Origin of the sequence: Cellulosimicrobium cellulans (assembly GCF_016907755.1) — a bacterium.
In the GTDB taxonomy this organism is placed as follows: Bacteria; Actinomycetota; Actinomycetes; order Actinomycetales; family Cellulomonadaceae; genus Cellulosimicrobium; species Cellulosimicrobium cellulans_D.
In genome coordinates this window covers 973,425-1,031,095 of the sequence record NZ_JAFBCN010000001.1, presented here as the reverse complement: position 1 = coordinate 1,031,095, position 57,671 = coordinate 973,425, and the positions used below count along the sequence as shown (strand labels likewise).

The 57,671-nt window shown below is 74.5% G+C and carries 41 protein-coding genes and 1 tRNA gene (2 of these 42 cut by a window edge); 18 read left to right on the top strand and 24 right to left on the bottom strand.

What is annotated here, in order from left to right:
* Nucleotides 1-605, bottom strand: partial view of a diacylglycerol/lipid kinase family protein gene (locus tag JOE63_RS04445; protein WP_307839928.1) — the 5' portion only. The gene continues 370 nt to the left of window position 1, outside the view; only the first 605 of its 975 coding nucleotides appear in the window; its start codon is at nucleotides 603-605; its stop codon lies beyond the left edge, outside the window.
* A gap of 134 nt (nucleotides 606-739) precedes the next feature.
* Nucleotides 740-3,361, bottom strand: a complete 2,622-nt coding sequence (clpB, locus tag JOE63_RS04440; protein WP_087470913.1) for an ATP-dependent chaperone ClpB — start codon at nucleotides 3,359-3,361, stop codon at nucleotides 740-742.
* A gap of 294 nt (nucleotides 3,362-3,655) precedes the next feature.
* On the opposite strand from clpB, the gene JOE63_RS04435 reads away from it, so the two are divergent.
* Nucleotides 3,656-4,954, top strand: coding sequence for an LppM family (lipo)protein (locus JOE63_RS04435; protein WP_204539470.1), 1,299 nt, complete (start codon nucleotides 3,656-3,658; stop codon nucleotides 4,952-4,954).
* Between the two features lie 112 nt (nucleotides 4,955-5,066).
* Here JOE63_RS04435 and JOE63_RS04430 read toward each other — a convergent pair whose 3' ends face one another.
* Nucleotides 5,067-6,398 (bottom strand): enoyl-CoA hydratase/isomerase family protein, encoded by a 1,332-nt coding sequence (locus tag JOE63_RS04430; protein WP_307839927.1) that lies wholly within the window; start codon nucleotides 6,396-6,398, stop codon nucleotides 5,067-5,069.
* 98 nt (nucleotides 6,399-6,496) lie between these two features.
* On the opposite strand from JOE63_RS04430, the gene JOE63_RS04425 reads away from it, so the two are divergent.
* Genes JOE63_RS04425 through JOE63_RS04410 form a run of 4 tightly spaced genes read left to right on the top strand, consistent with a single transcriptional unit; the run spans nucleotide 6,497 to nucleotide 10,408 of the window.
* Nucleotides 6,497-7,468: an alpha/beta hydrolase gene (locus JOE63_RS04425; protein WP_204539464.1), complete on the top strand. Its 972-nt coding sequence runs from the start codon at nucleotides 6,497-6,499 to the stop codon at nucleotides 7,466-7,468.
* 43 nt (nucleotides 7,469-7,511) lie between these two features.
* On the top strand, nucleotides 7,512-8,186 hold the full coding sequence (locus JOE63_RS04420; RefSeq protein ID WP_204539460.1) for a YczE/YyaS/YitT family protein: 675 nt from the start codon (nucleotides 7,512-7,514) through the stop codon (nucleotides 8,184-8,186).
* A 33-nt stretch (nucleotides 8,187-8,219) separates the two neighbouring features.
* Complete coding sequence (locus tag JOE63_RS04415) at nucleotides 8,220-9,827, top strand: AlkA N-terminal domain-containing protein (protein ID WP_204539458.1); 1,608 nt, start codon at nucleotides 8,220-8,222, stop codon at nucleotides 9,825-9,827.
* Entirely contained in the window at nucleotides 9,824-10,408 is a 585-nt protein-coding gene (locus JOE63_RS04410) for a methylated-DNA--[protein]-cysteine S-methyltransferase (protein WP_204539456.1), read from the top strand. The genes JOE63_RS04415 and JOE63_RS04410 overlap by 4 nt, the downstream gene beginning before the upstream one ends.
* Nucleotides 10,409-10,447: 39 nt before the next feature.
* Here the strand turns inward: JOE63_RS04410 and JOE63_RS04405 are convergent, their stop codons facing one another.
* The 11 genes from JOE63_RS04405 to JOE63_RS20855 form a co-directional block, all read right to left on the bottom strand.
* Complete coding sequence (locus JOE63_RS04405) at nucleotides 10,448-11,470, bottom strand: CAP domain-containing protein (RefSeq protein WP_204539453.1); 1,023 nt, start codon at nucleotides 11,468-11,470, stop codon at nucleotides 10,448-10,450.
* 99 nt (nucleotides 11,471-11,569) lie between these two features.
* Nucleotides 11,570-12,562 carry a cation diffusion facilitator family transporter gene (locus JOE63_RS04400; protein ID WP_204539449.1) on the bottom strand — a complete coding sequence of 331 codons (993 nt, stop codon included), beginning with the start codon at nucleotides 12,560-12,562 and terminating at the stop codon, nucleotides 11,570-11,572.
* Nucleotides 12,563-12,636: 74 nt separating this feature from the next.
* A complete protein-coding gene (gene mnhG, locus JOE63_RS04395) occupies nucleotides 12,637-13,131 on the bottom strand; it encodes a monovalent cation/H(+) antiporter subunit G (RefSeq protein ID WP_087470906.1) in 495 nt (164 codons plus the stop codon).
* Nucleotides 13,131-13,538 carry a monovalent cation/H+ antiporter complex subunit F gene (locus JOE63_RS04390; RefSeq protein WP_087470905.1) on the bottom strand — a complete coding sequence of 136 codons (408 nt, stop codon included), beginning with the start codon at nucleotides 13,536-13,538 and terminating at the stop codon, nucleotides 13,131-13,133. Before JOE63_RS04390 ends, mnhG begins: the two co-directional genes overlap by 1 nt.
* A complete protein-coding gene (locus tag JOE63_RS04385) occupies nucleotides 13,535-14,134 on the bottom strand; it encodes a Na+/H+ antiporter subunit E (RefSeq protein WP_087470904.1) in 600 nt (199 codons plus the stop codon). Before JOE63_RS04385 ends, JOE63_RS04390 begins: the two co-directional genes overlap by 4 nt.
* Nucleotides 14,131-15,729 carry a Na+/H+ antiporter subunit D gene (locus JOE63_RS04380; protein ID WP_087470903.1) on the bottom strand — a complete coding sequence of 533 codons (1,599 nt, stop codon included), beginning with the start codon at nucleotides 15,727-15,729 and terminating at the stop codon, nucleotides 14,131-14,133. Before JOE63_RS04380 ends, JOE63_RS04385 begins: the two co-directional genes overlap by 4 nt.
* Nucleotides 15,726-16,319 (bottom strand): Na(+)/H(+) antiporter subunit C, encoded by a 594-nt coding sequence (locus JOE63_RS04375; RefSeq protein ID WP_087472713.1) that lies wholly within the window; start codon nucleotides 16,317-16,319, stop codon nucleotides 15,726-15,728. The genes JOE63_RS04380 and JOE63_RS04375 overlap by 4 nt, the downstream gene beginning before the upstream one ends.
* Before the next feature lie 11 nt (nucleotides 16,320-16,330).
* The gene (locus JOE63_RS04370) at nucleotides 16,331-19,360 is read right to left on the bottom strand and encodes a Na+/H+ antiporter subunit A (RefSeq protein ID WP_239576617.1); all 3,030 of its coding nucleotides are present in this window, start codon (nucleotides 19,358-19,360) and stop codon (nucleotides 16,331-16,333) included.
* 234 nt (nucleotides 19,361-19,594) lie between these two features.
* Nucleotides 19,595-20,668, bottom strand: a complete 1,074-nt coding sequence (locus JOE63_RS04365) for a hypothetical protein (protein WP_087470901.1) — start codon at nucleotides 20,666-20,668, stop codon at nucleotides 19,595-19,597.
* A gap of 65 nt (nucleotides 20,669-20,733) precedes the next feature.
* Nucleotides 20,734-21,309 carry a dCTP deaminase gene (gene dcd, locus JOE63_RS04360; RefSeq protein ID WP_047233554.1) on the bottom strand — a complete coding sequence of 192 codons (576 nt, stop codon included), beginning with the start codon at nucleotides 21,307-21,309 and terminating at the stop codon, nucleotides 20,734-20,736.
* Between the two features lie 97 nt (nucleotides 21,310-21,406).
* Entirely contained in the window at nucleotides 21,407-22,009 is a 603-nt protein-coding gene (locus tag JOE63_RS20855; protein ID WP_239576615.1) for a TM2 domain-containing protein, read from the bottom strand.
* A gap of 154 nt (nucleotides 22,010-22,163) precedes the next feature.
* Between JOE63_RS20855 and JOE63_RS04350 the strand changes: the two genes are divergently transcribed.
* A tRNA-Gly gene (locus JOE63_RS04350) sits at nucleotides 22,164-22,234 on the top strand.
* 45 nt (nucleotides 22,235-22,279) lie between these two features.
* On the opposite strand, the gene JOE63_RS04345 is transcribed toward JOE63_RS04350, so the two are convergent.
* The 8 genes from JOE63_RS04345 to JOE63_RS04310 form a co-directional block, all read right to left on the bottom strand.
* A complete protein-coding gene (locus tag JOE63_RS04345; protein ID WP_087470899.1) occupies nucleotides 22,280-23,710 on the bottom strand; it encodes an ATP-binding protein in 1,431 nt (476 codons plus the stop codon).
* Nucleotides 23,711-23,841: 131 nt separating this feature from the next.
* Complete coding sequence (locus tag JOE63_RS04340; protein ID WP_087470898.1) at nucleotides 23,842-25,137, bottom strand: AGE family epimerase/isomerase; 1,296 nt, start codon at nucleotides 25,135-25,137, stop codon at nucleotides 23,842-23,844.
* Nucleotides 25,138-25,287: 150 nt separating this feature from the next.
* Nucleotides 25,288-30,720: a GH92 family glycosyl hydrolase gene (locus JOE63_RS04335; RefSeq protein WP_204539443.1), complete on the bottom strand. Its 5,433-nt coding sequence runs from the start codon at nucleotides 30,718-30,720 to the stop codon at nucleotides 25,288-25,290.
* Between the two features lie 257 nt (nucleotides 30,721-30,977).
* Entirely contained in the window at nucleotides 30,978-31,970 is a 993-nt protein-coding gene (locus JOE63_RS04330) for a LacI family DNA-binding transcriptional regulator (protein ID WP_204539440.1), read from the bottom strand.
* A gap of 146 nt (nucleotides 31,971-32,116) precedes the next feature.
* The gene (locus JOE63_RS04325) at nucleotides 32,117-33,328 is read right to left on the bottom strand and encodes a sugar ABC transporter permease (protein WP_087470896.1); all 1,212 of its coding nucleotides are present in this window, start codon (nucleotides 33,326-33,328) and stop codon (nucleotides 32,117-32,119) included.
* Nucleotides 33,325-34,137 carry an ATP-binding cassette domain-containing protein gene (locus JOE63_RS04320; protein WP_204539437.1) on the bottom strand — a complete coding sequence of 271 codons (813 nt, stop codon included), beginning with the start codon at nucleotides 34,135-34,137 and terminating at the stop codon, nucleotides 33,325-33,327. The genes JOE63_RS04325 and JOE63_RS04320 overlap by 4 nt, the downstream gene beginning before the upstream one ends.
* Nucleotides 34,134-35,261, bottom strand: a complete 1,128-nt coding sequence (locus tag JOE63_RS04315; RefSeq protein WP_204539434.1) for a substrate-binding domain-containing protein — start codon at nucleotides 35,259-35,261, stop codon at nucleotides 34,134-34,136. Before JOE63_RS04315 ends, JOE63_RS04320 begins: the two co-directional genes overlap by 4 nt.
* Entirely contained in the window at nucleotides 35,258-36,376 is a 1,119-nt protein-coding gene (locus JOE63_RS04310; protein WP_204539431.1) for an ROK family transcriptional regulator, read from the bottom strand. The genes JOE63_RS04315 and JOE63_RS04310 overlap by 4 nt, the downstream gene beginning before the upstream one ends.
* 374 nt (nucleotides 36,377-36,750) lie before the next feature.
* Between JOE63_RS04310 and JOE63_RS04305 the strand changes: the two genes are divergently transcribed.
* The 11 genes from JOE63_RS04305 (at nucleotide 36,751) to JOE63_RS04255 (ending at nucleotide 55,841) form a co-directional block, all read left to right on the top strand.
* On the top strand, nucleotides 36,751-38,049 hold the full coding sequence (locus JOE63_RS04305) for an ABC transporter substrate-binding protein (RefSeq protein WP_204539428.1): 1,299 nt from the start codon (nucleotides 36,751-36,753) through the stop codon (nucleotides 38,047-38,049).
* Nucleotides 38,050-38,190: 141 nt separating this feature from the next.
* Entirely contained in the window at nucleotides 38,191-39,093 is a 903-nt protein-coding gene (locus JOE63_RS04300; RefSeq protein ID WP_087470892.1) for a carbohydrate ABC transporter permease, read from the top strand.
* Nucleotides 39,090-39,992 (top strand): carbohydrate ABC transporter permease, encoded by a 903-nt coding sequence (locus JOE63_RS04295; RefSeq protein ID WP_087470891.1) that lies wholly within the window; start codon nucleotides 39,090-39,092, stop codon nucleotides 39,990-39,992. Before JOE63_RS04300 ends, JOE63_RS04295 begins: the two co-directional genes overlap by 4 nt.
* A 201-nt stretch (nucleotides 39,993-40,193) precedes the next feature.
* Nucleotides 40,194-43,913, top strand: a complete 3,720-nt coding sequence (locus tag JOE63_RS04290; RefSeq protein WP_239577164.1) for a glycoside hydrolase family 97 catalytic domain-containing protein — start codon at nucleotides 40,194-40,196, stop codon at nucleotides 43,911-43,913.
* A gap of 331 nt (nucleotides 43,914-44,244) precedes the next feature.
* On the top strand, nucleotides 44,245-48,219 hold the full coding sequence (locus JOE63_RS04285) for a discoidin domain-containing protein (protein ID WP_087470889.1): 3,975 nt from the start codon (nucleotides 44,245-44,247) through the stop codon (nucleotides 48,217-48,219).
* A gap of 195 nt (nucleotides 48,220-48,414) precedes the next feature.
* The gene (locus tag JOE63_RS04280; protein ID WP_307839926.1) at nucleotides 48,415-49,947 is read left to right on the top strand and encodes an efflux RND transporter periplasmic adaptor subunit; all 1,533 of its coding nucleotides are present in this window, start codon (nucleotides 48,415-48,417) and stop codon (nucleotides 49,945-49,947) included.
* On the top strand, nucleotides 49,944-50,684 hold the full coding sequence (locus JOE63_RS04275) for an ABC transporter ATP-binding protein (RefSeq protein ID WP_204539422.1): 741 nt from the start codon (nucleotides 49,944-49,946) through the stop codon (nucleotides 50,682-50,684). Before JOE63_RS04280 ends, JOE63_RS04275 begins: the two co-directional genes overlap by 4 nt.
* On the top strand, nucleotides 50,681-51,898 hold the full coding sequence (locus JOE63_RS04270) for an ABC transporter permease (protein WP_204539419.1): 1,218 nt from the start codon (nucleotides 50,681-50,683) through the stop codon (nucleotides 51,896-51,898). The genes JOE63_RS04275 and JOE63_RS04270 overlap by 4 nt, the downstream gene beginning before the upstream one ends.
* Nucleotides 51,899-51,941: 43 nt before the next feature.
* Complete coding sequence (locus JOE63_RS04265) at nucleotides 51,942-52,976, top strand: hypothetical protein (RefSeq protein WP_087470887.1); 1,035 nt, start codon at nucleotides 51,942-51,944, stop codon at nucleotides 52,974-52,976.
* Nucleotides 52,969-54,969: an HlyD family efflux transporter periplasmic adaptor subunit gene (locus JOE63_RS04260; protein ID WP_204539416.1), complete on the top strand. Its 2,001-nt coding sequence runs from the start codon at nucleotides 52,969-52,971 to the stop codon at nucleotides 54,967-54,969. The genes JOE63_RS04265 and JOE63_RS04260 overlap by 8 nt, the downstream gene beginning before the upstream one ends.
* Nucleotides 54,970-55,127: 158 nt before the next feature.
* Nucleotides 55,128-55,841, top strand: a complete 714-nt coding sequence (locus JOE63_RS04255) for an anaerobic ribonucleoside-triphosphate reductase activating protein (RefSeq protein ID WP_204539413.1) — start codon at nucleotides 55,128-55,130, stop codon at nucleotides 55,839-55,841.
* A gap of 51 nt (nucleotides 55,842-55,892) precedes the next feature.
* Here JOE63_RS04255 and JOE63_RS04250 read toward each other — a convergent pair whose 3' ends face one another.
* The gene (locus tag JOE63_RS04250) at nucleotides 55,893-56,516 is read right to left on the bottom strand and encodes a GyrI-like domain-containing protein (protein ID WP_204539410.1); all 624 of its coding nucleotides are present in this window, start codon (nucleotides 56,514-56,516) and stop codon (nucleotides 55,893-55,895) included.
* A 155-nt stretch (nucleotides 56,517-56,671) separates the two neighbouring features.
* Here JOE63_RS04250 and JOE63_RS04245 point away from each other — a divergent pair, with 155 nt between their 5' ends.
* On the top strand, nucleotides 56,672-57,094 hold the full coding sequence (locus JOE63_RS04245; protein WP_204539407.1) for a hypothetical protein: 423 nt from the start codon (nucleotides 56,672-56,674) through the stop codon (nucleotides 57,092-57,094).
* Between the two features lie 57 nt (nucleotides 57,095-57,151).
* Here JOE63_RS04245 and JOE63_RS20850 read toward each other — a convergent pair whose 3' ends face one another.
* Nucleotides 57,152-57,671, bottom strand: partial view of an alpha/beta fold hydrolase gene (locus JOE63_RS20850; RefSeq protein ID WP_204539404.1) — the 3' portion only. The gene runs 512 nt beyond the window's last position; the window shows 520 of its 1,032 coding nt (coding positions 513-1,032); its start codon lies beyond the right edge, outside the window; its stop codon occupies nucleotides 57,152-57,154.

The following is a 57,671-nucleotide window of genomic DNA, read 5'->3' as shown; positions in this document are numbered from 1 at the left end:
CGCCGCGTCCGACCGTCGACCGTCACCTCGAGGTTCATCTCGTCGTCGGCCAGGTGCTTGAGCGCGGAGACCACGTACGCGAGCGCCCCGGCCCTCGCCTTGAGCGCGGTCGGGGCGTCGTCCATCATCGCGGCGTCGAGGCCCATGCCGGCCATCACGGCGAAGACCTGCCCGTCGACCTCGCCGACGTCGATCTGCCGCCGCCCCCGCTCGAGCGCGAGCCGGATCCCGTCCTCGGGGCGCGGCGGGATGCCGAGGTTCGTCGCGAGGAGGTTGCCCGTGCCGCCCGGCAGGATCGCGAGCGCCGCGTCGGTGCCCACGAGCCCCTCGATGCACGCCCGGACCGTCCCGTCGCCGCCGCTGACGAACACGACCTCCGCGCCGTCGTCGACGGCCTGCCGTGCCTGTCCCGTGCCCGGGTCCTCCGCGGTGGTCTCGAGCCACGCCGGCTCGGGCCACCCCGCCTCGGCGAGGCGCTCGGTGATCGTGGCACGCAGCGCGTCGAGGCCGTCGACCCGGTTCGGGTTGACGATGACGGCGGAGCGCAGGGGCTTCTCGTCGAGGCGTTGCTGGGCGGCGGGCTCGGTGGTCTCGTCGGTCGGCACGTACCGAGTATGTCCCGACGCCGCACCGCCCGCCCGGCATCGACGTCCTCGGCCCGGCCGCACGAGGTAGGGCCCTGGTCGACGACCAGGGCTCTACCTCGGCGGACCAGGGCTCTACCGCGGCCCTCGGAGGATCACGCCGTGAGGATCTCCGTGCCGAGGGTCAGGCCCTCGGCCTCGGGGTCGCGGTCGACGACCACGACGTCGCCGTCGCTCACCTCGCCCGAGAGCAGCATCCGCGCGAGGCGGTCGCCGATCTCGCGCTGCACGAGGCGGCGCAGCGGGCGCGCCCCGTAGGCCGGGTCGAAGCCCTCGAGCGCGAGCCACTCGCGCGCGGCCGCCGTGACGTCGAGCGTGATGCGCCGGTCGGCGAGGCGCTTCGCGAGGTGCGCGACGCTGATGTCGACGATCCGGCCGAGCTCTTCGATCGTGAGCGGCTCGAACACGATGACGTCGTCGAGGCGGTTGAGGAACTCCGGCTTGAAGCTCGCCCGCACCGTGCTCATCACGGCCTCCCGCTTCGCGGCGTCGTCGAGCGTCGGGTCGACGAGGAACTGCGAGCCCAGGTTCGACGTGAGCACGAGGATGACGTTGCGGAAGTCCACCGTGCGGCCCTGGCCGTCGGTGAGGCGGCCGTCGTCGAGCACCTGCAGCAGGATGTCGAAGACCTCCGGGTGCGCCTTCTCGACCTCGTCGAGCAGCACGACCGAGTACGGCCTGCGCCGCACGGCCTCGGTGAGCTGGCCGCCCTCCTCGTAGCCGACGTACCCCGGGGGCGCGCCGACGAGGCGCGCCACCGAGTGCTTCTCGGAGTACTCCGACATGTCGATGCGCACCATGGCGCGCTCGTCGTCGAAGAGGAAGTCCGCGAGCGACTTCGCGAGCTCCGTCTTGCCGACCCCGGTGGGACCGAGGAACAGGAACGAGCCCGTGGGCCGGTCCGGGTCGGCGACGCCCGCGCGCGAGCGACGGACCGCGTCGGACACCGAGCGGACGGCCGCCTGCTGGCCGATGAGGCGCTCGCCGATGACGTCCTCCATGTGCAGGAGCTTCTCGCTCTCGCCCTGGAGCATGCGGCCCGCGGGGATGCCGGTCCACGCGGACACGACCTCCGCGATCTCGTCCGCGCCGACCTTGTCGGCGATCATCGGGGCTGCCTCGGGCCCGGACGCGGCGAACGCGTCGTCCGCCTGCTCCTCGGCCTCCGCGGCGTCCAGCTCGCGCTGGAGCTGCGGGATCTCGCCGTACTGGAGCCGGCCCGCGGTCTCGAGGTCGCCCTCGCGGATCGCGCGCTCGACCTGGACACGCAGCTCGTCGAGCTTCGCGCGCAGGTCGCCGACGCGGTTGTGGCCCGCCTTCTCGGCCTCCCACCGCGCGGTGAGCGCGGCGAGCTCCTCGCGACGGTCCGCGAGGTCGGCGCGGAGCTTCTCGAGCCGTTCGAGCGACGCGGGGTCGGTCGACTCGGACAGCACGACCTCCTCCATCTCGAGGCGCGTGACGGCGCGCTGCAGCTCGTCGATCTCGATCGGCGAGGAGTCGAGCTCCATGCGCAGGCGCGAGGCCGCCTCGTCGACGAGGTCGATCGCCTTGTCCGGGAGCTGGCGCCCGGTGATGTACCGGTCGGAGAGCGACGCCGCCGCGACGAGCGCGGAGTCGGCGATCGTCACCTTGTGGTGCGCCTCGTACCGCTCCTTGAGCCCGCGCAGGATCGCGACCGTGTCCTCGACCGAGGGCTCGCCGACGAACACCTGCTGGAACCGGCGCTCGAGCGCAGGGTCCTTCTCGATGTACTCGCGGTACTCGTCGAGCGTGGTCGCCCCGACGAGGCGCAGCTCGCCGCGCGCGAGCATCGGCTTGAGCATGTTCCCGGCGTCCATGGCACCCTCGCCGCCGGCGCCCGCCCCGACGACCGTGTGCAGCTCGTCGATGAACGTGACGACCTCGCCGTCGGAGGACCGGATCTCCTCCAGCACGGCCTTGAGGCGCTCCTCGAACTCGCCGCGGTACTTCGCGCCCGCGACCATGCTCGCGAGGTCGAGCGACACGAGGCGCTTGCCCTGGAGCGACGTCGGGACGTCGCCCGCGACGATGCGCTGCGCGAGGCCCTCGACGACGGCCGTCTTGCCGACGCCGGGCTCGCCGATGAGGACGGGGTTGTTCTTGGTGCGGCGGCTCAGCACCTGCACGACGCGCCGGATCTCGGAGTCTCGCCCGATGACGGGGTCGAGCTTGCCCTCGGCGGCCGCGGCCGTGAGGTCGGTGCCGTACTGCTCGAGGGCCTTGTACGTGCCCTCGGGGTTGGGGCTGGTGACGCGCGCGCTCCCGCGCACGGCGGGCAGCGCCGAGCGCAGCGCGTCGGCGGTCGCGCCGGCCTGCTGCAGGATCGTCGCCGCCTGCGACGAGCCCGCGGCGATGCCGAGCAGCAGGTGCTCGGTGGAGACGTACTCGTCGCCGAGGGCCTGCGCCTCCTTCGCGGCGTTGTCGAGCGCGGTCGACGTGGCGCGCGACGGCGTGGGCTGCGCGACGGCGGACCCGCTCGCGGTGGGCAGCGCCACGAGGGCCGCGCGGACCTTCTGGCCCACGGCCTGCTTGTCCGCGCCGACGGCGTCGAGGAGCCCGACGGCGACCCCGCCCTCCTGCGTGAGCAGCGCGGCGAGGAGGTGCGTCGGCTCGAGCTGGGGGTTGCCGGCGGCCGACGCGGTCTGGATCGCCTCGCCGATCGCCTGCTGCGACATCGTGGTGAACTTCGTTTCCATAGGTGCTCCGGTGTGGTGCTCGAAAGATGGTCTGACCAGTGGAACGACTCCGAAGTTGAGTGTATTCCGCTCAACTTCGTTCGTCAGCCTCGCACGCGACCCCCCGGTGGTCCCACGTCCGGAGCGGATGAACTCCCGGCCGCATTCCGTCTCAAATCGGCATCGACCCTCGCCTCGGGCGACGATCCGCGACATGCTGGGCGGGTGAACTCCTCACCCTTGCGCAGACGACTCGGCCTCGGCGCCCTCTTCGCCACCCTCGCACTGTTCCTCGCGGGGTGCATGAGGATGGACATGGCCATCACCCTCAACGAGGACGACACGTTCGACGGCAGCGTCGTCATGGCGTTCTCCGACGAGGTCGCCCAGTCCCTGGACATGGACCCGCAGGAGATGTGGGACCAGATGGGCTCCGAGATGGAGTCCGAGATGCCGGACGGCGCGACGCAGGAGCCCTACGCGCAGGACGGGTACACCGGCACCAAGATCACCTACGCCGACATGCCGATCTCGCAGCTCGACACCGGCGCCACCGACTCGATCTCCGTCACGCGCGAGGGCGACGAGTTCGTCGTGAGCGGCTCGATGGACATGACGGGCGAGGAGTTCAACCCCGACACGGGCGACGCGACGAGCGACGAGATGTCGCGCCAGATGATGGAGAGCCTCGACATCAAGATCTCCATCACGTTCCCCGGCGAGGTCGCCGAGTCGAACGGCGAGATCGACGGCAACACCGTGACGTGGACGCCGGTCGTCGGTGAGACCAACGAGATGACCGCGCGCGGCTCGGCCGTCGCGGGCGGCGCGGCCGGCACGGGCGACGAGGGCTCGGACGAGGCCACCGGCGACTCCGACGGCGCCACCGCGCCCGACGGCGGCGACAGCGCGAGCGACGCCTCGGACTCGGGGTCCCTGGCCTGGCTCTGGTTCGTGATCGGCGGCATCGTGCTCCTCGGCATCATCGGCCTCGTGCTCTGGCTCGTGCTCCGCTCCAAGCCCGGCACGCAGGACGGCCAGGCGACCGGCTTCCAGCAGGGCGGCTACCCGGGCCAGCCCGGCCCGCCCCAGGGCCAGTACCCGGGCCAGCAGGGTGGCTACCCGGGACAGCAGCCGGGCCAGCCCGGTGCCTACCCCGGCCAGCAGGGTGGCTACCCCGGCCAGCAGCCGGGCCAGCCCGGTGCCTACCCGGGCCAGCAGCCGGGCGCGTACCCGGGTCAGCAGCCGGGTGCGTACCCGGGTCAGCAGCCGGGCGCCTACCCCGGCCAGCCGGGCGCGCCGCAGGGCTACGGGGCGCAGCCCCCGGCCCCGGGCCAGTACGGCGCCCAGCCGCCGGCCCCGCCGCAGGGCGGCTACCCCGGCGCGGCCCCGTACGCCCCTCCCGGCGCGCCGCACCCGCAGTCGTCGCCGACGACGCCGCTCCCCGCGCAGCCGCCCGTCCCGCCGGGGGCGACCCAGCCGCTGCCGCCCTACCAGCAGCCCGCGCCTACCCAGCCGCTCCCGCCGCAGCCGGGCGCCCCGGGGCCGGACGGGTCCGCCGGTCCGGACGACGAGATCGACGACGCGACGCGCCTGCGCCCGCCGCCCGAGTGACGGTCGTGACCACGAGCGCGGCGGACGCCGCGCAGCCGGTGACCCCCAGCCGGTGACCCGCAGCACCACCGACGACGGCCCGCCCCGAGAGACCGGGGCGGGCCGTCGTGCGTCAGGACTCGACCGTCACCTCGACGACGTCGCCGACGGCGTCGAACCGCACCGCGGGCCAGTACCCGTCGAGGAAGTGCTCCCCGCACGAGTCCGCGAGGTGCACGACCGTGCCGCCGTCGTCGCGCCGTTGGACGAGCTCGACCACGAGGTCCTCGGCCGCCTCCGCGAGCTCCTCCGCGGTCGGCTCGTCCTCGCTGAACCGGCGGACGACGGCCTCGACCGCCCGGCGCGCGAGGCGCGGGCTGAGCGCGTCGTCCCACAGGCGCTCGGCGGGCTCGTAGGCGAGCGCCTCGGCGCCGAGACGAGGGTCGACCTCGGCGAGCGTCGCCGGGCGCCACGAGGGGTCGCGGTCCTTGTCGACGAGCTGCGCGCGGACGCCCTCGACGAGGTCGGGCTGCGTGTCGACGAACCAGGAGACGAGACCGTACTCCTGCTCCAGCGCCGCGCGCAGGTCCGGGAGGTCGCGCGCGCTGCGCACGGCCGCGAGCGCCACGGTGACCGCGGTCGGCGAGAGCCGCTCGAGCTCGTCGGCCTCGGCACCGGCCTGCTCGTCCCCGTCCCGGGCGGCGGCTCGGAGGCGCGCCACGATGTCGGGCACGGTGTCCGCCGCGTACGCGGCCTCGACCGCCGCCTGGCGGGTGACGAGGCGCGAGACCGGTGCGGGCAGGGCGTGCCGACGCACGACCTCCCGCACGTCCTCGACGTCGAGCGGGTCGACCCCCGCGGTCGCGAGCGCGGCGAGGTCGGCCACCAGCACGGACAGCCGCTCGCTCGGTACGTAGTGGTCGGCGAGCCCGACGAAGATCGCGTCGGCGGCGTCCATCGTCACGGCGCCGAGCGCGAGCATCTCCCCCAGCCGCCCGGGCGCGCGGGCCAGCAGCCAGGACCCGCCGACGTCGGGCGTGAAGCCGATCCGCGTCTCCGGCATCGCGACGCGCGACCGCTCGGTGACGACGCGGACCGGGGCGTGCGCGCCGAGGCCGACACCGCCGCCCATGGTGATCCCGTCCATGATCGTCACGACGGGCACGGGCAGCTCCGCGAGCGCCGCGTCGACCGCGTACTCACGCCGGAAGTAGCGGCGCGCCTCGGCCTGCTTCCCGGCCACGATCGACGCGTGCAGCGCGCGGACGTCGCCGCCCGCGCACAGGCCCCGGTCACCGGCGCCGTCGAGCAGCACGACGCGCACGGTCGGGTCGACGCGCCACTCCTCCAGCACGTCGGCGATCTCGCCGAGCATGGCGTAGCCGAGCGCGTTGAGCGCGCGGGGACGGTCCAGGGTGAGGTGCCCGACGCCGTCGTCGACGCGGGCGATGATCTCGCTCGTCACGCGCGCCACGCTACCCGCGCCCGCGAGTTGTCAGCGGGACGTCGCGGTATGGCGCGAGAATCTGCTGACAGGTCGGACGGCGAGGACGGGAGACGCGGATGGCCGGGACACAGACGCCGGTGTGGCGCACGGACGTGCTGGGCGAGGACTGGGTGGCGCTCGACCTCGACCTGCCGGACGGCGCGGTCGCGACCCTCGTGCGGCGCGACGCCGCAGCGCCCTCGGGCGACCGGCCCGCGGTGCTGTACGTGCACGGGTTCATCGACTACTTCTTCCAGACGCACGTCGCCGAGGCGGTCGAGGCGCGCGGGTACCGGTTCTACGCGCTCGACCTGCGGGGCTACGGGCGCTCGATCGGCCGCGGCTCGGGCGCGCCGTCGCGGCCCGACGACGACCCCAACTTCGTCACCGACCTCGCCGTCTACGCGCAAGACCTCGACGCCGCGGCGCGCGCGATCCGCGCCGAGGGCCACGAGCGGCTCGTCGTGCTCGGGCACTCCACGGGCGGCCTCGTCGCCAGCCTGTGGGCGGACGCGCGGCCCGGCCGGCTCGCGGCGCTCGTGCTCAACAGCCCGTGGTTCGACCTCAACAAGCCTTGGGTGTTCCGGGGTCCGGTGACGTGGCTCGTCGACGGTGTCGGACGCGTCGCGCCGCGGCTCGTGGTGGGCGGCCTGGACCCGCACTGGGCCGAGGCCCTGCACGCGAGCACGGGCGGCGAGTGGGACTTCGACCTCGCCTGGAAGCCGATCGAGGGCTTCCCGGTGCGAGCGGGTTTCCTGCGCGCGGTGCGGCGCGGGCACGCGCGCGTCGCGCGCGGCCTGCACGTCGACTGCCCGGTCCTCGTGCTCGCGTCCGCACGCAGCGGACCGGCGTCCGGTTGGCACGACGCGCTGCTCACGACCGACAGCGTGCTCGACGTCGGGCAGATCACGTCGCGCGCGGAACGGTTGGGCGACGACGTGACGATCGTCGCGGTCGAGGGCGGCGCGCACGACCTCGCGCTCTCGCCCGAGCCCGCCCGCTCGACCTACCTGCGCGAGGTCCTCGACTGGCTCGACGCCCGCGTCTGACGCCCCGGTCGCGACCGCCCGACCGCTCCCCTAGCGTCGGCGTGTGACGAGCGTGCCGCGGCCCCGCCCCTCCCATCTCGTCCTGCGCGCCGTGTGGGCGCTCCTCGGGGTCGCGGTCCTCGGGCTCGGCTCCGCGGTGCTGCTGTCGGCGCACGTCGGCGTGGACCCGTTCACCGCCGCGAACATCGGCGCGAGCACGCTGCTCGGCGTCGACCTCGGCGTCTACCAGCTCGCGATCAACGCCGTGCTCCTCGTCCCCGTCGTGGTGTGGGGACGCCGGTACATCGGGGTCGGCACGATCATCAACATGGTCATGACGGGGTTCTTCGTCCAGTGGTTCTCCGCGCTCCTCGCCCCGCTCGTCCCGGACCCGCCGAGTCGCCTCCTCCAGACCGCGCTCTTCGTCGTGGGGATCGTCCTGTTCACCGCGGGCGCGTCCGCGTACATGACGGCGGGGGTCGGGACGGCGCCGTACGACGCGATCGCCCCGATCGTCGTCGACCGTACGCACGCGCGGTACCGCGTCGTGCGGGTGGTCCAGGACCTCGCGTTCGTGGGGCTCGCGATCGCGCTGGGCGGACCGGTGGGCGTCGGGACGGTGATGACGGCGTTCTTCGCCGGCCCGCTCATCGACTTCTTCACCGAGCGCGTGAACAAGCCCCTGCTGCGGCGTGCCCTGCCCGACGACGACCCCACCGTCGTGTCCGAATCCCGCTAGCCAAGGGGCTGCCCCGCGGGTGAGGATCGAGGCATGACGACGACCCTCGCGACTCCCCGCGCGGCGGCGGACCCCGTGTTCGCGGAGCGCTACCGCGCCATCGCGTCGCGCGACCGGCGGTTCGACGGGCAGTTCATCACCGCCGTGAGCAGCACGGGCATCTACTGCCGCCCGTCGTGCCCGGCACGGACGCCCAAGCCGGAGAACGTCACGTTCTACCTCACGTCCGCGGCCGCCCACGAGGCGGGCTACCGCGCGTGCAAGCGCTGCCTCCCCGAGGCCGTGCCCGGCACGCCGAGCTGGGACCTCGGGCACGACCTCTCCGCCCGCGCGATGCGCCTCGTCGCCGACGGGGTCGTGGACCGCGAGGGCGTCGACGGTCTCGCCGCGCGTCTCGGGTACTCGGCCCGGCACGTGCACCGCGTCCTGGTCGCCGAGCTGGGCGCCGGCCCGGTCGCGCTCGCCCGCGCGCTGCGGGCCCAGACCGCGCGCGCCCTGCTCACGGGCACCGACCTCCGCCTCGCCGACGTCGCGTTCGCCGCGGGCTTCGGCAGCGTCCGGCAGTTCAACGACACCATCACCGAGGTCTTCGACACGACGCCGAGCGAGCTGCGCCGTCGGGCCCGGCCGGACCGCCCGGCCCCTCCCCGCGGTGCGGGCGCGCGCGTCCCCGACGCCTCGGGTGCCGTCGGGGACGACGGCGGCACCACCGCGGTCCTCGACCTCACGCTCCCCCTGCGCGAGCCCTTCGACGCGCCCGGCGTGTTCGCGTTCCTCGCCGCGCGCGCCGTCGACGGCGTCGAGGTGGCGGACCTCGCCGGGCCCGTCCTGTCGTACGCGCGCACCCTCGCCCTGCCGCACGGGCCGGGCGCGTTCCGCGCGACGTACGGCCCGCCGCCGGGGAGCACCCGCGGCACCGCACGGTTCCACGTGGATCTCGAGCTCACGTCCGTGGCCGACCTCCCCGCCGCGATCGCGCGGGTCCGCCGGCTGTTCGACCTCGACGCCGACCCCGCGGCCGTGGACGCCGCCCTCGCGGCGGACCCCGCGCTCGCCGCGTCGGTGCACGCCGTGCCCGGGATCCGCGTCCCGGGCGCGGTGGACGCGACGGAGATCCTCGTGCGCGCCCTCGTCGGGCAGCAGATCTCCGTCGCCGCCGCGCGCACGCACCTGTCGCGGCTCGCCGTCGCGCTCGGGACGCCGTTCGCGTCCCGGTTCGGGCCGACCCGTCTCTTCCCGACGGCGGCGCAGCTCGCCGACGGCGGCGCGGACCACGTGCGCGGGCCCGCGCGGCGCACGGCGGCGATCCTCGGCGTCGCGCGGGCCCTCGCGGACGGCGCGCTCGCGCTGTCCCCCGCCGACGACCCGGCCGCGCAGCGCGCGGCGCTCGAGGCGATGCCCGGCGTCGGCCCGTGGACGTCCGGGTACGTGGCGATGCGCGTCCTGCACGACCCCGACGTCCTGCTCGACGGCGACCTCGCCCTCCGTGCGGGCGCCGCGGCGCTCGGCCTGCCCGACGAGCGCCGCACGCTCGCTGCGCACGCGGAGCGCTGGGCGCCGTGGCGCTCGTACGCCGCGATGCACCTCTGGCGTGCCGCCGCCCCCCGACCCTCGTCCGCCCCCACGAAGGAGATCCCGTGACCACCGCAGCCACCGCCACCGCGCCGACCACCACCGGTACCCCCACCACCACAGCCGTCACCACGACCATCGAGACGCCGGACGGCCCGTTCACGGTCGTCGCCGACCCCGACGGCACGGTCCTCGCCTCGGGCTGGACCGCCGAGCCCGCGGCGCTCGTCGCGCTCGTCCACCCGGACCTGCGTCCCGCGGACGTGACGCCCGTGCCCGACGACGCGCCCACCGTCGTCCCCGCCGTCGCCGCGGTCCGGGCGTACTACGCGGGCGACGTGCACGCGATCGACGCCGTGCCCGTGCGCCAGGTCTCGGGTCCCTACCGCGCGCACGCGTGGGACGTGCTGCGCACGGTCGAGCCGGGCGACCCCGTCACCTACACGCGGTACGCCGAGCTGTCGGGGCGGCCGGCCGCGGTGCGCGCCGCCGCGGGGGCGTGCGCGATGAACGCGGCCGCGCTGTTCGTGCCGTGCCACCGCGTGCTGCGCACGGACGGCAGCCTGGGCGGTTTCCGCTACGGCCTCGAGGTCAAGCGGAGCCTGCTCGACCGCGAGGCGCGCGCGACCGGGGCGCCGTCGCTCCTCTGAGCGCCCGACGCGTGCCGGGTCGCGCGCCCAGCCTCAGCATCAGCCCCAGCCGAAGAGCTGGGTCCACACCCGGTCCGCGTGCCCGACCCCGATCTCGCGCAGGTCGCAGTTGAGGATGTTCGCCCGGTGCCCGGGCGAGTCCATCCACGCGCGCACCACGTCCTCGGCGGTCGCCTGACCCTTCGCGATGTTCTCCGCACCCGGGTTCGCGTAGCCCTGGGCCTTCGCGCGGTCCCAGGGGGACCGGCCGTCGAGGCTCGTGTGGTCGAAGTAGCCCTGGGCGAGCATGTCCTCGCTGTGGAGCTGCGCCGCGGCCGTGAGGCGCTCGTCGACGACGAGCGGGCCGCATCCCGCCGCGGCACGCTCCGCGTTGGTCCGCTCGACGACGGCGGCGCCCTCCGCGGAGATCGCACCCGGCCCCACCTGGACCGCCGCGGCGGGGGCGGGCGTCACGCTCGGCGCCGGGTCGGCCGCCTCGCCCGACGGCGCCGGATCGGCCTGCGCATCGCCCGGACCCGGCTGGTTCGGCTCCGGGGATGCCGGAGCCGGCTCGACCCCGTCGTCGGCCGCGCCCGGCTCAGCCTGCTCGGCGCCGTCCGGAGGGGTGTCCGGCGCGCTGGGCGCGGTCGGCTCCGCCGAGGTGTCCGAGGGATGCTCCAGGTCGTCCGCCGAGCGGCCGTCGGCCAGCGTCCGCGACGAGCGGTCGTCGCGCGGGTCCCGGCCGTCGAGCCAGGACGCCGGGTCGGTCCCCTGCCACGGCAGCGCCGCGACCACCGGCCCGAGCGGGCCGACGTGCTCCGGCCGGAGCTCGCCGGTCGCCGTCGCGACCGTGACGCCCAGCGGTGGGCCGAGCAGCAGCGCCGCGGCGACCCCCGACGTCACGGCGACCCGAGGACCGGACCGCAGGTGCCGTGCGAACGGGCCGCCCCGCCGTCGGGCCGACCCGGGCGCAGGGACGGCAGCCGACGAGCGCTCGCGCCGCGACGTCTCGGACGCCGGTCGCGAGCGGGGCATCTCCGCGGGCGCTCCGGCCCGGTGCCGGGGCGTGCGCTGCGGGGCCATCGCTCGACCCTACCCACGCTGACCGCGGATGTGTACCGCTTCGTCCGTTCTGCCCGCGGTTCCCTACCCGCCGTACCCCCCGGGTACGGCGCCGTGGGGTCAGGCGATCGACGGCTCCTCCGGCGCCGAGACGGTGAAGACCGCGCCCGCGATGAGCGGCACGGAGGTCACGCGGCGCTCGAGCTCGTCGAGCCGGCGCGCGACCGACGTCTCCGACTCGTCCCCGCGCAGGTCGACGCTCGCCACGAGGTACAGCGCGCGCGGGCCGACGTACTCGAGCCGCAGGTAGGTCACGCGCTCGACCTCGGGCAGGTCCCGGATGCCCTGCAGGACGGCGGCGCGCGTCGCGGGCATCGCGGCCTCGCCGACGAGGAAGCGGCGGTTGCGGTCGATGAGCACCACGGACACGACCGCCAGCACGAGCCCGACGACGATCGACCCGATCGCGTCCGGGACCGGTGACCCCGTGAGCTGGTGGGCGAGCACGCCGCCGAACGCGACGACGAGGCCGACGAGCGCGGCGGCGTCCTCCGCGTACACGGCCCGCAGCGTCGGGTCGGAGGTCACGAGCACGTGGTGCAGCGTGTCCCGGTCGGCGGCCCGCGCCTCGTCGCGCGCCTGCCGTCGAGCCCGGAGGAACGACACGCCCTCCAGGACGAACGCGAACGCCAGCACCGCGTACGCGACGAGAAAGCTGTCCGCGGGCTCGGGGTGCACCAGCTCCTGGATGCCGTGCGTGATCGACACCCCCGCGCCCACGGCGAACAGCCCGATCGCGGCGAACATCGACCACACGTACGCCTCGCGGCCGAACCCGAGCGGGTGCTCCGCGTCGGCGGGGCGGCGCGAGCGCTTGTCGGCGACGAGCAGGAAGATCTCGTTGCCGGTGTCCGCCCACGAGTGCACGGCCTCGGCGAGCATCGACGCCGACCCGGTGATCGTCGCGGCGACCGTCTTGGCTCCCGCGACGAGCGCGTTCGCGAGGAACGCGACGATGACGGTGACGGTGCTCTCGCCGTCGTCCTCCGGCCGGGCGACCCGCGGGTTGCGTGACTCCGGCTGCGGCGGGGCGGGCGTGGGGGCGTCGGCCATGGTGCCGGTCTACCAGCCGGGTCCGCGACCCGCGCGGCGAGGGCGGTCGACCGTGGGACCGGCGACGGCCGCGGTCAGCGCCCGGGCTCGTCGACCGCCGCGGGGCCCGTCTCGTCGGTGGCGGACCCCTCGCGCACGCCCTGTCCGGCGCGCTCGGCGGTGGGCTCGTGCTCGGCGGTGGCCTCGTGCTCTCCGGAGTCCTCGCGCTCGGCCGCGTCCTGGTCGCGCGTGAGCTCGTCCACGACGAGCAGGTCCGTGCGCACCTTGCCGGTCCGGTACCCGGCGCGCCCGACCATGTGCGCCGCGACGGGCGAGGTGAGGAGCTGGAAGATCACGACGAGAAACAGGGTCGCGACGGCGCCCCACGAGCGCAGCCGCAGGCTCAGGCCCGCGAGCACGAGGATCAGCCCGAGGACCTGCGGCTTCGTCGCGGCGTGCATGCGCGCGAGCAGGTCGGGGAAGCGCACGACGCCGACCCCCGCGGCGAACGCGAGGAACGCTCCGCTGAGCAGGAAGACGGCCGAGACGACGTCGGCCAGGGTGTCCCAGAAGCTGGTCGCGGGGTCCATCAGCGCACCTCCCCCTCGGGCGCCCCGCCGTGGTGCTCGGGGTCGACGGCGGAGTCGCGGTCGGCCTCCTCCGCCTCGCGGCGCGCGGCGTCCTCCGCGGCGACCTCGTCGGCCGTGCGGATGCGGCCCTCGTCCTCGGGCTCGACGGACGCGAAGCGCGCGATCGTCACCGAGCCCACGAACCCGACGAGCGACAGCACGACGAGGATCGGGATGGTGTCCGTGCGCCGCGAGAACGCGGCCTCGAGCGCGATCGCCCCGACGAGCGTCGTCGTGAAGACGTCCAGCGCGATGGTGCGGTCGAGCATCGACGGGCCGCGCTCGGCGCGCACGATCGCGAGGCTCGCACCGACCGCGAGCAGCGCGGCGGACGCGATCACGACGACGAGGTAGACGGTGTCGCTCATGCCTCGGCCACCTCTCGCTCCGACGGTTCCCGGTACAGGCCGGCGGCGCGCAGCTCGTCGTTGGACGCGAGCGCGTGCAGCACGCGCGCCTCCAGGGCGAGCGTGTCCTGCCGGACCTTCTCCACCCCGCCCGCGGCCTCGACGTCGAGCACGTGCAGGTAGAGCATCCCCGTGAGGCGGTGCGCCTCGACGACGATCGACCCGGGCACGAGCGAGGAGAGCTCGGCCGTGATCGTCAGGTAGATGTCCGACGGGTTGCGCAGCCGCACCCCCACGACCGCGCCGCGCGGCGTGTGGCGCGGCGTGAGGGCGAGGAGGCTCACCTGGAACGACGCGACGACGAGGTCCGCGACGAAGCGCGCGACGAGCACGGCGAACGGCCACGGCCGGAACTTCCCGCCCGCCGCGATCGACGGCAGCGGGAAGAACGTGATGACCGCGAAGCCGAGGATGACGCCCGCGAGGACGTTGCCCCACGACAGGTCGCCCCAGAGCATGACCCACACGAGCGTCAGCCACAGGATCGTGCGCCACTGCGTGGTGACGCGCGCGAACCAGCCGGTGGCGAGCGCGCGACGACGGCGGTGCAGGCTCATCCGTCCCCACCCCCCGTCGTCGTGGCGGGCTGCGTGTCGTCCGTCTCGCCGGTCGCGACCTCGTTCGACTCGCCCTGGCCGCGGTCGGAGTCGCCCGGGAACACGGCGTCGACGTACGTGTGGCCGTCGAGGAGCGTGGTGGCCGCGCGCTCGGTGTACGAGTAGAGCGGACCGGCGACCAGGGTGAGCGCGAGGCCGAAGGCGACGAGCGCCGTCGCCGGCCCGACCATGCCGCGCGGGAGGCGCGCGTCCGCGGGGATCTCCACGGGCGCCGTCTGCCAGAACGCCTTGTTCCACGCCTTGACGATCGCGTACAGCGTGAGCAGCGACGTGACGACGGACCCGACGACGAGCGCCCACGTGAGCGGCGTGCCCTGCGCGACGCCCTCCTCCAGCAGGCCCACCTTGCCGAGGAAGCCCGACAGCGGCGGGATCCCGGCGAGGTTCATCGCGGGGATGAAGAACAGGATCGCGAGCCCCGGCGCGAGCTTGGCGAGGCCACCGAGCCGGTCGAGCGACGTCGACCCGCCGCGGCGTTCCACGAGCCCGACGACGAGGAAGAGCGTCGTCTGGACGGTGATGTGGTGCACGACGTAGAAGATCGCGGCCGCCATGCCCGGCTCGGACGCGAGCGCGATGCCGAAGATCATGTAGCCGATGTGGCTGACGAGCGTGAACGACAGGAGTCGCTTGATGTCGTTCTGCGCGACGGCGCCGAGGATCCCGACGACCATGGTCAGCAGCGCGAGCCACATGAGCACGTCGTCGACCACGCTGTCCTCGGGGAACAGCAGGGTCTGCGTGCGGATGATCGCGTAGACGCCCACCTTGGTGAGCAGGCCGGCGAACACCGCCGTGACGGGCGCGGGCGCGGTCGGGTAGGAGTCGGGCAGCCACGCGGACAGCGGGAAGATGGCGGCCTTGATCCCGAACGCGAGCAGCAGCAGGAGCTGGATCGTCAGCGCCATGCCCGGGTCGATCTCGGCGTAGCGCTCGGAGAGCTGGGCGAGGTTCACCGTGCCCGTCGCCGCGTAGGTCAGCGCGATCGCGACGAGGAACACGATGGACGACAGCAGCGCCACGACGACGTAGATCGATCCCGCCCGGATGCGCTCGCCCGTGCCGCCGAGCGTGAGGAGCACGTAGCTCGCGGCCAGGAAGATCTCGAACCCGACGTAGAGGTTGAACAGGTCGCCCGAGAGGAACGCGTTGAACACGCCCGCGGCGAGGACCATGAACGTCGGGTGGTAGATCGCGACCGGCGCCTCCTCGTCGCCGTCCGCGACGCCCTGCGCGAGCGAGTAGAGCAGGACGCACAGCATGACGAAGCTCGACACGACGAGCATGAGGGCCGACAGCCGGTCCGCGACGAGGTCGATCCCGACCGGGGCGGCCCAGCCGCCGACGTCGACGACGATCGGCCCGGAGTCGGCCGCGACGAGCAGCCCCACCGACGCCGCGAGGACGAGCGCGAGCGCGGCGACCGTGATGAGCCGCTGGGCGCGCGGGTGGCGCCACAGCGCGAGCGCGGCGCCCGCCGCGACGAGCGGGAGGACGACGGGCAGCGGGACGAGCGCCGCGGCAGTGAGGCTCATCGCGGCTCCTTCCCGTCGTCGCTGCGGTCGTCAGGTCGTGGGTCGTCCGTGCGGTCGGGCCGGGCGCCGTCGTCGCGCCCGGCAGCCTGCGGCGCCGGGGACGACGACGGTTCCTGGCCGTCGGTGATCCCGTCGCCGTCGCCGTCGGTCTCGTCGCGGACCTCGGCGGCCTCGTCGTCCAGGCTGGCGCCGCTCTCCTCCGTGTCCGCGTCCTCGAACGCGGGGGCGTTGCGCGCGGCGTGCCGCGCGACCCGGCGGTCCTCGAGGTCGTCCTGCACCTCGTCGTGACCGTGGAGCTGCCACGACCGGTACGCCATCGCGAGCACGAACGCCGTGATGCCGAGCGTGATGACGATCGCGGTGAGCACCATCGCCTGGACGAGCGGGTCGCTCATCTCGTCCTCGGGCGTCGTGCCGATGAGGGGCGCTCCCCCGGCGCGCCCGCCCGCGACGAGGAAGAGCAGGTTCGCGCCGTTGCCCATGAGGATGAACCCGAGCAGGACGCGCGTGAGGCTGCGCTCGAGCAGCAGGTAGACGCCGGTCGCGAAGAGCACGCCGATGGCGAGCACGAGGACGACGCTCGGGGTCATGTCGATGACGTTCACCGGCGGCCACCCCCGATCGAGTCGGGCTCCATGGCCTCGAGCGGCCCGGTGTCCTCGCCCGGCTCGCGCCCGGCGGCGGCGCGCTCGGCGTGCCGGTCGATCTCCGCCCCCAGGGTCCGCAGGATGTCGAGGACGAGCCCCACGACGACGAGGAACACGCCGACGTCGAAGAACAGGGACGTGACGAGGTGGATCTCCCCCACCAGCGGGAGCGCGATGTCGTACGCGTCGCTGCCGAGCACGTTGCCGGTGAGCAGGAACGCGACGAGCCCGACGCCCGCGGAGAGGAACAGGCCCGTGCCGAGCAGCAGGCCCGGGTGCACCGGCGCCGCCTCGCCGAGCTCGTACCGGCCGCCCGCGAGGTAGCGCACGATGAGCGCGATCCCGACGACCAGACCGGCCGCGAACCCGCCGCCGGGGGCGTTGTGGCCGGAGAACAGCAGGAAGAGCGCGAAGACGATCATCGCGTGGAAGAGCACGCGCGTGACGACCTCGAAGATCACCGAGCGTCTCTGGGGCGCGAGCGTGCGCCCCGCGCTGAGCCACACGAGCATGCGCGGCTGGTCCTTCTCGGTGACCCCGCGGCGGCGCAGCGCGGCGCCCGGGTCCGCTCCGCCCTCGCTCCACACGCCCGAGCCGGACGACGTCGTCGCGGGCTTCGCGCCCGACGCCCGCAGGATCTCGCCGCTGCGCGTGCGCAGGAACACCAGCGACGCGACGCCGGTCGCCGCCGCCAGGAGGACGGAGATCTCGCCCATCGTGTCCCATGCGCGGATGTCGACGAGCGTCACGTTGACGATGTTCTTGCCGTGCCCGAACTCGTAGGCCTCGGCCGGGAAGTCGACGGAGATCGGCGTCGCGACGCGCGCGAGCGGCGCGACGACCGCGAAGCCCATCATGACGACCGCGACGGCGAGGCCGATGCCGATGCGGACCCACCGGCTCGCGGCGAGCGGCCGGTTCGAGAAGTACGCGGGCAGGCGGCGCAGCACGAGCACCATGACGACGAGCGTGATCGTCTCGACCAGCACCTGCGTGAGCGCGAGGTCGGGCGCCCCGTGCAGGAGGAAGAGGACCGCGTTGCCGTACCCGGCGATGCCGACGAGGATCACGGCCTTGAGCCGGCGACGCGAGCGCGCGGCGAGCACCGAGGCGATGCAGATCGCGGCGACCGCGACGAGCTGCGCCGGACGGTCCCAGGCCTTGAGCTGCTCGGGCCACGCGGTCTGCGCGACCATGACGACTCCCGGCCCCAGGACGAGGACCACGAGGATCGCGCCCAGGTAGAAGGGCAGGGAACCACGCTGGGTGACGGCGGTGACGTCCGCCGCGAGGTCGTCGAGCTTGCGCATGACCTTGCGGTACGTGACGTCGGCCTCGGGGCCCGTCCACAGGGACGCCTGGAACCGCTCGACGCGCGCCCGCTGCCAGAACAGCACGACGCCGACCGCGAGGACCAGCACCGTCAGCGCGAGCGCGGGCGTGAAGCCCGCCCACAGGACGAGGTGCCCGGGCTCCCCGACGGGGTACGTGTCCGCGTAGGGCGCGAGGAGCTCCTCGCCGAAGTGGGGCACGAGCGCCGTGGCGAGGCCGAGGACCGCGAGCACGACGGCGGGCCCCACGAGCAGGACGGGCTGGCGGTGGATGCGCGCCGGGTCGATGGGGGGCTCGTCGGCCTCGACCGCCGGGCGGCGCGCGGCGGCCGCGCGCAGTCCCACGTGCTCGTTCGCGCGCGCCGGCGGCGTGCCGAGGTGCGGCTTGGACGCGAACGCGCCCCACCAGAACCGGATCCCGTACGCGACCGTGAACATGGACCCGACGACGACCGCCCACAGGACCACCGTGTCGGCCCAGACGGGTCCCTCGCCGTGCAGCAGCGACTCGAGCGCCGCCTCCTTCGCGACGTATCCCGCGAACGGCGGCAGCCCGATCATCGACGCGGTCGCGAGCCCGCCCGCGACCGCCGTCCAGGGCAGGGCCCTGCCCACCCCCGTGAGGCGGCGCAGGTCGCGCGTCCCGGTCGCGGCGTCGACCACACCCACCACGAGGAACAGCGACGCCTTGAACATCGCGTGCGCGCCGATCATCGCGAGCCCGGCGAGCGCGGCCCCGCGCGTCCCGAGGCCGACGAGCAGGATGATGAGGCCGAGCTGGCTCACCGTGCCGAACGCGAGCACGAGCTTGAGGTCGTACTGGCGCAGCGCGCGATAGCCGCCGACGAGCAGCGTGCCCGCGCCGAGCGCGATGACCATGGTCCGCCACACGGTCGTGTCGGAGTAGGCGGGCGCGAACCGCGCGACGAGGTAGACGCCCGCCTTGACCATCGCGGCGGCGTGCAGGTAGGCGCTGACGGGGGTCGGCGCGGCCATCGCCGCGGGCAGCCAGAAGTGCAGCGGGATGAGCGCGGACTTGCTCGCCGCGCCGATCAGGAGGCACACGATCGCGGCCGTCACCGCGCCGCCCGTGGGCGGGTCGGCGATGATCTCCGACATCCGGAAGGTGCCGCCCTGGACGCCGAGGATCACGACGCCCACGAGCATCGCCAGACCGCCCGCCGTCGTCACGACGATCGCCTGCATCGCGGCGCGACGGCTGGCCTTGCGGTCGGCGTAGTGCCCGATGAGGAGGTAGGAGAAGACGGTCGTGAGCTCCCAGAACACGAACAGGAGCAGCATGTCGTCCGCGGTGACGAGCCCGACCATGGCCCCGGCGAACGCCGTGAGCACGCCGCCGAACCGCCGCAGGCCCTGCGCGGTGGGCGAGAAGTAGGCCGAGCAGTAGACGAGGACGAGCGCGCCGACGCCGCCGACGAGCAGCAGCATGAGCCACGACAGCGTGTCCATGCGGAAGGCGAGCTCGAGGCCCAGGCCGGGGACCCACTCGACCACCTGCGTGGGGTGCTCCCCCGACATCACCCGGTCGGTCCAGGCGAGCGCGTAGACGGCCGCCGACGCCGGCGCGAGCGCCATGACGAGGAACGCCCGGCGGCCGAGGAACGAGACGAGTGCGGGCGCGCCCAGAGCCATCACGAGATGGGCAACGAGCACGTAGAGCACGGGCCGCTCCGTCCGGGTCGGGGGCGGGGTGGGCAGGCAGAGCCGGGGGTCTTGCTGGACTTGTCATCGTCGCACCCGCGGAGGGGAGTCGCAGGGCACGACAGTTCACGGCGACGGCGATGCCGTGCCGAGAGTTATTTTACCGACTCCTCAGCCCTGCACGGGCCCCGCAGCCCGGACCGTGACCGATTCCTCAGTCTCCCGTCACAGATCCTCGGGATCCACGAGGAACTCGGCCTCGTCCGCGATCTCGCCCCCGACGGCGCCGTACAGCGTCCGGGTGACCTGCGCGACGACCTCCGCCGCCCGCTTGCGCGCGACCTGGTGGTCGAGCGACGGCTGCTCCTGCTGGGACTCGACCAGGTCCCGCGGCTCCCACCGCACGCGGTAGCTCACGGCGCCGTCCGCCGTCCACGGCAGGCCGCGCAGCAGCAGCGGCAGGGCCTCCTCGCCGCCCACCTCCACCGCGACGAGCCCGTCCATGCCGAGGTCGACGATCAGCCCGTACCCGTCGAGGACGGCACCCGTCGTCAGCGCCTTGATGTCGACGTCGTCCGCGGCCGCGTGGATCGCGCGCCGCAGCGCGGGGTCCATCTTCTCGCCCGGGTACAGCGGCAGGTCGGCGATGCCCTTCGGCGGTCCCTCGTACGACTTCCCCTCCGTCGCGAGCCGCGTGCGGGGGTTGAGCCGCGCGACGAGCGCGAGCGCGGCGTTGGGGTCCAGCCAGACGTCCGAGTACAGCGTCATGTCGATCGCGACGCCCGGGTCGGGCGTGAGGACGACGCCCGCGCCGGCCGGGTTCCCCACGTCGGTCCGCACCGACCCCCCGAGGCGGCGCGCCGCCGCGACGAGGAACGCCACGACCCGCTCCTCCTCGCGCACCGGCAGGCCGCCGGGGAACGCGCGCCCGACGCCGTCGCGGTCCCCGCCGCCCGGGTAGGGGGCGTCTCCGCGCTCGCGCGGGCACACGACGTCGAACACGAGCGTCGTGCCCGGCGGCAGCCCGGTCCCGGACCCCGCGTACGGCCCCGTGACCGTCGTGTGGCGCGACGTGCGCAGCACCCCCGGCGCCCCGGGCGCCGCGGTGCGGGCGGGCGGCACGAGCGGCTCGGTGCCCTCCGGCGCGACGTCCCAGCGCGCGCCCGCGAACCGCGAGAGCGCGAGCGTCTCGACCTCGTCCACGACGACGTCGGCCGGGAGCCCGAGCAGGTGCCGCGCCTGGTACGACTGCGCGGCGCCGGGTCCGTCGGGGTGCGGCAGCGGCGGGAGCGGGCTCATGCGGTGCGGTCCTCCGGTCCTCGGGTCCTGCGGGGTCGAACGACGTCCGACGCGGCGTGCCGCGCTCAGACGTCGGTGCGGTGGAAGCTCTGCCACGAGCGGGAGGCCGTCGGGCCGCGCTGGCCCTGGTAGCGGGAGCCGTAGACGCTCGAGCCGTACGGGTTCTCGGCGGGCGACGACAGGCGGAAGAAGCAGAGCTGCCCGATCTTCATGCCCGGCCAGAGCGTGATCGGGAGCGTCGCGACGTTGCTCAGCTCGAGCGTCACGTGCCCCGAGAACCCCGGGTCGATGAACCCGGCCGTGGAGTGCGTGAGGAGGCCCAGCCGGCCGAGGCTCGACTTGCCCTCGAGGCGCGCGGCCACGTCGTCGGGCAGCGTCACCGCCTCGAACGTGGACCCGAGGACGAACTCCCCCGGGTGCAGCACGAACGGCTCCGCCGGGTCGACCTCGACCAGGCGCGTGAGGTCCGGCTGGTCCTGCGACGGGTCGATGAACGGGTACTTGTGGTTGTCGAACAGCCGGAAGAACCGGTCGAGGCGCACGTCGATGCTCGACGGCTGGAGCATCGACGGGTCGTACGGCTCGAGCTGGACGCGCCCGGCGTCGAGCTCGGCCCGGATGTCGCGGTCGGAGAGCAGCACGGCCCCACGCTAGCCGACGACGGCGAGTCCCCGGACCGGTCGCCGAACCCTGGATCCGCGGTCACCCCACGGTGCGGAATCCGGGTTCGGCGAGTGGTCACGCGCGCAGCGGGCGGCCCGTCGAGTCGACCGAGTAGTAGCCCGTCTTCGAGGTCAGGTAGAGGATGCCCTCGACGAGGCCCCAGATCGCGATGACCGGCGCGGCGAAGCCGAACGACAGGACCGACACGAGCAGCATCGTCAGGCCGATGCCCGTGTAGCCCAGGTAGAACCGGTGGATGCCGAGACTCCCGACGAGGATGCCGAGCAGGCCCGCGGCGAGGCGCGACTTGGCCTGGGGGTCGTACGCGGGGTCGAAGCCGGGCTGCCCGTACGGGCCGGGCTGCGCGTACCCCGGCTGCTGGCCGTAACCCTGCTGCGGGTAACCCTGCTGGGGGTAGCCCTGCTGGGGGTCGGCGCCGTAGGCCTGCCCCTGCGGCTGGCCGTACCCCGCCTGCGCGCCGGGCGTCCCGTACGGCTGCTGGCCGTAGGCGTCCCCGTAGCCCTGCGGCTGGCCGTACGCGTCACCGTAGCCGGGCTGCTGCTGGTCGTGCCCCGGCGCCCCGCCCGACGGCGTCGCCCCGCCCCCGTAGACCGGGTCGCCCGGGGCCGGGCTCCCCTGCGCGGGGTCGGGCTGCTGCTGGTACGGGTTCTCGGACAAGGCTGCTCCTCCGGCGTGCGCCGCACACGGGCGCGGATCGGGTCGTCGTGCGGTCGGGTTCTGGCATCACCGGCGACGTCCGCTATGATCGGGGCGCGCGCTGGTTCGCCGAGGATCCTCCCAGAGGGCCCGGGGCGGACGCCACCAGCGCCGCGCGGGTGTAGTTCAATGGTAGAACTTCAGCTTCCCAAGCTGATAGCGCGGGTTCGATTCCCGTCACCCGCTCAGCACACGAGAGCCCCGCACCGAACAGGTGCGGGGCTCTCGTCGTCATGGCCAGGCGGCGAGCAGGTCGTCGGCCGTCCACACCCGGGACAGGCGCGAGTCGTCGTCGGCACCGGCCGGGCAGACCGCGACGAGCGGGGTCGCGGCGCCGACGCCCGGCACGTGGACGGCGTCGGCGGCGAGCGCCGCGACGTCCCGCATCGTGAACGGCGTGCGGGCGTGCCACTTGATGCTCCCGACGAACGCGATGGCACGCGCGGGGCGCGCGTCCGCCGCGACGAGGTCGATCTCGGGGGTGTTGTTCCGCGGCCACCACCCTCCGACCTCTCGGGCACCGGGCCAGGCCTCGTCAGGCAGCAGCCGCGCGAGAGCCTCCCGCACCACGGGTTCGATCGCGCGACCGCGCCAGGACGAGAACGTCCCCTCGAACCGGGCGGCAGCCAGGTCGGGTCGACCGCGGTCGATGTCCGGGAGCGCGGGCTCGACCATGGCGAGCCAGAACCGCAGCGCCGGGTCGGAGACCCGCCAGCGCCGGTCCTTCGTCGCCGCCCGGGTGGAGAGCGGCTCGTCGGCGGCGATCACCCGCTTCTCGGCCAGGAGCCCGAGCGACCGGTCGAGCGTCGTCGGGGAGATCGAGCCGTCGAGAGCCTGGAGGATCCGCGAGTAGGCTCGTTCGCCCTTGCCGCCGATCGCCGTCAGGACCAGCCGGGCGTGAGACGTGGTCGGCAGCTCGCCGTCGAGGACTCTCGTCCCGGAGACGACGAGCGCACTCGTCGGCCGCTCGTACGCGCGCCGCACGAAGGCCACGGGCGGCTCCTCCGGCTGCCACTCCTGCGCGACGAGCGGCTGTCCGCCCGTGACGAGGAACGCGTCGAAGGCGTGGGCTCCCGTCAGTCCCGTCATCCGGGCGACGTCCCGAGGAGACAGAGCACGCAGCAGCATCTCGGTCGCGCGCCCGTGGAACGGTTGGTCCGGACGCCCGAGCGCCTCCATCATCGCCAGGTCGCTCCCGAGGAGGAGCAGCAGCACGGGCCGTCGCGAGAGCTCCCGGTCCCAGACGCGCTGCAGCTCCCCGGCGCCACCCTGGATCCCCTCGAGCAGCCAGGGCAGCTCGTCCACGACGACGATCGCCGGAGACTCCGCGGGGAGAGCGGCGGCCAGCAGCCGGAGGGCGGCGGTCAAGGACGCGGGCCTGTTCCCCTCGGCGACCACGGCACCGGGCAGGTCGGACTGCGCCACGGCCTCAGCGAACGCGGCGAACTCGTCGCCCGCGGGAGCGTGCCGCGCCGCCTGGAAGTAGACCGACGGCACCGCCTCCCGCGCGATGAGCTCGGTCACCAACCGCGACTTGCCGACGCGGCGGCGGCCTCGCAGGAGCACGGCGACGCCGGCGTCCGCGCGCCCACCCGTCCGGACGACGTCCAGCTGGTGCGCGAGCTCGCGCAGCTCCGTCGTACGCCCGACGAATCCCACCATGAGACCCCCTCAGATCAAACCCCCGCCAAGAATACTAACTTTTGTGGGGGCATCAAGCGCCGAGCCCGGGGTTGCTCCTCACGGCGACGGTGACGTGGGGAACGACCCCGGGCTCGGCGGTCAGGGGGGCGTCAGCCCAGGATGCTGCCTGCGGCCTTCGCCGAGGCGGCGAGCGATCCGGTGAGCGGCAGGTCGGGGAGGATCACGGCCTGGGCGGCGTGGTAGACGTCGGGCTTGCCGACCCACGTGACGCCGTCGGGGCGGTTGGCCGTGTCGAGCTCGTGGTGCCACGAGCCACGCTCGGGGTCGACGAGGAACCGGTCGATCCACGCCCACCAGCCCGCGGCGGCCTCGGTGAAGCGGGACTCCCCCGTGACCCGGCCGAGCACGTCGGCCGCGGCCACGGCCTCGGCCGCGACCCAGTGGTAGCGGCGCGGCTCGACGGGCACGCCGGACCAGTCGACGGTGTACACGAACCCGCCGCCGTGCTCGCCGTCCCAGCCGTCCGCGACGGCGCGGTCGAACAGCGCGACCGCGGCCTCGGTGCGCGCACCGGGCGTGCCGGAAGCGATGTCGACCTGCAGGAGGAGACGGGCCCACTCGAGCCCGTGCCCCGGCGTCGACCCGTACGGCTTGAACGGGTCGCGCGGGCGGTCGGCGTTGTAGTCCGGCAGGGGGTTCCAGTCCGCGTCGAAGTGCTCGGGGATGCGCCAGTCGTTCTCGCTCGCCCAGCCGATCACGCGGTCCGCGATCGACGCGGCGCGGCCGAGCCACTCGGCGTCGCCGGTCGCGTCGTGGGCCGCGAGCAGCGCCTCGACGGAGTGCATGTTGGCGTTGACCCCGCGGTACTCGTCGAGCGTGGTCCAGTCGCGCGACCACTCGTCCGCGTGCATCCGGGGCCCGGGCTCCCAGAACCGCTCGTCGAGCACGGCGAGCGCCGCGTCGAGCAGCTCGCGCGCGCCGTCGCGGCCCGCGATCGTCCCCGACGCCGCGGCGAGCACCACGAACGCGTGCGCGTACGCGCTCTTGGTGCCGTCGACCGCCCCCTCCTCCGTCGCGGCGAGGTCGCCGGGGCGGGGGCCAGGGCCGCGCGAGGACACCCAGCCGCCGTACTCCGCGTCGACGAGGACGCCCCGCAGGCCCTGCAGCGCCTTGTCCGCGAGCTCGCCCGCGCCGGGGACGCCGAGCAAGGACGAGAAGGCGTAGACGTGCGCCATGCGCGACGTGATCCACGTGTGCACCGGCCGCGCGAGGTCGGGGACGTCGTCGTCGTCGAGCCACTGCGCGGCGCCGTCCGACCGCAGCGAGGCCGCGCCGAAGTACAGGAGGTCGGCGAGCTGGTCGCGCCGCCACGCCGTGAGGTCGGCCGTGGGGTCGACCCGGGGGGCTGCTGCGGGCGAGGGCTGCTCGGACGGGTGCTCGGTCATGTCTCGGTCCTTCTCGTGCTGGGAACGTGGTGCCGCACCGGGCGCGGTGCCGGTACGGCGCGGTGCCCCGGGACGATCATCCCGGGGCACCGCCGGTGGTGCATGCTCACCTCACGCCCCGGAGGCCGGGGCGTGAGGTGGGCTCAGGGTTCAGCCGCAGGTCACGGCCGCGTAGTCCGCCGTGATCGACGCCGTCACCCCCTGGTCTCCACGGGTCGCCTCGACGGTGACCGTGCCGGCCTCGACCGACGTCGCCCGCGTCGCGAACGACTGGTAGGCGTTGGCCCCCGGCGCGACGGCCGCGAACTCCTTGGTGCCGAACGGCGTGACGAGCCGGATCGCGACGGGCGCGTCCTCGCCGTTCTCCGCACGGACCGCGACGTACGCCTTGCCGGCGAGGCAGCGCGTGCTCACCGTGACGTCGATCGCGAGCGTCGGCTGGCCCTCGGTCACGGTCACCGGGACCTCGACCACCTGGCTGGTCCAGCCGTCGTCGACCACGACGTACGCGGTGTACGTCCCGGGCGCCGCGTAGGCGTGCGAGCCGGAGACCGACCCGTCCGTCACCGTGCCCGCCGCGACGTCGGAGCCGTCGCCCCACGTGACCGCCGCGCGGAGCTCGGCGCCCTCGCGGCCGCCGGTCACCTGGGCGAGCACCGCGTCCGTCGACTGCCCGACGGCGAGGGTCACGCCGTCCGCGGCCGTCACCTCGAGCGCGGGGTGCTCGGCGAACGTGCCGTCGTGCGCGACCGCGACCACGTGGATGCGGCCGTCGCGCGAGAGCTCGCCCGGCTGGTCCGGGAGCGTGAGGCTCACGGCCCGCTTGCCCTCGGGGAGCGTGATCGGCGCCGTCGCGAAGAACGCCGCGGGGGTGCCGGTCTGCGGGCTGCCGCCGCGCAGGCGGTTGTCCGTGACCGCGACGGGGATGTTGCCGAACACCGGGTTGCGCGCCGCGCCCGACCAGTCGCCGAAGCTCAGGTCGATGGGCTGCGACGAGCCGTCGTCGAAGGTCAGCACGCCCTGGGCCTGCTGGTTCTTCTCCGTGCCCGTGCCGATCACCGAGAGCTGCTCGGCGTCCGCGGGGACCTCGAGCTCGATGGTCTGGCCGTCGCCCGTCGCGTTGTCCGGCTGGCCGGCGGGGATCGCCGGGACGTCGAACGCGAGGTCGGTGCCGGGCACGGTCGCACGCTGGCCCTGGACGAAGCCCTTCGCCGCGAGCTGGGCCCGGTCGAAGAAGACGCCCTGGCCGTCGCACGAGCCGACGGTCGTGCCGAGGTCGCCGATGCAGACGTTGTCGTACGCACCGAGCAGCGAACCCTCACGCAGGAGCGAGACCGTGACGTACGAGGAGGCCGAGACGGGCTCGATCCCCTCGCCCGAGACCGTGACGGTCACCGGGTAGACGCCCGGGGCGGTCCACGAGTGCGCGGCGTTCACCGCGTACCCGCCGAACGCGCCCGCCTGGAGCGAGCCCGCGACCGGCTCGGAGCCGTCGCCGAACGCGACCTGCACGTCGAGCGCCGACGCGTCGCCCTCGACCCCGGTGAGGGTCGCGAACGAGCCCGAGACCTCGCGCCCGGTGACCGTGTCGCGGTCCGGGGCGGCCGAGAGCGTCAGCTCCTCGGCGCCGGAGGCCTTCGGGTCGGCCAGGAGCTCGACCTCGGCGAGCGACAGCGCGCCCGATCCGGAGGTTGCGGTGACGCTCACGCGGTACTGCGCGAACGCCGTCGGCTCCGCGACCGTGAACGGCCGCGTCTGGAGCGCCCAGCGGAACTGCTCGCCGGACCGCTCGTCGAGCGTCGTCCAGGTCTCGCCGTCGTCCGAGCCCTCGAGGGTCCACGCGGACGGCGACGCCGTCCCGCTCGCCCCGGAGGTCAGCGTGTACGACTCCACCGTCGGCCGGATGCCGTTGCCCGCCCAGGTGATGGCCGGGGTCGTGGTGGCGAACGTCGTGCGCGTGCCGGACGTGTTGTCCGTCAGCGCCGCGGCGCTCGTGGTCGCGTCACCGTCGGCGACGGTCGTCGTGCCGAGACCCGACGTCGTCGCGTCCTGGACCGGTGCCGGGGGCTCGTCGCCCTCCGTGAGCGACGGCGGGGCGTCGTCCTCGCCGGTGCCCCAGTCGGACGGCTCCGGACCCATGACGAAGTCCAGCGTCGCGCCGCCCGAGAGGTCGGCCTGGGAGAGCGACGTCGAGGTGCGGGCCTCGCCGTCCACCGCGAGGGACTGCACGTAGACGTTGTCCACCGAGTTGTTCTCGGCGTTGACCACGAGGTCGCCGTCCGGCAGGTGCACGGTCGCCTTGTCGAAGAGCGGCGAGCCGACCGCGTACTGGTCGGAGCCGACCTGGAGCGGGTAGAAGCCGAGCGAGGCGAAGATCCACCACGACGACATCTCGCCGTTGTCCTCGTCGCCCGGGTAGCCCTGGCCGATCTCGCTGCCCACGAACAGGCGGCGGGTGACCTCACGGACCTTCTCCTGAGCCTTCGAGGGCGCGCCCGCGGCGTCGTACAGCCACGGGATGTGGTGCGACACCTGGTTGCTCATGCCCCACATGCCCATGCGCACGTCGCGCGCCTCGCGCTGCTCGTGGATGCCGCCGTTGCCGGCGCCCTTCTCCGGGGTGGAGAAGAACAGGTCGAGCTTGTCCTCGAGGCCCTGCTTGCCGCCGTAGAGGTTCGCCAGGCCCTGGCCGTCCTGCGGCGCGTGGAACGCGAAGTTCCAGCCGCTCGTCTCGGTGTACCCGCCGCCCCAGGCCTCGGGGTTGTAGGTCTCCGGGTCGACGGCCCACGTGCCGTCCTCGTGCCGCGGCACGAAGAAGTCGACCTCGGGGTCGAACAGCTCGACGTAGTGCGTGGCGCGCTCGAGGAAGTACGCGGACTCCTCGCGCAGCGCCTCGCGGCGCTCGTCCGGCGTGGCCGGGTCCTCCGCGAGGGCGGCCGCCATGTTGCCGATGCCGAAGTCGTTGACCAGGCCCTCCAGGCCCCACGACACGGACTCGTGCGTGGACTCCGGGGTGAACCCGAGGAACGGCGACGTCTGCAGGCCCTTGCGGCCCACGGCGTTGTTCGGCGGCGCGACGGACGCGTTGCGCAGCGCGGCGTCGTACGCCTCGAGCGCGGAGTCCGTCGGGAGCGAGCCCTTGAGGTACGCGTCCGCGAACGCGACGTCGGAGCTCGTGCCCGTCATGAGGTCGGCGTAGCCCGGGGAGGACCAGCGCGCGATCCAGCCGCCGTCGCGGTACTGCTGGACGAACCCGTCGATGAGCTCGCCCGCGAGCTCCGGGTAGAGGAGCGAGTACGCCGGCCAGGCCGTGCGGTACGTGTCCCAGAACCCGTTGTTCACGTAGATCTTGCCGTCGACGATCTTGGCGTTCGTCTGCGTGTCCGTCGCGGAGCCGGTGGTCGCGGAGACCGGGCTCGCGTACTTGTACGCCGGCGCCTGCGCCGTGCCCGTGTTCTCGAACTGCGAGTTCGGGTACAGGTTGAGGCGGTAGAGGTTGGAGTACAGCGTGACGAGCTGGTCCTCGCTCGCGCCCTCGACCTCGATGACGCCCAGGCGGTCGTTCCACGCCTGCGCGGCGGCGGCCTTGACCTCGGTGAAGGTCTTGCCCGTCACCTCCAGGTCGAGGTTCTTGCGCGCCTGGTCGAGGCTGATGAACGACGTCGCGACGCGCAGCTCGACCGTCTTGTCGGACGACGTGTCGAAGGTCGCGAAGCGCGCGTCCGCGCGGTTGCCCGCCGCCGTCCCGACCGCCGTCGGACTACGGTCGAAGGTGCCGGCGACGAACATGCGCGTACGGCCCACGGACAGGCCCGAGCCGTTCTCGACCCAGCCGGAGATCGTCCCCGTGGCCTGGTCGTACGTGAGCTTGGACGAGCCGTCCACCTTGTCCACGAGCACGTGGCCCTTGGCACCGGGGTAGCTGAAGCGGAGCACGGCACCGTGGTCGGTGGGCGTCGCCTCGATCGCGGACCCGTTGGTGAACGTGACCCCGTAGTAGTCCGGGCGCGCCGTCTCGTCCGCGTGGTCGAACTCGAGCCCGCGCGTCGAGAGCGTGGCGTCGGGCGTCCCGGACGCCGTCGACGGGAGGAACGTGAGCTGGTTGCGGTCGCCCATCCAGGGGCTCGGCTCGTGCGAGATCCCGAAGCCCTGGAGGACGGGCTTGTTGTTGGCGTTGTTGGCCTTGTGGTACTCGTACAGCCAGCTCTGCGAGGACGCGTTGGTGTACGGCGTCCAGAAGTTGAAGCCGTTCGGCGTCGCCGTCGCCGGGATGTTGTTCCCGCGCGAGAAGCTGCCCGACGCGAGCGTGCCGCGGCGCGTGTCCACGTAGTTGGCGAGGCTCGACCCGTCGATCGTCGCCGGCTCCGCCGTGATCGCGACGTCGTCGAGCCAGCCCGCGAACTTGGTGCCCGCGTGGCCGCCCGGGTTGTCGTAGCCCAGCAGGACCTGGTCGACGGTCTTGCCCGCGGCGACGTCGCCGAGGTCGATCCGCACGGAGTTCCACTGGTCGGCGTAGAGGATCTTGCCCTCGCCCTGCGCCTGGGCCGTCGCGACCGTCTCGTGCGCGTCGCGCGCGCCGAGGTCGGACAGGTAGGTGCCGTCGGTGAACAGCACGTCCACGGACGCGTACGTCGACGGGTACTGGAGGTCGTCGAGCAGCTCGGGGAAGATCGTGTAGCTCAGGCGGGTGTCCTCGCCGACGACGACGTCCACGTCGTCGTAGAGCACGTTGGTCGCGTAGGTCTCGCCGTCGGCGAGGTGCGAGCCGTCGTACCGCAGCGAGTGCAGGCCGGAGAACCCGACGCCCGCCTTGTTGGTGAAGTTCACGCGCGGGCCGGTGCCGACCTTGGTGTTCATGGGCGCGGCGGAGGGGCCGGCGCTCAGGTCGCCCGAGAGGTCCCACCCGGCGAGCTGCACGATGCTGTCGCCGGAGTTCGCGGTCACGTTGAGGCGCAGGTAGGTGTACGCCTCGGTGGGCTCGTCGAGCTCGAAGCTGCGGGTCTGCTGGCGGTTCGGGAAGTCCTCGTCGGTGCGCTGGTCGAGCGGGGTCCACGTGGAGCCGTCGTTCGAGCCCTCGATCGTCCAGGTCTTCGGGTCACGGCCCGCCGAGTCGTCGCCCGACGTCATCGAGTAGGCGACGAACGAGACCGGCTCCGTGAACTCGTACCGGACCCAGCCGGTCGACGCGAACGCGAGCCACTTGGTGCCGGAGCTGCCGTCCGCGAGGTTCGCGGCGCCCTCGTTCGGCAGGTTCTGGGCGCTCGCCGTGACGGCCTTGAGCTTCCCGAGCACGCTGCCGGGGAGGCCGCTCGTGAACGACCCGACGTTCGCCTGCCAGGGGGCGCCGTCGCGCTCGGCCACCGTGGTGGCGAGCGCGGCCGGGTCTCCCGACTCGAAGGACGACGAGAAGTCCCCGGGCTCCGCGGCGGCGGCGGGAGCCGCTGTGAGGGCCCCCGCCGGGGCTGCGAGAGGAACTGCGAGAGGGACGGTGAGTGCCGCGGCGAGCGCGAGGCCGAGGGGCCTCGCGCGGCCGCTCCCGGAGCGCGCGGCGGCCGCGCGTCCGGGCGGGAGGGGTCTGGTCATGCTCTCGATCTCCTTCGATCAACTGACAGCGCTGTCAGGCTGCAGGGGTGCCCCTGACAACGCGCAGGGGGGAAGCGTTGTCAGGGGCGACCTGAACATATGTGGGAGCGGCGCTCTTTGTCAACGCGTTCGGAGCCCCGAGCGCGAGCGGCGCGCAGGGCCCGACGCTCTCGGCCGTCGTCGACGCAGCACCCCGCGCGGCGTCCGCGCAGGACGTCCGCACGGGGCACCGTCGCACCGCTAGGAACCCGGCAGCGCTAGGCCCCGGGACCGGGAACCTCACCCGTGCCGCGCACGACGAGCCGCGTGGGCACCACGACGAGGCGCGGGGCGAGCTCCGGGTTCTCCGCCCGCGACACCGCGAGCGAGGCGGCCTGCCGCCCCATCTCGACGACGTCGTACCCCACGACGGTCACGTTCAGCAGGTCCGCGAGCTCGAAGTCGTCGAAGCCCACGAGCGCGACGTCCGCCTGCCCGCCTGCGGACACGCGGTCGCGCAGCGCGTGGAGCGCGCCGACGGTGATCTTGTTGTTCGCGGTGACGAACGCCGTCGGGGGTTCCGGCAGGGCCAGCAGCTCCGCCACGAACGCGCGCGCGAGCTCGGCGTCGTGGGCGCCGTCGCGCACGTAGCGCGACGGGTCCTCGACGCCCGCGCCGCGCAGCGTCGCGACGAACTCGTCGCGACGCTCCTGGAACGTCCACAGCCGCGAGACGTCCCCGACGAGCGCGATCCGCCGGTGCCCGTGCGCGAGCAGGTGCGTGACGGCGTCGCGCACCCCGCCCCGGTTGTCGATGACGACGGTGTCCGCGTCGACGCCCTGCGCCGGCCGGTCGATGAACACGACCGGCAGGCCGTCGTCGAGCTCGCGGCGCAGCGACGAGTGGTCGGTCGACGTGGGCGTCACGACGAGCGCGCCGACGCGGCGCTCGACGAGCGCCTCCGTGAGCGAGCGCTCCCGCTCGGGCTCCTCGTCGGAGCTCGTCGTGATGAGCTGGAGCCCGTGATGGCGCAGCTCGCGCTCGATCCCGCTCGCGAGCGCGGAGTAGAACGGGTTCGCGAGATCGCCGGTGACGAAGCCGACGAGCCGCGACGAGCCGCCACGCGCCAGGTCGGCCGCCACCGCGTTGCGGCGGAACCCGAGCCGCTGCGCGGCCTCCTGCACCTTGGCCCGCGTCTGCGGCGCCACGTTGGGCTCGTCGTTGAGGACGCGCGACGCCGTCTTGAGGCTGACGCCCGCGACCTCCGCCACGGAAGCGAGGGTCGGCCGTCGGCCCCCGCGCCCCGCGTGCGGGCGCGCCGCCGCCTCCGTCGCGGTGTCCGTCCCGGCGCCCGGCGCCGTGGCGGCACTCCCGCCCGGTGGGAGCGTGCCCGTGCTCTCCCCCTGCATCACCATCATCAGACCTCCCGTCGACCGCGGATGAGCATGTCGACGACGATAGCGAGCAGGAGCACCGCTCCGGTCACGATGTACCGCGTCGCCGTGTCGAGATTGAGCAGCGTGAGGCCGTTGGCGATCGACTGGATGACCAGCACGCCGAGCAGCGCGGACCACGCGCTCCCGCGCCCGCCGAACAGGCTCGTGCCGCCGATGACCGCCGCGGCGATCGCCGTGAGGTAGGTGTCGGCGGCGCCGGTGCCCTGGTTCGCGGCGGCGAGGCGCCCGGCCGCGAGGATGCCTCCGAGCGCGGCGAACGTGGAGCAGGCGACGAAGCACGAGACGACGGTCCGCCGCACCGCGACGCCCGCGAGGAGCGCGGAGCGCCGGTTCCCGCCGACGGCGCGCACCGACCGGCCCCACCGGGTGCGGCGCAGGAGGACGTCCACCACCACGACGAGCGCGACGAACAGCACGACCGTGTAGCCGATCCCGCGCGCGGTCCCCAGGTAGGCGACCGTGCCGACGAGGACCGCGGCGAGGACGGCGGTGCGGATCGCGATCCGGCCCAGCCCCGGGCTCGGCAGCTCCGCGCGCACGCGGCGCAGGTGGTCGACGACGCGCAGCCCGGCGTACCCGGCCACGACCACGACCACGAGCCCCCAGGCGGCGGCCGGAGCGAGGAAGCCCTGTTGCACGGTGCGCACGAGCCAGGACTCGAACGGGATGTTGATCGAGCCCGTCGGGCCCAGCACCCGGAGCTGCACGCCCGCGAGGACGAGCAGCCCGGCCAGGGTGAAGACGAACGACGCGAGCCCGAGGCGCGTGGACAGCAGCCCGTACCCGAGGCCGACCACGACGCCCACCGCGAGCGCCGCGAGGATCGCGAGCCCGACGGGCCAGTCCAGGTTGACGGTCCCGACCGCCAGCACCGCCGCGGCGAGCCCGCTCACGGAGCCGACCGACAGGTCGATCTGGCCGACGAGCAGCACGAGGACGACCCCGAGCGCGATGATCCCCGTGGGCGCGCTCTGGAGCGTGAGGTTGACGAGGTTCTCCGCCGAGAGGAACGCGGGGTTGATCGCGCCGAGCACGACCCAGATGAGCAGCAGCGCGCCGACGATCGGGAGCATGCCGAGGTGGGCGCCGCGCAGCTGCCGGACGACGCTGCCGGACAGCGCGCCGGTGGAGCGGTCGAGCGCCGCGCCGGAGGTGCGGCCGGGGACGCTCATCGGTGCACCGCCCCGGTGCCGCCGGAGCGCCGCTCGCGCCCCGGGTCGGTCGACGGCCGCGACGGGCCGCCCGGCCGCGCGGGCCGGACCGCTCCGGTCATCGCGGCGAGCAGGTCCTCGTAGGACGTGTCGCCTGCGAACTCGCCGTGCACGCGCCCGAGCCGCAGCACGAGGATGCGGTCCGCGACGGCCTGCAGGTCGCCCGCCTGGTGGCTGATGAGCACGACGGCGTGGCCGCGCTCGCGCAGCTTCTCGATGAGGTTGAGCACCTCGGCCGTCTGCCGGACCCCGAGGGCCGCCGTCGGCTCGTCGAGGACGAGCACGCGCGGCGCGCCGAGCAGCGCCCGCGCCACGGCGACCACCTGGCGCTGCCCGCCGGACAGGGTGCGCACGGGCTGACGCACGGACGGGACGGTCGCGGCGAGCTGGTCGAGCAGCCCCCACGCCTCGCGCTCCATGGCGATCTCGTCGAGGAACGGGCCGCGCAGCGTCTCCTGCCCGAGGAACACGTTCTCGACGACGTCGAGGTCGTCCACCAGGGCGAGCTGCTGGAACACCGCCGCGATGCCGTGCGCGCGCGCCGCCGCGGGCGAGTCGAGGACGACGGGCGCGCCGTCGAGCAGGACCTCGCCCGCGTCGGGCCGGAACGCGCCCGCGACGACGCCCGCGAGGGTCGACTTGCCGGCCCCGTTGTCACCCACGACGGCGAGCACCTCGTGCTCGCGCACGTCGACGTCCACGTCGACGAGCGCGCGGACGCCACCGAAGTTCTTGGAGACCCCGCGCAGGGACAGGACGGGCGCGCTCACGGGGCGGCCTCCAGGAGTCCCGCCTCGACGCACGCGTCGACGTAGTACGGGGTGCAGATCTCGTCGACCGTGTAGACGCCGCCGTCGACGATGACGCGCTGCACGTCGTCGATCCCGACCGCGCGCGGCGCGAGGAGGAGGCTCGGGACGCCGTCGATGCTCGCGGTCGCGCGCGGGTCCTCGCCGCGCAGCACGCGGACGGCGAGCTCGGCGGCGGTGCGGGCCTGCTGGGCGGTCGCCTTGTAGACGGTCATGTACTGGTCGCCGGAGACGATGCGCTGGATCGCCGCGAGCTCGCCGTCCTGGCCCGTGGTGGGCGGGACGGGGTCGAGGCCCGCGGCCTTCATCGCGGCGATCGCGCCGCCCGCGATGCCGTCGCTCGCCGCGAAGACGCCGTCGACGCGGCCGGTGTACTGCGTGAGCTGCCCCTCGACCCACTCGGTCGCCTTGTCGGGGCTCCAGTCGGGGGTGTCGTACTCGGCGAGCACGTCGATGTCCTCTCCCTCGAGCGCGCGGTGGGCGCCGGCGGCGAGCTCCGCGGCGTTCGGGTCGGTCGGCGAGCCCTGGACGAGCAGGACGCCCGGCCGCCGGCCCTGCGCCGGCGGGTCCTGCTCGGCGCGGTCGAGGACCGCGCCCACGAGCGCCTCCCCCATGAGGTACCCGATGAGCTCGTTGTCGAACGAGACGTAGTAGTTCGCGCCCTCGACGAAGCGATCGTAGGCGATGACCGGCACCCCGAGCCGCTGCGCCTGGGCGACGATGCTCACCGCGGCGACCGCGTCGACCGCGTCGAGGACGAGCACGTCGGCCCCGCGCGCGAGCATGGACTCGGCCTGCTGCTGCTGGTTCGCGGCGTCCTGGGCGGCGTTGGCGTACAGGACCTCGCACGTGGGGCAGCGGCGCTCGACGACGCCCACGAAGGTCGGGCGGTCGGTGGTCTCGTACCGCGCGGTCTTCGCCTCGGGGAGCAGGAGCCCGATGGTCCCCTCCGACGGCCCCGCCGGCTCGTCGGGCGCCGCGCAGCCGGCGAGCGCGAGCAGCGCGACCACGACGGCCGCGAGCGCCGTCGTCACGACGCCGCGGGCCCGACGGCGCCGGGTCGGCGCGGGGGGTGTCCCGGTCATGCGCTCACCCCCAGCGACCCGCTGACGCGCGCGAGGTCGAGCGCGACGGCGAGCGCCCCGCGCACCTCGGCGGCGGAGCCGAGCTCGGACGCGACGACCTCGACGGGGCCCGCGGTGCTCGGCACGGTGCGCTGCTCGAGCGCCGTGCGCAGCGGGCCGAGCAGGGCCTCGCCCGCCTCGGCGAGCTGCCCGCCGACGACGACGATCTCGGGGTCGACGAGGTTGCACAGGTTGGCGGCCGCGACGCCGAGGTGCTGGCCGGCGTCGAACAGGACGCGCCGGCACCCCGGGTCGCCCTCCTGGGCGCGCGCGATGACGTCGCGCAGGGTGAGGGGGCCGCGGCTCTCGGAGAGCATGGACAGCAGGACGCCGGCGCCGACGTACATCTCGAGGCAGCCGCGGTTGCCGCACCGGCACACCGGGCCGTTCTCGTCGATCGTCACGTGCCCGATCTCGCCCGCGACGCCCGCGCGCCCGTGCACGACCCGCCCCCCGAGGACGAGCCCGCCGCCCACGCCGTGGGAGACGCGCAGGTACGCGACGGCGTCGTGCCCGACGGCGGCCCCGAACCGGGTCTCGGCGAGCGCGCCGAGGTTGGCGTCGTTGTCCACGGTCACGGGCGCGCCGAGCTCGGCCTCCAGCACCTCGGGGACGACGACGCCGTCCCAGCCGCGCATCATGCCGACCGTGGCGATGCGGCCCGCGCGCACGTCGACGGGCGCGGGCACGCCGACGCCCACGGCGAGGAGCTCGTCGGGGGCGGCGTCGACGGACGCGACCATCTCCTCGACGAGCAGGGCGGCGCGCTGCAGCCCGGTGTCGGCACGGTGGTCGGGGGCGAGCGGCATGCGCTGGTCGGCGAGGACGCGCATGGACGCGTCGGCGAGCGCGACGCGCATGGACCGGGTGCCGAAGTGGACGCCGGCGACGAGCCCGAGGTTGCGCGCGAGCGTGACCTGGAGCGCGCGGCGGCCGCTGCGCGTGGACGGCGAGGTGTGCAGCACCCCCGCACCGGTGAGCTCCTTGACGATGTTGGAGACGGTGGCAGGGGACAGCCCGGTGACGCCGGCCAGCTCGATCTGCGTGAGGGAGCCACGCTGCTGGACGGCGCTCACGATCCGAGCTCGGTTGGCCTCACGCAGTGAAGTCTGCGAGCCCGGGGTCACCCGGTCAGCGCGCACGCAGGTCAGGATACCGCCGGGGCACCCCCGTCCAGGTGGGACAGGCCGGGTCGTGGACGCCGAGCCGATCCCCGGAACAAACTGGACAGCGCTGTCACCCTGGGCCAGACTCAGCGGAACCGCAGGTTGCGTGCAGGACCTGACGCGAAGATCACGATTCAGCGACGCTTGCGTTCATTTCTTGACATCAAGCCCGGTCGGGTCGTTGTATGGGCAGCGGGTTCGAGGGCGCGCCGGTGCGCCCGGCCGGTGCGACGTGGTCGTCTCTCCGGTCCCCCAACGACCGAAGAAGGCGTAGGGATATCACGATGCGAATCGATCGCAGGACGAGCGCGACGGTGGCGACGGCCGCCCTCGTGGGTCTCGCACTCGCCGCGTGCAGCGGCGGTGGTTCCGGTGACGGGGGCACCGGCGACGGAGGCGCTTCGGGGGGCGGCGACGAGGTCGAGGTCTTCACCTGGTGGGCCGCTGGCTCCGAGAAGGCGGGTCTCGACGCGCTGGTCGGCGTCTTCAACGAGCAGCACCCCGACGTGGAGTTCATCAACGGCGCGGTCGCCGGCGGCGCCGGCTCGGCCGCGAAGGACCTCCTCCAGTCCCGCCTGCAGGCGCAGGACCCGCCGGACACGTTCCAGGCGCACGCCGGTGCCGAGCTCCAGGACTACATCGACGCCGCGCAGATCGAGGACGTCTCGTCGCTGTACGACGAGTTCGGCCTCAACGACGTCTTCCCGGCCGACCTCGTCGACCGCCTCAAGTCCGACGACGGCGCGATCTACTCGATCCCGTCGAACATCCACCGCGCGAACGTCGTGTGGGCCAACCCGACGGTCCTCGAGGCCAACGGCGTCGACCCGGCCGCGACCTACGCGGACCTGGACGCCTGGATGGCGGACCTCGACAAGCTCAAGGCCGCGGGCGTCACGCCGCTGTCGGTCGCGACGACCTGGACCCAGGTCAACCTGCTCGAGACCGTGCTCCTCGCGGACCTCGGCGCCGAGGGCTACAACGGCCTGTGGGACGGCTCGACCGACTGGGAGGGCGCCGAGGTCACGGCCGCCCTCGAGGACTTCGAGAAGCTCATGAGCTACACCAACACGGACCGTGACGGGCTCGACTGGCCCGAGGCGACCCAGATGGTGATCGACGGCAACGCCGCGTTCAACGTCATGGGCGACTGGGCCGTCGCGGCGTTCGAGGAGCAGGGCAAGACGCTCGGCACCGACTTCACCGCGTTCCCCGTCCCGGGCACGGACGGCGTGTTCGACTTCCTCGCCGACTCGTTCACCCTCCCGGTGGGCGCGCCGCACCCCGACGGCGCCAAGGCGTGGCTCGAGACCGTCGGCTCGCTCGAGGGCCAGGTCGCGTTCAACAAGGCCAAGGGCTCCATCCCGGCGCGCACCGACGCCGACCCGAAGGAGTTCTCGGAGTACCAGCAGACGGCGATCGAGTCGTTCGGCAACGACACGATCGTGTCCTCGCTCGCGCACGGCGCCGCCGCCCCGGTCGCGACGCTGAACGCGATCTCCGACGCGACGAGCAAGTTCACGTCCGGTGGGTCCGACCTCGCGACCTACCAGTCCGAGCTCGCTGCCGCCGCACAGGGCTGACACCGGTCCACCGGAGCCGCCGCGCGTCGTCGGGAACCCTCCCGACGGCGCGCGGCGGAACCGCGTGACCGGAACGCGTCCCCCGGGACGTCGGTCGCCCTCGCGCGCCGCGTCCCCTCCTCACGACCGGGAAGACCCACCATGCTCAAGTCACTGCGACGAGCCGGCCCAGCGCTGCTGATGCTCGCCCCCTCGCTGATCCTCGTCGGCGTGTTCGTGTACGGACTGATCGGCGCGAACTTCACGACGTCGATCACGGACAACCACACCGCCGCGCAGGCCACGGGACAGAAGCCGTCCGTGGTCGTCTGGTTCGAGAACTACTTCGACCTGCTCGGCAGCGAGGCGTTCCAGCACTCGCTGAAGAACCTCGTCCTCTACACGGTGGTGTTCCTCGCGGGGACGCTCGTCATGGGCTTCCTCTGGGCGTGGATGATGGACAAGCCCGTCAAGGGCGAGGGTCTGTTCCGCTCGGTCTACCTGTTCCCCTTCGCCGTGTCGTTCGTCGCCTCCGGCGTCGTGTGGCGCTGGCTCCTCAACTCGAACCAGGACGCGCAGGCGAGCGGCCTGAACCGGCTGTTCCAGATCATCGGGCTCGACTTCCTCCAGAACAACTGGTGGAACAACGTCACCTGGGGCATCACGGCCATCGCCATCCCCGCGATCTGGCAGCTCTCCGGCTACGTCATGGCGCTGTTCCTCGCCGGGTTCCGCGGCATCCCCGACGAGCTGCGCGAGGCCGCCCGCATGGACGGCGCCAGCGAGTGGAAGCTCTACCGCCACGTGCTCTTCCCGCAGCTGTCGCCGGTCGCGCTCTCGGCGCTCATCATCATCGGTCACATGTCGCTCAAGTCGTTCGACCTGATCATGTCGATCTCGAAGCCGGCGAACTACCAGACCAAGGTGCCGGCCGTCGACATGTACGTGTTCAAGTCGAGCTTCGACTACGCGAACGCCGCGGCGGTCGGCTCGATCCTGCTGATCATCGTGGCCGTCGTCATCGTGCCCTACCTGGTCCGCACCAACCGTCAGGAGAAGCGATGACCGACGTCGTAGCCACCTCGGCGCCGGCACCGGACACCGCCGGGCGCCCGATCGACCTGCACCGCACGGTGCCCAAGAACCGGTTCTCCGTGGGTCGCACCCTCAAGTACGCCGCGCTGATCTTCTTCGTGATCATCGTGCTCATCCCGGTCTACGTGCTCCTCGTGACGAGCTTCAAGGGCACCGGCGACGCGTCGCCCGCCCGTGCGTGGTCGCTGCCCCAGGTGTGGACCCTCGAGAACTGGCAGACGGCGTGGACCGCGCTGTCCCCCGCGATCCTGCGCACGCTGCAGATGGTCGTGCCGTCCGCGATCATCGCGGCCTTCCTCGGCTCGCTCAACGGCTTCGTGCTCTCGCGCTGGTCGTTCAAGGGTTCGAACCTCGTCTTCACGCTCATCCTGTTCGGGATGTTCATCCCCTACCAGGCCGTGATGATCCCGCTCAACCAGCTCGTGCTGGACCTGGGCATCCCCAGCGGCGTGCCGTCGCTGATCCTGCTGCACGTCGTGTACGGCATCCCGATCACGACGCTCATCTTCCGCAACTACTACATGACGGTGCCGCACGAGCTCATCGAGGCCGCACGCGTCGACGGCGCCGGGATGTTCCGGACCTACTGGTCGATCATCCTGCCGATCTCGATCCCCAGCTTCGTGGTCGTGCTCATCTGGCAGTTCACCTCGTCGTGGAACGACTTCCTCTTCGCGGTGTTCTTCTCCTCGAGCCAGAACGGCCCGGTCACGCTCGCGCTGAACAACCTCGCGAACGGCGCGCTGCTGCAGAACTACGGCGTGTCCATGGCCGGTGCGCTCTTCGCGTCCCTGCCGACGCTGCTGGTGTACATCATCCTCGGCAAGTACTTCATCGGCGGACTCATGTCCGGCTCGGTCAAGGGCTGACCTCCGGTCGGACCGAGCACGCGGGGGGGGCGGGCGGGACCTGGTCGTACCAGGTCCGGCCCGCCCCTCCGTCGTACCACCACCCACCGCACGACGGCGGTCGCGCACCCCGCGACCGCCGCGCCGCGCGGCGCCCGCGCACCACCGCGGGCTGCCGACGGTCCCCAGGACGACGACGTCTCAAGGAGCCCCGTGTACCGCATGTCGCACGACCCCACCCCGCCCCCACCCACCGCACGACGACGCCGCGGCAGGCTGCTGTCCGGCGCCGCCCTCGCGCTCGCGCTGGTCGCGCCCGTCGGGGCCGCGACCCCGGCGCTCGCCGCACCCGGCGCACCGGCCGCCCTCGCCGCCGCGACGGCCGTCGACCAGATCGACGGGCACGAGGTCTCGTCGCCCGACGGCAGCCTCGACCTCACGGTCGGCGTCGTCGACGGGCGCCTCACCTACGACGTCGTCCGGGACGGCACGACGACCGTCGTCGGTGCGTCCGGCCTCGGCCTGGTGCTGCGCGGACCCGACGTCGACCTCACGTCCGGGATGACCGTCGAGTCCGTCGAGCGCGACGAGGTCGACGAGACGTGGACCCCCGCGTGGGGCACGAGCTCGTCGGTGCGCAACCACGCGAACGAGCTGACCGTGCACGCGCGCCACTCCTCCGGCCTCGCGCTCGACGTCGTGGTCCGGGTGTTCGACGACGGCGTCGGGTTCCGCTACGTCCTGCCCCGCCAGGACGCGCTCGCGGGCGGACCGTTCGTCGTGACCGCGGAGCGGACCGAGTTCGCGCTGCCGGCGGACCTCACCGCGTACTTCATCCGCGCCGGCAAGGACTGGAACGCGGACGAGAAGCACTACAAGGCGGCCCCGGTCGGGGAGGTCCCCGACGCGCAGACGCCCCTCACGCTCTCCCGCGGCGACGACCTGTTCCTCGCCGTCCACGAGGCCGACCTCACGGACTACGCGAGCATGACGCTCGTCCGCGGGGCGACGCCCGGGACCCTGGTGAGCGAGCTCATCGCGCTCCCGGACGGCACCAAGGCGGTGCTCGACGCGCGCGAGAAGGACGTCGTGACGCCCTGGCGCACGGTGCAGGTGGGACGCGCGGCGGGCGACCTCGCCGAGTCGCACCTGGTCCAGAACCTCAACCCGCCGTGCGCGGTCTGCGACGTCGACTCCGACGGCGACGGCACCGCCGACACGACCGACTGGATCGAGGCGGGGACGTACACCGGCGTGTGGTGGGAGCTCCAGCGCCGCGACACGACGTGGACCGCGGGCGCCAAGCACGGCGCGACGACGGCCCGGATCAAGGACTACATCGACCTCGCGGCGGACGCGGGGGCGCGGTACGTGCTCGCCGAGGGCTGGAACACCAACGCCGGGGGCTCCTGGACCAACCAGGACTTCACGACGCCGATGCCCGACGTCGACCTCGACGAGGTGCTGCGCTACGGCGCCGAGAAGGGCGTCGGGTTCGTCGCGCACAACGAGACCCGCGGCTACGTCGACTACTACGACGAGAACCTCGAGCGGATCTTCTCCCAGTACGAGGAGTGGGGGATCCACGCGATCAAGACGGGCTACGCGACCCGCTTCCAGCTCGGCGGCGTCAACCGCAGCCACTACGACCAGGAGGCCGTCAAGCACTACCAGCGCGTCGTCGAGGCGGCGGCGCGGCACGGCATCTCCGTCAACGCGCACGAGGCGATCAAGCCCACGGGCAAGGACCGCACCTGGCCGAACATGATGACCGGTGAAGGCGTCGCGGGCATGGAGCAGCAGAACTACATGGGCGCGAACGGCAACCCGCCGGAGCAGGCGACCATCCTGCCGTTCACGCGCTGGATCGGCGGCCCGGCCGACTACACGCCGGGCGTGCTCGACGTGCTGTGGGACCCGGCGAAGCTCAACACGCGGGTGCAGACGACCACCACCACCCAGCTCGCGCTCTACACGACCTTCTACAGCCCGCTCCAGATGCTCGCGGACACGCCCGAGAACTACGCGAAGCACCCCGAGGCGTTCGAGTACCTGCGCGGGATGCCGGCGACGTGGGACGAGTCGCGCGTGGACGCGCAGATCGGCGACCACGTGACGACCGCCCGCCGCAGCGGCGACGCCTGGTACGTGGGCGTCGTGACCGACGAGGTCGACCGCACGCTCGACGTCCCGCTGGACATGCTCGACGACGGCGTCACGTACGTCGCGGAGGTCTGGGCCGACGCCCAGGACGCGAGCTGGAAGGGCGACCCCACCGCGGTCGAGGTCACGCGGTCCCTCGTGACCTCGGACGACGTCCTCAGCGTGTCGCTCGTCGGGGCGGGCGGGCAGGCGGTCCGGCTCCGGCCCGCCACCGCGGAGGACCTCGCCGGGCTCGCGCCGTACGAGCGCGCCCGCCTCGACCTCGCCGGCGCGCCGGAGGCCACGTTCGACCCGGCCACCGGCACCGTGCGCGTCACGGCCGAGGTCGCCAACGCCGGCACCACGGTCGCCGAGGCGCATCTCGTCCTCGACGGCGAGACCCTCGCGGGCACGACCGCGCGGGTCGGCGGCGGCCAGACCCGAGAGCTCTCGTTCACGCTCGACGCGGCCGACGTGTCCTACGCGGAGCACAACGAGCTCGCGGTCGCCGGGACGGACGGCACGTCGGGCGGGCCCGCCCGGGCGGCGCTCCTGCCGTACCCGGACGGCGCCGCCCTGGAGGCCCTGGTGACCGCCGCTCGCGCGGACGGCGACCTCGACGCCGCGACGGCGGGGCTGCTCTCGACGCGCGTCGGTGCGCTCGTCGCGGCAGCGACCGACGCGGACCTGGGTGCCGCCCAGCGCGCCGCGCAGAGCGTGCGGACGGTCCTGCTCACGCGCTCGACCGAGCAGGTCGGGGGCCCCGCGCTCGCGACGCTCGACGCCGCGGTCGCACCGTGGCTCGGCGAGCGGGTCGGGCTGCCGCGCGTGCTCGCCGACCTGCACGCGGCCGAGGGGGCGGGAGAGCTCACGGAGAGCGACGCCGCCGCCGTCCGCGCACCGCTGGCCGCCGCGGTCCGCGCCGCGACGCGCGACGACGACGCGGCCGTGGGCAGGGCCCTCGCCCGGGCTGCCGGTGCGCTCGCCACCCTGCCTGCCGGGCCAGCCGTCGAGACCTTGGACGGGCTCGTCGCGGCCCAGCGCGAGGAGCTCGTGCTCGAGGCCGAGGCCGGGACGCTGAGCGGGGGCGCGATCACGACGACCGAGCACCCCGGCTACACGGGCACGGGCTTCGTGCGCACCCTCTCCCGCGAGGGTGCGGCCTTCGCCGTGGACGTCGCGGGCGTCGCGCCGGGGACCACCTACGAGGTGAGCTTCCGCTACGCCAACGGCATGGTCGTCGCCCCGCTCGACCGCCAGCTCTCGCTCACGGTCGACGGCGTCTCCTCCGGGCCGGTCCCGTTCCCGAACCTGGGCCAGGACGCCGAGCGGTGGCAGCGCTGGGGCTTCTCGGAGCCGGTCCGCGTGACCGTGGGCGAGGGCACGACGCGCGTCGGCCTGCGCTACGACCGCGGCGACACCGGCAACGTGAACGTCGACCACGTGCGGCTCGTGCCCGACCGCGGGGTCGTCGTCGGGTCGTCCGGCGGCGTCGTCGGCACCACCGCCGACGTGCGCGTGGAGGTGCAGCCGCGGTGCCTGGCCGGCAAGGCGTACGTCGCCCTGCGCGCGCTCAACGGCGAGGACGTCCCGGTCGGGCTCACGCTCGACCTGGCGACCGCGTTCGGCGAGCGCACGGTCTCCGAGGTCGCGCCGGGCGCGTCCGGCTACCAGTCGTTCGCGACGCGGGCGCGGGCCGTCGAGGCGACGACCGCGGTCGTCACCGCGCACGGCGAGCTGGGCGGAGAGCCCGTGGACGCCCGGGTCGCGGTCGACGTGCCCGCCGTCGACTGCGGCTGAGCGGACCGCCCGGTCGGTCGTCACGACGGCCGACCGGGCGAAGTCCGCGGCGCTCCCTTCACTCCCGGGAGAACCCCGCCTATACTCACCTCGACAGCGCTGTCAGGTGACCTCGCGTCACCACGTGCGACGTCGCACCACCGAGAGGAACGCACCGCGTGAGCACCCCCCGCCCCGCCTGAGCAGCGCCCCCCGACCCGCGCGGGGGCGCCGGTCGTCCGACCCTGGACCGGCGCTCCCCGCGCGAACCCGCACCACCCCACCCCGCCCGCACCCGCACCACCCGCCCGAGCACCAGCACCGTTGCCGCTCGACGACGCCCGGAGGCCCCATGACCCGCCCACCCGCCCCGCCACCAGGACGCCGCGCACGACGCCGCGCCACCGCCGCCGTCGCGCTCGCGACGGCCGGAGCCCTGCTGCTCACCCCCGCGGTCGCCCAGGGAGCGCCGTCAGCCTCCTCCCCTGCGGCCGCCACGGCGGGGGTCGACGCCGCGCCCGCGTTCGGTGCCCCCGACGCGACGGCCGCCGACTACTACGGCGCGCTGCTGCGCCACACCCGCTGGGTCGAGACCGTCTGGGACTCGTCGGCCGGGGTGTACCAGCTCAAGGACTTCAACTTCGCCGTCGTGCTGGGCAACGCCGTGCTCCTGACCCACGGCGAGTACGACGCCGAGCTCGCGGGCATCCCCGAGGAGACGCTCCGCGCGCACACGCTCGCCACGATCCGCCACTACGCCGCGAGCAACCGGTTCGTCGACCCGGCGGGCACCTGGGGCAAGAAGCTGTTCTGGGACTCGACGTTCCAGTCGTACTTCCTCGCGGCGGGGACCCTGCTGTGGGACGAGCTCGACGCGACGACGCAGGCGAACCTCACGACCATCGCGACGGGCCAGTCGAAGTACACGGCCGACCTCGACTTCGGCAAGGACCCGCTGTCGGGCTCCTGGACCGCCGACTGGCCCACGGGCAAGCACGAGGGCGACACCGCGCAGGAGGAGGTCGGCGTCTACACGCAGGCGCTCGCCCCCGGCCTCGCGTGGGCGCCCGACGACCCCGACGCGGCGCGCTGGGCCGAGCAGCTCGGCGACTGGGGTCGCAACGCCGCGGGCCAGCCGACGGCCGACCAGAACAACCCGGCCGTCGTCGCGGGCAAGGCCGTGTCGACGAACACCATGCAGACCATCCACGACACGTACCTCGTGGAGAACCACGGGTCGTTCGGCCCGCACTACCAGTCCGACATCTGGCGGTCCGGCGGGCGCAACGCGATCCACTTCCTGCTCCGCGACGAGCCGCTGCCGGAGATCCTCACGCACCAGCCGAACTCGGCGGAGCTGTGGGAGTCGATCAAGCTCGTCATGTCCGACGCGGGCGAGCCGTTCATGCCGATGGTCGCCGACCGCGAGTACCTCTACGGACGCGACGCGATCCCCATGGCGTTCCTCGGCCAGGTGCTGCGCGACCCCGACGCCGCGCGCGCCGAGGCCAACCTCGCGGCCGCGCTCGCGGACTACCAGTCGTACGCCCCGGTGTACCGGCTCGCGAAGTTCTCGGGCGAGCCCAAGTACGAGCCCGAGGCGCGCGCGGAGATCGCCATCTCCTACCTGCTGCACGTCGAGGCCGCCGAGTCGCCCGAGGGCTCTGTCGAGCCGACGCCGCAGGACGAGTTCTTCGAGCGCCTCGCCGGGGTGCGCGACTTCGGCGCCGGCCCCGGGCTGACGGTCCAGCAGTCCGCGGACGCCTGGGCCGCGGCGTCGAGCCGCAAGGGCTTCGTGAAGTTCCCCTGGGTCCCGGGGCACGACTCGTGGCTCTTCCACGTCTCGGGCTCGACCCCGTACCTCTACCCCAGCACCGGCGCGACCGTCGACGAGCGGCACGTGACGACGTACACCGGGCCGCGCGACGGCTTCGAGGGCACGTCGTCGGTGTTCCGGGTCGGCAGCGGGTACGCGGGCCAGGTCACGCTCCCGACCGGGGCCGCCGTCTACGCGTCGACCGGCGCGGGCACGGAGGACGCGAGCCTGTCCGTCCGCAACCTCGACATGAACGGCTACTCCGGGCTCGACGGGTCGCGCACCTACACGACCGCCGAGGGCGAGACCACCGCGACGCTCCCGGTCACCCGGCCGGCAGACCCCGCGGACGCCAAGGCGGCGCGCGTCGACGACCTCACGTTCGCGCCCGTCACGGCGCGGTACGTGCGGCTCCTCGGGCAGCAGGGCCACCCGCAGTACGGCTACTCGATGTTCGCGTTCCACGCCTACGGCGCGGACGAGGGGTCGGCGACCGACCTCGCGGCCGGCAAGGTCGCGACGGCGTCGAGCGAGGACGTCGGGGGCGGCCGGCAGGCCGCGCGCGTCACGGACGGCAACCCGTCGACCCGCTGGGCCGTCGCGGTCGGCGAGCGCACCCGCCCCGACTCGTGGATCCAGGTGGACCTCGGCGAGGAGACCACCGTCGGCGGCGTGCGGTTCGCGTGGGAGGCGAGCGCGGGCGCGCGCTACCTCGTCCAGACGTCGACCGACGGCCAGACCTGGACCACGGCGACCGCCTACGGCAAGGCCCCGGCGGACGTGAACGTGGCCCGCCTCGACACCGTCGACCTCACGCCCGAGGGCGCGGACGCGCCCGCGCCGGTCACCACGCGCTACGTCCGCATGCAGGGCGTGCGCGGCGACGCGGCCTACGGCTACTCGCTCTACCACCTGCGCGCGTTCTCCCCGACCGGGTCGGACGTCGCGGCGGGCAAGCCCGCCACGGCGTCGAGCGCCAACGGCTCGAACCCGGCCGGTGCCGTCACCGACGGCTCGGCCACGACCCGCTGGGCGGTGTCGGTCGCGGACCGCACGAAGCCCGACTCGTGGGTCCAGGTCGACCTCGGCGCACCCACCGCGGTGAGCCAGGTCCAGCTCGGCTGGGAGGTCGCCGCGGGCCAGGAGTACCGCGTGCAGACGTCGCTCGACGGGCAGTCGTGGCACGACGCCGCGTCGTTCCGGTACACGGGCGACCAGGTGCTGAGCAGCGACGGCGACTGGCTCAACGTCGAGGGCGAGGCCGGGTTCGTCGTGCGCGGCTCCGACGCGCCGGTGACCGTGTCGCGCGCGACCGACACGCGCCACGTCGTCCGGCTCACGGACGGCGCGACCGGTCCCCGGCTCGTCGAGATGGTCCCGGGCGACGCCACGGCGACCGCCGCCCAGGCCGGGGCCCGCGTGCCGACGTCCGAGGACCCCGCGGTGCTCGTGAGCGCCGTCGACGGCTACGTCGTGGCGTTCAACCTCACGGGCGCGGACGTCACGACGACGCTCACCGTCCCGCACGACGGCGGCGCCGTCCCGGTGTACGCCGGCACGCAGACCGTCGGGGCGGACGCCTCGACGCTCGCCGTCACCGTCCCCGCCGGCGACGCGGTCGTCCTCGCGCCCCGCGCGACGGTCGCCGCGCACGGCGGAGCGACCCCGGTCGGGGTCACCGTCGCCGTCGACGACGCCCGCTCGTTCCGCGTGAGCGGCGGCGGGGCGCCGGTCGAGCTGCGTCACGCCGAGACGGGCGCGACCCGCACGGTCGGGGCGACGGCGTCGGGCACGCGCGTCACGTTCCGGGACGCGACGCCGTTCCCGGTCGCGGACCGCGCGCTGAGCACCCTCACGTTCCCCGCGTCGGTGCTGCCCGAGGGCATGACGTCACCGTCGCTCGCCGTGGACGGCGACGCCGCCACGGCGTGGGTCCCCGGACCGGACGGCCGCATGGTCACCGACCTGGGCGCCCCGCGCGAGATCGGCACCGTCGTCGCCGCGTGGGAGCGCGGCGGGGCGCCGGAGTCGGTCGTCTCCGTGAGCGACGACGGCCTGACGTTCACCGACGTCGGCACCCTCGGCGCGGGCGACGTGCGCGGCACGCTCGCCGTCGACCGCACGGCCCGGTACGTCGCGCTGAGCACGGCGTGGGCCGACGGCGACCCGGGGCTCACCGCGCTGCGCGTGCTCGCGCCCGGCGCGGCCGACCCGTCGTCGCCCGCACGCGTGGCGGTCACCGCGACGGCCGAGGTCCGGTGCCTCGGCGGCAAGCCGTACGTCGCGGTGCGGGTCGTGAACGACGACGACGCGCGCCTCGACGTCGAGGTCGCCACGCCGTGGGGCTCGAAGAGCTTCCCGTCCGTGGCTCCCGGGAAGAACGCGTACCAGTCGTTCGCCGTCCGCGGCGACGCCGACGGCGAGGTGACGGTCACGGCCGCGCCGTCGGACGCCGCCGACGAGCGCGAGACCGTCGCGACGCCGGAGCACGGCCAGCCGGCCTGCGGCTGACCCGCGGCTGACCACGCCGAACCCGGGGTCGCTCCCCGATCCACCTCCGGATCGGGGAGCGACCCCGGGTTCGGTGCGTCCGGGCCGTGCGCTCATAGCCTGCGCACAGCCACGCGCTACGTTCGCCCCAACCTGCCTCCCTAGCCTCCCGATCGACCGCCGCCGCCCGGGCGGCACCGAGCCAGGGAGACGAGGGTGCTGCAGCAACGCACACGGTCGTCAGCGACCGCACCGACGGGAACCTCCCCCGACGACCCGCCCGGCCCCACGACGGGCACCTCGACGGGCACCGCGACGGGCACAGACCCCGGGCCAGGGGACGGTCCCGGCGACGGCACGACGTCCGACGGGGCGTCACCGGGCACCGGCGCCACGCGCCGCGAGCGCCTCGCGCGTCGCCTCCGCGGCCCGCGCCCGCGCCGTCGTGCGCTCGTCGTCGGCGCGGTCGCCGTCGTCCTCGTCGCCGCGCTCGTCGTGTACCTCACGGTCCTGCGGCCCCGCGCGTCGTCGGCCCAGGAGGCGGGCGCCGCGCAGCCCGTCACCGCGCAGGCGACCACGGCCACGTTCGAGCAGACCGTGACGACGACCGGCACGCTCACGCCGAGCGTGCAGGAGGACGTGTCGTTCGCGGCGGCGGGCACCGTGCAGACGGTCGAGGTCGCCGCGGGCGACACGGTCGAGGCGGGCCAGACGCTCGCCACCATCGACACCCTCCAGCTCGACGCGGCGCTCGCGCAGGCGAACGCCGACCTCGCGCAGGCGCAGGCCGACCTCGCCGACGCGCAGGAGTCGGACGACGGCAGCGACGCCGCCGGGGCAGCGGTCGAGGCGCGCGAGTCCGCCGTCGCGGTCGCGCAGCAGGCGTACGACGACGCCGCGGCGGCGATGGCCGACGCGACCCTCACCGCGCCGGCGGCCGGGCTCGTGACGTCGGTCGGCGTCGCCGTCGGGGACACCGTCGGCTCGTCGTCGGGCTCGTCCGGCGCGACGGGGTCGGGCTCGCAGGGCGGCACCGGCACCGCGCCCGGTGGGTCGACCGGGACCGCGGGCACCGGTTCCTCGTCCGGTGCGTCGTCCAGCGCCTCGGGCACCGCCGCGTTCACGATCGTCGGGACCGACGCGTGGACGGTCGACGTGAGCGTGGGCGAGGCCGACGTCGCGGCGATCGAGACGGGCGACCAGGTCGAGATGACCTCGGACGACCTCGCCGACACCGTGTTCGGCACGGTGAGCGAGATCGGCCGCCTGCCGTCCACGACCCAGGGCGCTGTCGCGTACCCGGTCTCGGTCGTGGTCACCGGCAGCCCCGAGGGCTTGTACGACGGCGTGAGCGTCGACGTCTCGATCGTCACCGAGCGCCGCACCGACGTGCTCTCCGTCCACGCCGCCGCGGTCTCGACGAACGACGACGGCGCGTCCGTGGTCACGCTCGTGGCCGACGACGGCTCCACGTCCGAGCAGGTCGTCGAGACGGGCGAGACGTCGGGCCAGTCCGTCGAGATCGTCTCGGGTCTCGCCGAGGGGGACACCGTCCAGTACACGGCGTTCACGCCCGGCGCGGGCCGGGGGCAGGTCGGCGAGCAGGGCGGCACCGGCGGGCAGGGGTTCCCCGAGGGCTTCGACCCGTCGCAGCTTCCGAGGGGCGGGCAGGGCGGCGGACAGGGATTCCCCGAGGGGTTCGACCCCTCCCAGCTGGGCGCCCGCCCCGGCCAGGGCGGGAACTCGTGACCGCGGCGACGACCGCCGTCGGGCCCGCGAACCCGGCCGCGGACACCACGCCGGTCATCGACCTGCGCGACGCGCGCAAGACCTACCGCACGGGCGACCTCGAGTTCGAGGCGCTGCGCGGCGTCGACCTGCGGATCGAGCGCGGCGAGTACGTGGCGATCGTCGGGCCGTCGGGCTCGGGCAAGTCGACGCTCATGAACGTGCTCGGCTGCCTCGACACGCTCACCTCGGGCACGTACCGGCTCGCGGGCGACGACGTCGCGGACATGGACGAGACGGACCTCGCGAGCGTGCGCAACGAGCAGATCGGGTTCGTGTTCCAGCAGTTCAACCTGCTGCCGTCGCTGTCGGCGCTGCGCAACGTCGAGCTCCCGCTCGTGTACCGGGGCGTCGCCCCGGCGGAGCGCCGCGACCGGGCCGCGGAGGCGCTCGCGCGCGTCGGGCTCGCGGACCGCACCGCGCACCGCCCCGGCCAGCTCTCGGGCGGTCAGCAGCAGCGCGTCGCCGTCGCGCGGGCGCTCGTCGGCGAGCCCGCGCTCGTCCTCGCCGACGAGCCGACGGGCAACCTCGACTCGCGCTCGACAGCGGACGTGCTGGACCTCCTCGACGCGCTGCACGCGCAGGGCCGCACGATCGTCCTCATCACGCACGAGCACGAGGTCGCGCAGCGGTCCCGGCGGGTCGTGCGCGTGCTCGACGGCCTCGTGACGTCGGACGAGCGGGTGGTCGCGGCATGAGCTGGACGGAGACCGCCGCCACGGCGTGGCACGCGATCCGCGCGCACACGATGCGCTCGCTGCTCACGGTGCTCGGCATCCTCATCGGGATCGCCGCGGTGATCCTCACGGTCGGGCTCGGGCTGGGGACGCAGAAGGACGTGTCCGAGGACATCAGCGCGCTCGGGTCGAACCTGCTCATCGTCACCCCCGGGTCGTCCACGGACTCCGCGGGGATCCGAGGCGGGTTCGGCTCCGCCTCGACGCTCACCGTCGCCGACGCCGAGGCCCTCGCCTCGCAGGTCGCGGTGCCCGACGTCGCCGCCGTCACCGCGGAGAAGGAGTCGTCGCAGTCGCTCGAGGCGGGCGACGCCAACTGGACCACGACCGTCGCGGGCGTCACGGGCGACTGGCTCGAGGTGCGCTCGCGCGAGCTCGCGTCCGGGGAGTTCGTCGACCCCGCGTCGACCGACGAGGTCGTCCTGGGTCCGGAGACGGCGACCGAGCTGTTCGGCCGGGCGGACGTCGTCGGCCGCACGGTGAGCATCGCCGGGACGACGTTCGACGTCGTCGGCGTGCTCGAGGCGGCCGGGTCGAGCGCGTCGACCAACCTCGACGACACGGCCGTGATGTCCCTGACGGCGATGACGTCGGCGGTCACGGGCGGGACCGACACCTCGGTCAGCACCATCTACCTCAAGGCGACCGACACCGACGCGATCTCCGCCGCGTACCAGGAGGCCCAGTCCCTGCTCCTCGCGCTGCACGGCGCGAGCAGCGCGGACGCGGCCGACTTCACGATCGACTCCCAGGACTCGCTCGTGTCCACCGCGACGTCGGTCTACCGCACCCTCACCGTCCTGCTCGCCGGGGTCGCGGGGCTGTCCCTGCTCGTCGGCGGCATCGGCGTCATGAACATCATGCTCGTCTCCGTCACCGAGCGGACGCGCGAGATCGGCCTGCGCAAGGCGCTCGGCGCCCCGCCCGGCGCGATCCGCCGCCAGTTCCTCACCGAGGCGTCGATCCTCGGCGTCACCGGCGGGCTCGTCGGCGCGCTCCTCGGCGTCGTCGCCGCGCTCACGCTCCCCGCCGCGCTGGGGTCGTCGATCGTCGTCTCACCCCTGGCGGTCGGCGGCTCGATCGCCGTCGCGCTCGCCATCGGGCTCGTGTTCGGCGTCTACCCCGCCGTGCGCGCCGCGCGCCTCGCGCCCATCGACGCGCTGCGCAGCGAGTGACCGCCCGCCCGCAGCGCCCCACCTTCCCGAACCGGAGACTCCCATGACCCCGCGCACCGCCGCTCCCCCGCTCCCCCGTCCCGCCGCCGACGCCCGGCCCGGCCAGGTACCCGTCGGCGATCCCCGGCGACGCTCGCGCGCCGCGCTCGTCGCGGCGGGCGCCGTCGGCCTCGCCCTCGCCCTCACGGCCTGCTCGGCGTCCGACGCCGCGACCCCCGACCCCGCGACGTCCTCCTCGGCCGCCGAGGACGGCGCACCCGACGCCGCGCTCCCGGGGGGTGGCGGTCGCACGCCCGGCGTCTCGGGCGAGGTCGCCGCCGTCGACGGCACGACGGCGCAGGTCCAGGACGGCGAGTCCCAGACCGCGGTCTCGTGGTCCGAGGGCACGACCGTCACCGTGACCGTGGACGGCACGCTCGCCGACGTCGCCGTCGGGTCGTGCGTCGTGGCCCTGACCGGTTCCCCGGGCGGCGCGCCCGGGGACGAGAGCGACGACACGACCGACGCGGCGGCCACGACCGTGTCCGTGAGCGAACCGGTCGACGGCGAGTGCACCGGCGGCCTGGGCGGCGGCTTCCCGGGCGGCGGGTTCCCCGGCGGCGAGCGACCCGACGGGGCGCCGAGCGACCTCCCCACCGACCTGCCCGAGCGGCCGGACGGCGCACCGACCGACCTGCCGTCCGGCGCACCCGACGGCGAGGGGCGCCCGGGCGGCTTCGGCGGCCTGACGACCGGGCTCGTCACCGCGGTCGACGGCGCCACGGTCACCGTGCGCACGACCACGCCCGAGGGCGAGAGCGGCGAGGAGACCGTGACGGTCGACGACGCGACCGCCTACACCGTCCAGCGCGCGGGGTCCGGGGACGACGTCGTCGTCGGGCAGTGCGTCACCGCGCAGGGCGAGAACGGGGACGACGGCACGCTCACGGCGACGAGCCTGCTCCTCTCCGCGCCGGGTGACGACGGCTGCACGAGCGGCTTCGCCGGGGGCCGCGGAGGCTTCCCCGGCGGCCGCGACGGCCAGGAACGCGACCAGGCCGACCAGGGCGACCAGGGCTCCGGTGGTAGCGATGCGTGACGCGGTCGTCCGCCGGCGCCGCCGGTCACGGCGCCACCGGCTCGTCGCGGCGGGGGTGGCGGTCGCGGTGGTGGGCGCGGGCGGCACCGCCTACGCGCTACGTCCCGCGGACACCCCGTACCGCACCGCGACCGTCGCGACGGGCGACGTCGCGCAGCAGGTGTCCACGAGCGCCACCGTCGCGTCTGCGGCGCGCGCGGACGCGACGTTCGGCACGTCGGGCACGGTCGCGGCCGTCGCCGTGGCGGCGGGCGACCGCGTCGAGGCGGGCGACGTCCTCGCGACCCTCGACGCCGAGGACCTCCAGGACGCGGTCGACGACGCGCGCCAGACGCTCGCCGACGCGCAGCAGACGCTGGCGGACGACCTCGAGGCACAGGCGTCGGGCACGTCGTCGACGACCTCCGCGTCCGGCGCGTCCGGCACCGGGGCCGTGGGCGCGAGCTCTGCGGCGGGCTCCGCGGTCCTGGTCGTCGGCACCACGAGCACCGGCGAGACGCGGGCCGTGGCCGTGGACGCGAGCAGCGTCGACGCACCGGAGCGGGCCGTCGCCGCGGCGCGCGACGCGCTCGCCGCCGCGCAGGCGGACGTGCAGGCGGCGCAGGACGCCCTGCTCGCCGGGTACGCGTCCGTCGAGGACGCGGTGCTCGCCGGCACGACGGCGCTCGGCGCGTCGGGAGCGGCCGTCGAGGCTGCGACGGGCGACCAGGGCGCGTGCGCCGTCGTCCTCGACGCCGACGCCGCCGCGGCGGCCACCGCCGACGACCTCGCCGCGTGCGCCGCGGCGGTCGTGGCCGCGCAGGAGGCCCTGGTCGCGACCGACGCCGCCCAGCGGACGACGGGCACGGCGCAGGGTGTGCTCGTCGACCTCGTCGCCGACCTCGACGACACCGTCGCCACGCTCGGCGAGCGGTCTGCTGCGCTCGACGCGGCGGTCCAGGCCCTCCTCGACGCGCAGGAGGCCGGGGCCGGAAGCGGCAGCGGGACCGGGGGCTCAGGGGGCTCCGGCTCCGGGGGCTCCGCGACGACGCCAGGCCCGGGCGCCGCCGCACCGTCAGGGGGCGCCTCCGGCACGCTCTTGGGCGGGACGTCCGGCGCGGCGCCGGGAGGCACGTCGGGCGGCTCGTCGGGCGGCGGCGACCAGCCCTCCGCGGGTTCCGCGCCGTCGGGGAGCGGTGCGACCGGGCGCGCGGCGTCGTCGGGCACCGTCACGGCCGAGCGCATCCTGGCCGACCGCGCCGCCGTGACGGTCGCGGAGCGGCAGGTGGACGTCGCGGAGGCCGCCGCCGTCGCGGGCACGCTCACCGCACCGATCGCCGGGACCGTGGCGCAGGTCGACGTGGCTGCCGGGGCGTCGGTCGGCACGAGCGACGCCGCGGTGACGATCCTCGGCGACGGCGGGTACGTGCTGTCGTCCACGCTCGACCTCGCGGACGTGAAGGTCGTGGCGGTCGGGCAGTCGGTCACGGCGACGGTCCCGGCGACCGGCGCCGCGTACACGGGGACGGTGAGCAGCATCGCGGTGCTCAGCGACTCGCAGACCTCGACCCCGTCGTACGCGGCGACGGTCGCGCTCGACCCGGTCGACGGCGAGCTGCCGGAGGGCGCGTCCGCGTCCGCCACCATCGCCGTCGCCGCCGTGGACGACGTGCTCGTCGTCCCGACCTCCGCCGTCGCGGCCGACGGGTCGGCGCGCACGGTCCGGGTGCTCGACGGCGCCGAGGTCCGCACCGTGACCGTGACGACGGGCGCCGTCGGGCCGGAGCTCACCGAGATCACGGACGGTCTCTCCGTCGGCGACGAGGTCGTCCTCGCCGACCTCGCCCAGCAGCTCGTCCAGGACGACGACGCGTCGTCGGGGCTGACCGGTCTCGGCGCGGACGGGTCGGGCGCGCGCGGGGGCTTCCCGGGCGGGGACGTCCCCGGCGGGGGCTTCCCCGGCGGCGGGTTCCCACAGGGCGGGGGCGGGTTCGGCGGTCCGCCGTCGGGTTGAGCGCCACGACCGGGGCCGACGTCGTGCGCCGGACAGGTCGGGACCTTCGACCGGTCCGGCGCACCGGGCGGCGGCGCTACGTTCGAGGTCCTGGCAGCGCGGCGGGCGACCCCGACCCGTCGGACTGCCGGGCCGTCGTGCGTCGGAAGGAGCCGCCGATGACCCGCCCCGGCCTCGTGGTCGCCGGACTGAACCGGCTGTCCGTCACGGACTGGCCCGGGCGGCGGGTCGCCACGGTCCTCACGCAGGGCTGCCCGTGGCACTGCGGCTACTGCCACCACCCGGGGCTGTGCGCGGTCGCCGCCCACGGGGCACCGCCGCCCCGGGACGCTGTCCCGTGGTCCGAGGTCCTCGCGTTCCTCGCCCCGCGCCGTCGGCTGCTCGACGGCGTCGTGTTCTCGGGCGGCGAGCCGACCCTCCACCCCGGGCTGCTCGGCGCGATCGACGACGTGCGCGGCCTCGGCCTCGACGTCGGGCTGCACACCGCCGGCCCCTGGCCGGCCCGGCTCGCCCGGCTCCTGCCGTTCGTGGACTGGGTCGGGCTCGACATCAAGCACCTGCCTTCGCGCTACCCCGTCGTGACGGGGACGATCCCGTCCGGGCGCCGCGCGTTCGAGGCGCTGACCGTGCTGCTGCGCTCCGGCGTCGACCACGAGGTGCGCACCACCGTCGACCCGAGCGTGCACTCGCGCACCGAGCTCCTCGCGCTCGGCACGCACCTGCGCCGCCTCGGCGTGCGCGAGTGGGTGCTCCAGGAGGCCGTGCCCGACGGCGCGGCCGCCGCCTGGACCCGCACGCTCGCGGGCCGTCGCCTCGCCGACGTGCTCGACGACACCGACCTCGCCTGGGCACGACGGCGGTCGGCCGCGTGACGGCCATCTCGGCAGTCGTCAGCAGAAGTCGGTAGGTCGTCGCGTCGGCCGTCAGGCCGGGCGGACGGGCTGGCGCAGCACGGTGCGCAGCCTCGCCGGGTCCGTGCGCCGCACGTCGCTCAGGTAGATCTCGTGGTGCGGCCCGGCGAACGTGAGCCCGTGCTCGGGCAGGTAGACGTCGTGCAGCTCCGCGAGCACCGGGCCCTCGTCGTCGTACGACCCGACGTGCAGGGTCTGCACGGACCGGCCCTCGGTGAGGCTCGTGCGCCGCACGAGGTCGAGCGCGGCCGGGGCGTCCTTCTTCGCGCGGACCGTGTCCGTGGCCGCGACGACGAGGTCCTCGTCCACCCAGTCCGGCTGGAGCACCAGCAGCGTCCAGCGCCACGCGCCCTTCTCCCGCCGCACGAACGTGCCCGGGTCGTCGGCCGTCCACAGGCCCTCCAGCGGCCCGACGACGTAGTCGCGGCCCTCCCGCTTGCTCGCGAACTTCACCGCGTACGAGAGGGAGAAGAGCGCCTCGACCGCAGCCCCGTAGGCGGGCGAGGTGTTCGGGTCGCCCTCGCCGTCGACCGCGAGGTAGGCGAGCGTCGGGACGTCCACCTCGACGAGACGCCCGCGCGGCGGGGCGTACAGCTCGCGGTGCAGCGCCTTGAGGTCGACCTTGTCCGACGGCATGCCCCGACGCTACCCGCCGCCCCCCACAGCGGGCCCGGCCGCGCCGCCCCGGGCCGTCGTCGGGGCGGTCCCGGGCCGCTCCCGGACGGCGAGACGGCGTCCCTCCGGCGTGGACGATGCTGGCGCGCCCACCCTGCGCCTGGTATCCACACGGGGTGACCGCCACGCCGCCCCCGCACCCGCCGCAGGACCCCCGCATCGCGTACCCGCCGGCGCGCCCCGCGCAGGCGCCTCCCCCGCCCGGCTACCCCGGCGCCCCGTACCAGGGCTACCCGCCCGTGCCCACGCTCCCGCCGGCCGCGTTCACGCCCCGGTACCGCCGGACGGCGTGGGCCCTGATCTGGGTCCCCGTCGCGCTCATGGTCACCGCCGGCGTCCTGAGCATCGTCCTGCTCGCGTACGCGGACATGGACCCGAGGAACTCCGGCGCCGGGTCCCTGGCGCTCCTCCTCTGGGGCGTCATGCTCGTCGGCGGTCCGCTCCTGCTCGGTGCGTTCATCCCGGGGTGCGTGATGCTGTCCCGGTCGAGCTCGGCGCGCGCCGTCCTGCGGACCACGGGGTACCGGCCCCCGGCCTGACGCACGACACCTCGTCGTCGCCCCTCGGCGCGTGACGACGGGCGCCGCGCGCCGCGCTCAGGTTCCGCTGCGCGCGAGGCCGGGCTCGACGCGCGCGTCGGGGCGCACCGGCGTCACGTAGTCCACGACGGCGCGCACGACCTCCGGGTCGCGCAGCAGCCGGTGGTGCCCGAGGCCCTCCGTCGTGAGGAGCTCGCCCTCGGGCCAGGCCGCGGCGAGCGCGGCGCCGACCGGGTACGGCACCTCCTTGTCGGCGCGGTCGTGGACGACGAGCGCGGGCGGGACCGGGTGGGTGCGCAGCGTCTCGCGCACGTCCAGCTCGGCCAACGGGCGGCCGGCGACGTCGGAGAGCATGCCCTGGAGCAGCTCGCGGGTCGGACGCGAGAGCCGGAGCAGGTCGGCGAACCCGTCGAGCTCGCCCAGCACGTCGGCGATCGCCGCGACGAGCACGAGCCGCCGCGCAGGCAGCCCGTCCCGGACCGCGAGGACGGTCGTCGCGGTGCCGAGCGAGTGCGCGACGACCGCCGTCGCGTCGCCGTGCTCGCGCACCACCGCGGCGAGGGCGTCCGCGAGCTCG

What these genes read in the sequence shown, in the direction of transcription:
- JOE63_RS04365 (WP_087470901.1), bottom strand. Translation starts at nt 20,668, where the DNA reads ATGAGCCCGCTCCCGCCGCTGCCGCACCCCGACGGACCCGGCGCCGCG.
- JOE63_RS04380 (WP_087470903.1), bottom strand. Translation starts at nt 15,729, where the DNA reads ATGAGCCTCACTGCCGCGGCGCTCGTCCCGCTGCCCGTCGTCCTCCCG.
- JOE63_RS04375 (WP_087472713.1), bottom strand. Translation starts at nt 16,319, where the DNA reads ATGACCCCGAGCGTCGTCCTCGTGCTCGCCATCGGCGTGCTCTTCGCG.
- JOE63_RS04390 (WP_087470905.1), bottom strand. Translation starts at nt 13,538, where the DNA reads ATGAGCGACACCGTCTACCTCGTCGTCGTGATCGCGTCCGCCGCGCTG.
- JOE63_RS04385 (WP_087470904.1), bottom strand. Translation starts at nt 14,134, where the DNA reads ATGAGCCTGCACCGCCGTCGTCGCGCGCTCGCCACCGGCTGGTTCGCG.
- JOE63_RS04340 (WP_087470898.1), bottom strand. Translation starts at nt 25,137, where the DNA reads ATGACCGAGCACCCGTCCGAGCAGCCCTCGCCCGCAGCAGCCCCCCGG.
- JOE63_RS04265 (WP_087470887.1), top strand. Translation starts at nt 51,942, where the DNA reads ATGACCCCGCGCACCGCCGCTCCCCCGCTCCCCCGTCCCGCCGCCGAC.
- JOE63_RS04345 (WP_087470899.1), bottom strand. Translation starts at nt 23,710, where the DNA reads ATGGTGGGATTCGTCGGGCGTACGACGGAGCTGCGCGAGCTCGCGCAC.
- JOE63_RS04270 (WP_204539419.1), top strand. Translation starts at nt 50,681, where the DNA reads ATGAGCTGGACGGAGACCGCCGCCACGGCGTGGCACGCGATCCGCGCG.
- mnhG (WP_087470906.1), bottom strand. Translation starts at nt 13,131, where the DNA reads ATGGACCCCGCGACCAGCTTCTGGGACACCCTGGCCGACGTCGTCTCG.
- JOE63_RS04325 (WP_087470896.1), bottom strand. Translation starts at nt 33,328, where the DNA reads ATGAGCGTCCCCGGCCGCACCTCCGGCGCGGCGCTCGACCGCTCCACC.
- JOE63_RS04400 (WP_204539449.1), bottom strand. Translation starts at nt 12,562, where the DNA reads ATGGCCGACGCCCCCACGCCCGCCCCGCCGCAGCCGGAGTCACGCAAC.
- JOE63_RS04415 (WP_204539458.1), top strand. Translation starts at nt 8,220, where the DNA reads ATGACGACGACCCTCGCGACTCCCCGCGCGGCGGCGGACCCCGTGTTC.
- JOE63_RS04315 (WP_204539434.1), bottom strand. Translation starts at nt 35,261, where the DNA reads ATGACCGGGACACCCCCCGCGCCGACCCGGCGCCGTCGGGCCCGCGGC.
- JOE63_RS04300 (WP_087470892.1), top strand. Translation starts at nt 38,191, where the DNA reads ATGCTCAAGTCACTGCGACGAGCCGGCCCAGCGCTGCTGATGCTCGCC.
- JOE63_RS04260 (WP_204539416.1), top strand. Translation starts at nt 52,969, where the DNA reads ATGCGTGACGCGGTCGTCCGCCGGCGCCGCCGGTCACGGCGCCACCGG.
- clpB (WP_087470913.1), bottom strand. Translation starts at nt 3,361, where the DNA reads ATGGAAACGAAGTTCACCACGATGTCGCAGCAGGCGATCGGCGAGGCG.
- JOE63_RS04370 (WP_239576617.1), bottom strand. Translation starts at nt 19,360, where the DNA reads ATGGCTCTGGGCGCGCCCGCACTCGTCTCGTTCCTCGGCCGCCGGGCG.
- JOE63_RS04290 (WP_239577164.1), top strand. Translation starts at nt 40,194, where the DNA reads ATGTCGCACGACCCCACCCCGCCCCCACCCACCGCACGACGACGCCGC.
- JOE63_RS04295 (WP_087470891.1), top strand. Translation starts at nt 39,090, where the DNA reads ATGACCGACGTCGTAGCCACCTCGGCGCCGGCACCGGACACCGCCGGG.
- JOE63_RS04305 (WP_204539428.1), top strand. Translation starts at nt 36,751, where the DNA reads ATGCGAATCGATCGCAGGACGAGCGCGACGGTGGCGACGGCCGCCCTC.
- JOE63_RS04405 (WP_204539453.1), bottom strand. Translation starts at nt 11,470, where the DNA reads ATGGCCCCGCAGCGCACGCCCCGGCACCGGGCCGGAGCGCCCGCGGAG.
- JOE63_RS04435 (WP_204539470.1), top strand. Translation starts at nt 3,656, where the DNA reads ATGGCCATCACCCTCAACGAGGACGACACGTTCGACGGCAGCGTCGTC.
- JOE63_RS04250 (WP_204539410.1), bottom strand. Translation starts at nt 56,516, where the DNA reads ATGCCGTCGGACAAGGTCGACCTCAAGGCGCTGCACCGCGAGCTGTAC.
- JOE63_RS04255 (WP_204539413.1), top strand. Translation starts at nt 55,128, where the DNA reads ATGACCCGCCCCGGCCTCGTGGTCGCCGGACTGAACCGGCTGTCCGTC.
- JOE63_RS04285 (WP_087470889.1), top strand. Translation starts at nt 44,245, where the DNA reads ATGACCCGCCCACCCGCCCCGCCACCAGGACGCCGCGCACGACGCCGC.
- JOE63_RS04425 (WP_204539464.1), top strand. Translation starts at nt 6,497, where the DNA reads ATGGCCGGGACACAGACGCCGGTGTGGCGCACGGACGTGCTGGGCGAG.
- JOE63_RS04335 (WP_204539443.1), bottom strand. Translation starts at nt 30,720, where the DNA reads ATGACCAGACCCCTCCCGCCCGGACGCGCGGCCGCCGCGCGCTCCGGG.